The sequence below is a fragment of the Pseudarthrobacter sp. TAF60_1 genome (assembly GCF_052113505.1).
Classification (GTDB): Bacteria; Actinomycetota; Actinomycetes; order Actinomycetales; family Micrococcaceae; genus Arthrobacter.
This window is the reverse complement of sequence record NZ_JBFRDI010000008.1, coordinates 168,824-210,103: the sequence shown is the minus strand read 5'-3', so window position 1 is coordinate 210,103 and position 41,280 is coordinate 168,824. Positions and strand designations below refer to the sequence as shown.

Genomic DNA, 41,280 nt, shown 5'->3' with positions numbered 1-41,280 from the left:
AAGCCCTCGGCTACACCGTCACCCTGACACCCGCAGCCTGACCCCGTCTTCATACCCACACCAACACCCGCCAGACCATCACGGGGTGAACCAGTGCGCACCGACCGCGGTCACGTCCCCTCCATTTTCGGACTAGTGAGAGAGCGTCCTCCGGGTGGAGGGGGTTAGCCGGTGTTGCGCAGGCCGGCTGCCACACCGTTGACCGTGATCAGCATGGCCCGCTGAAGGCTTTCGTCGATCTCTGCGTTGGTCAGGCTTTCACCTTCGGCGCCCTCGGCCCCTTGGGCGGCCCGGATACGCCTGAGCAGCTCAACCTGCAGGTAGCTGATGGGGTCCAGGTACTGGTCCCGGATTTCCAGCGAACGCTTCAGCGTGGGCTGGGCGTCCAGGAGGACGTTCTCACCGGTCAGGTTCTGGATTTCCCTGACGGTGAGGTCGAACTCCTCCCGGATGGCGCGGAAGATGCGGTGCAGCTTCTCGGGGACGAGCGTGGCCACGTAGTACCCGGCGATGTCCAGGTCCGTTTTGGCCAGGGTCATCTCGACGTTGGAGAGCACGGACCGGAAGAAGTGCCACTGCTCCATCATCTCCACGAGCTGGGCGGAGTGGCCGGCCTCGCGCGCTGCCTTCAGGCCAGAGCCCACACCGAACCAGCCCGGCACGATCTGCCGGGACTGGGTCCAGCCGAACACCCACGGGATGGCGCGCAGACCTTCAAGGCCGGCCCCGGAATCCGGGCGCTTGGAGGGGCGGGAGCCAATGTTCAGCGAGCCCAGCTGCTCCACCGGGGTGGATGCCAGGAAGTAGGCGGGCAGCTCGGGATCGTCGATCAGCTTCCGGTACCGGTCAAAAGCGCCATCGGAAATGGTTTCCATGACGTGCCCGTAGCGTTCGCGCTGATCGTCCGAGGTCCGCGGATCGCGGTGCAGTGCAGAGCCCTGGAGGACGGCCGCGAGCGAAAGCTCCAGGTTTTCCCGGGCCAGCTCCGGCAGCGAGTACTTGTCAGAAATGACCTCGCCCTGTTCGGTGAACTTGATCTCCCCTTCCAGCACGCCGTTCGGCTGGGCCATGATGGCATCGTATGTGGGGCCGCCGCCGCGGCCCACGGAACCTCCGCGGCCATGGAACAGCCGGACCCGGACGCCATGCTTGGCCGCGACGTCGCGAAGGTTCCGCTGGGTCTTGTGGATCTCCCACTGACTGGTCATCACCCCGGATTCCTTGTTGGAGTCCGAGTAGCCCAGCATGATTTCCTGGACGTCGCCGCGGAGCCTGACGAGGTCGCGGTAGGACGGGACGGACAGCAGCTGGTCCACGATTTCGGCGGAGGCGCGCAGTTCCTCCACGGTTTCCAGCAGGGGTGCAAAGCCGATCTTGGCGTACGGCGATTCCCCGAACAGGTTGATCAGTCCGGCTTCGCGGGCCAGGACGGCCGCGGCCAGGACGTCGTCCGCGCCGCGGGTCATGGAAATAATGTAGGTCTCGATGACGTCCGGGCCGTAAGTGCGCAACGCGCGGCGGATTTCACGGAAGACGTCGTACGTCCCGTCCGCGACGCCGTCGAGCTTAATGGGGTGGCCGGAGAGCGGGCGGCGGGACGCGAGCTCCGATCCCAGCACCTCGAAGCGCTCAGTACGGCTCAGCTCGGCGTAGCGCAGGCCCGGGCCGCCGATCCGGTCCATAAGCTGGCCCACGGCATCGTGGTGGTGATCCGCGTGTTCGCGGATGTCCAGGGTGGCCAGGTGCAGGCCGAACGATGCGACGGCGCGGCGGACGCGGGCCAGCGCACCGTCAGCAACGAGCGACGCCGAATGGTTGCGGAGGGACAATTCCAGCAGTTCCAGATCCGCCATGAGTTCCGCCGTGGACCTGTAGTCGCGGCCATGTTCGTGAGTGGAGTCCACGGCAACCCGTTTGCCCGTGTTGATGAGCTTGGCCTTGATGCAGGTGAGCTTGAGTCGGTAGGGCTCCTGGGCGTTGAGCTCCAGGACGCGGCGGTCCAGGCCCGGGAGCTTCTTCAGGTCTACTTCGATCGAATCCAGCAGGCCCTGGTCCGCGCCGGACAAGGCGGTGGAGTTGGACAGGATGGAGATCAGTTCGTCCATCATGGCGATGCTGATGCGGACGGCGTGCTGGTTCTGGATCTGCAGGATTTCCCGCGTGACGGCCGCCGTGACGTTGGGGTTACCGTCGCGGTCGCCGCCGATCCAGGAACCGAACCGGATGGGGGCGTCCTGGGCCGCGAGGCTGACACCGTGCTCGCCAAGCAATTCCGAGAAGTCCGACAGTATCTCCGGCATGGCGTCGGTCAGGATGCCGCCGAGGTAGTAGATCGCGTTGCGGGCCTCGTCCACCGGCGTAGGGCGCACCTGCCGCAGTTCGTCGGTCTGCCACATCTGGTCGATGACCTCGGACAGCTGGCGGTCCTGCCGGCGGCGCGCGGACGTGCCTTCCTTGGTGGGCTGGGCCAGCACATCGGAGAGCTTGCGGATTTTGTCCAGCACCGAACGTCGCGAAGCCTCGGTGGGGTGGGCCGTGAAGATGGGGCGGACATCCAGTCCGTTGACCACTTCCTGGAGCCTTTCGGGGCCGGCCTGGGCGGCGATTTCGGCCACGGCCTTGGCCAGCCAGCCGTCCTTTTCCTCCCTGGTCCGCAGGGTGCGGACGCGATGGACCTGCTCGGCGGCGTTGGCGAGGTGGAAATAGAAGGCGAAGGCCCGAACCAGGTCGGTTGCCTGCTCAATCGGCAAGGAGCCGAGCAGTTCGCGGACCTGTTCGACGACGTCGTGCGCGCTCCACGGGCCGGTGGCATCGGCGCCGCCGCGGGCGGCTTCCTTGGATTCCTTGGTGAGGAGGCGGACCTGCTCCACGAGCTCAAGGAGTTCAGGACCGTGCTGGCGCACCAGGGATTCGCCCAGCAGGGTGGAGACGCGCCGGACGTCGGCCCTCAGTTCGGAGGCGAGATCGGTTGTGGGATTCACTGCAGTGTTAGCCATGGAAACTGTCTTTCGAGGGTTCGGGACTTGGCTCGTACACTGCGCTGGATACTGTGAGCCGCGTTACTACGTTTCGATGCTACCTGCACCCGACGGCGAAGCGGGAATCCGTCTCAGATGATGTCTTTGCCCTTGACGCCCGCCACAGCTTCCACGTTCACGGCGGTCCTCAGCGGGCTACTTTGAAATTGAACTCGCCCGTGCCCAGCGCACCCCAGACCCGCAACCAGAGGGGCATGATCATCTCCGCGCCCCGGGCGGTGGTGATGTCGCCGAGGTCGAGGACGTCTGTATGGCCTAACGCCGTCAGGATTTCGCTGACTGCCGCCTTGGCTCCGGCATCGTTCCCGGAGACAAAAACGGTGTGGTCTCCCCCAGCCACGCGCCCGGGATCAACCATCACGCTGTTAGTCATGGTGTTCAGCGTCTTGACCACCTTTGCTTCCGGGAACGCCCGCTGGATCTGTTCCGCCAGGCTGTCCGTATTCACCGGACTCAGAGCCGGTGGGAAACCGTGGGAGAAGTCGAGCGGGTTGGCGACATCCATCAGGATCTTCCCGGCCAGGTTCGCCGCGCCGGCCTCACTCAGTGCTTCAACGGAGGCCGTGCCATTCGTCGCATTGACCACCAACTCGGCGGCCGCGGCGGCGTCGGCGAGCGTGGCGACGGCTATCTCCGGGTGGGATGCGTGCCACTGGGAAAACGCCGGTCCGCCCGTCCCGCCAGGCTTTGTCCGGGCCAGCGTGGCCTGCGGGTCACGGGTTCCAATCACAACATCGTGGCCCAGTCCGGACAGGGCCGCGGCCAGTGCGGGCCCCACGCTTCCGGTTCCAAGTACTGCAATCTTCATGATCACTCCAGTTCGGCGTGCGGGTCCTTTAGGTCTGACGTTACTCGCCTGAGGGTGCGAGCGCGCCTGAAACGTCAGACGATCGCGGAGACGCCTGTGACGGCCCGGCCCACGATGAGCGTGTTTATTTCGTAGGAGCCTTCGTAGGTGAAAATGGCCTCGGCGTCCGCGAAGATCTTGGCCATCCTGTAGTCGGTCACTATGCCGTTGCCGCCGAGGATGGACCGGCCCAGCGCTACCGTCTCGCGCATCCGGGCACTGGTATAGGACTTGGCGAGGGCCACCTGGGGCATGTCCGCCGCGCCCTCGTCCTGCAGCTGGGCCAGCCGGGCCATCATGCCCATGCTGGCGACGGCGTTGCCCAGCATGGTGACCAGCTGCTGCTGGATGAGCTGGAACTTCGCCAGCGGCCGGCCGAACTGCTGGCGTTCGACCGCGTACTGCCGGGCGACGTCGAACGCCGCCAGCTGCTGGCCCACTGCCTGCCAGGCCACCATGATCCGCGAGCCGCGCAGGAGCTGGTTGGTGTCCTCGAAACTGCTGACGCCGGCGAAACGGTCCGCCTCGGCAACGTGGACGTCCTTAAACACGATGTCGGCGTTCTGCACCGTCCGCAGCGCAATCTTGTTTTCGATCCGGCTCCGGCTCACGCCCGGCAGGGACGCGTCCACAATGAATCCACGCACCGCGCCCGGCAGCCCGTCGGCGCCGCCGGATTCGTCCCTGGCCCACACGAGCATGTAATCGCAGAACGTCCCGTTACCGATCCAGCGCTTGGCGCCGTTGAGCACCCAGGCATCGCCGCCGTTGTCGGCTTTTCCCGTGGCGCTGGAGATGCGCCGGGCGCGCGTTTCCATCCCGCCGGCGACGTCGGAGCCGTGGCCGGGTTCGGTGAGCGCGAAGGCGCCGGTAATGCGCAGGTTTGCGGCATCCTCCAGCAGCCGGTCCTTTTGGCCGGCCGAGCCGAAACCGTACAGCGACTCCACGAACAGGTCGTGGTGGACCAGGAAAAACGTGGCGATCGACGTGTCCACGCGCGTCATCTCGGCGATGACCAAGCCGGCGAAGAGGTTGCTGTAGCCGCGCTGGGCCGGTGTGCTCAGCTCCAGCGCGGCGAGCTTAGGAAGGATGTGCGCCGGAAACTCCGCCTTGTTCCACCAGTCCGACGCGTGGGGGGCGATCTCCGTGGCGAGGAATTCGCGCAGCTCCGCCAGTTTGGCCCGCTCCTTCGGATTGAGCAGGGACTCGAAGTCGAAAAAGTCGGCGGTGGGCAGCCCGCTCACTTCGGGCCCATCCGGATGGCGCCGTCCAGCCGGATGGTTTCGCCGTTGAGCATGGCGTTGTCCACGATGTGCGCCACCAGGCTGGCGTATTCGGCAGGCCGCCCCAGCCGCGACGGGTGCGGGACCTGCCGGCCCAGGGAAGCCTGGGCTTCATCGGACAGCGATGCCATCATGGGGGTTTCGAAAATGCCCGGGGCGATGGTCACCACCCGCACCAGCGAGCGCGCCAGTTCGCGGGCCAGCGGCAGGGTCATCGCGGCGACAGCCCCCTTCGAGGCGGCGTAGGCCGGCTGGCCGGTCTGCCCGTCGAAGGCCGCCACGGATGCAGTATTGACGATGACGCCGCGCTCGGGTCCGCCAATGCTGGTGGTGACCGGCTCGGTGGCAACCATGGCTGCGGCCGCAAGCCGCAGGACGTTGAACGTCCCCATGAGGTTCACCTGGATGACGCGGTTGAAGACGTCCAGCGGAAGGACTCCGTCACGGCCCAGCACCTTGCCGGGGGTGGCAATGCCGGCGCAGTTGACCACGATGCGCAGGGGCCCCAGGGATACAGCGGTATCGACGGCGGCCTGCACCTCCGCTTCGTTGGTAACGTCCGCGGGAACGAAAACGGCCCGGGGCCCGGCGCCGCTGGCGCTGCCCGCATTCAGCTCCGCCGCGTAAGCCGCCCCGGCAGAGGACGGCAGGTCCATCAGCACCACCGAGGCGCCGGCGTCGAACAGTCGCTTCGCCGTGGCAGCCCCCAAACCGGATGCCGCGCCCGTAATCAGCGCGACCGTACCCTTGACGTCCATACATCCTCCTTGATGTGGCCCCGCGAGCATGCCGGCGGCGAGTATTAGTTAGTGAATGTTAACTGAAATACACGTGAGCCGCACCCTCGCACGGGCTCAAGGGCCCAGCCGCGGGCGCCCGCTAGGCTGGACGCATGACTTCGCCGGACACCAGCCCAGCACCCGCCGACCGGACCCCCGCTGACCGGGCCCCCGTAGACTGGCCGGCCCGCGCGAACGAGGCCGCCCGTTCGGTGACGTCACACTTTGGCCAGCGCCTGCTGTTCCTGCCGGGAACCCACCTCGGGGCGGTCCGCTGGCCGTCCAACCGGCTACAGAACCTTTTCCACCCCTGGCACTACTGGTGGCAGGCGCAGTACGTGGACTGCCTGGTGGATGCCGGGCGACGCGAACTGGGCAACGGCGCCACGCAGGCGGCCAGGTTCAACGGCCCCGACAACGCCAGCGCCGGAAAGCTCGCATCCCGGCTGGTCACGGGCATCAGGCTGCGCAACGCTTTCACGTTCGTGAACAGCTATTACGATGACATGGCCTGGCTGGCGCTGGCCACCCTTCGCCTGCAGAACCTGGCAGAGGAGACGCGGAAACCGGGCCGCCGCCGCAATGCCCGCGTTCACAAAACCCTGACCCTGCAGTTCGATTCCGCCTCCACTGATGACCTGGGCGGCGGCACCTTCTGGAGTAAGAAGCGGGACTTCAAGAACACCCCGGCAACTGCCCCCGTGGCGCTCTACTATGCCCGGACCGGCCAGCAGGCAAAAGCGCAACGGCTGGTGGACTGGCTCAACACCGTCGTGTTTGACCAGGCGCAAGGCCTCTACGTTGACGGGGCACGGCTCAACGCGGCCGGCGAAATCACGGTGGAGAACAACATCTACACCTACAACCAGGGGCCTGTCCTCGGGGCGCTGCTGGAGCTTGGCGGCGACGAGAACCTCAGCCGGGCGGCCGCCGTCATCAGGGCCATTGACCAGCACCTGACCGTCGCGGCCCCTGCACTGGTACCCGGAAGCTCCCCGGGCACCCGTACCAGCATCCTGCGCTGCGATGGAACGGGCGACGGCGGACTCTTCACCGGGATCCTGTGCAGATACCTGGCACTCGCCGCCGCCGACGCGAGGCTTCCGGAGGGCGCCCGGACCACTGCCGCCGAACTCGTCCACGCCACCGCGGAAGCGTTCTGGGCGGGCCGGCGCACCCAAGGCGGGCCCATCTTCTCCATCCACGCGGCGCTTCCGGCGGACGCTACTTACCCGGCGGGAGCCGCCGTCGAACTTTCCACCCAGCTGCAGGCGTGGATGGCGCTGGAGGCCGCCGCAACCCTTAGCGGGGCGGCCATCACCGGGGCAGCGCCGGCTGCACCTTGACCGGCGCGAGCTGGGTGATGACAAGGACAGCAGTGACGGCGCCGGCAGCCATGATCGCCGCGAGCACTACAATCTGGAAGCGCCCGGCTTCAAGGGGCGACACCCCGCCGAAAATGGCACCTACGAAGGCTCCCGGGAGGGTCACCAGGCCTGTGGTTTTGGTCTGGTCAGTGGCAGGAATCAAGGCCGCATACACCGAACGCCGGGCAAGATCCAGGGTTGACCGCCGGGGCGAAGCGCCCAGCGCCAACCAGCCCTCCACCTCATCCCAGCGACCATGGACCGTCTCCGCGAACCGCCGGCCGGCCAGGACGGCAACCGTCATCGCGTTCCCTATCACAATCCCTCCGATGGCCAGGGCGTAGCGGGGACTGAATTCGATCGCTCCGGTGCCAAAAATGATCAGCAGTGTGGCCGCGATGCCGGCAGCCATGGAACCTCCCACCAGGGCGAGGCCAGCCCAGCTCCAGCCCACGCGCCGGGTGGCGCTGACCGTCGCCACCGTGAACATCACCAGCAGCCCCACGGCGACCCACAACGGACTCGTGATAACGCCGCTGAGCACAAAACTGACGGCGGCCAGCTGCACCGCTCCCCTGAGGATCGCGAGCGCGGGAGAAAACGGGGACGGCACACGGAATGCCAGCAGGACGGCAACTGCCAGCACCAACAGCAGGCCGACGCCCGCCAACGTGGGCAGGAAATCCGCAAGCTGAGGCATGAGGCCAGCATAGCCAGCCGTGGCGACACGTCATGTTTACCAATTAGCTCACATAAAGTTTGCACAATTCCGGAGGCTCTGGGTAACCTTCATTTTTAGGTAAGCCTAACCTTGGCTGCCCCGATCCGAGGTATCCACCCGCAATGACTGCAAACTATCTGATTGGCCTCCGCGAAGGCCTCGAGGCGACCCTGATCGTGGTCCTGCTGATGGCATACCTGGTCAAGAGCGGCCGCCGGCATCTCCTCCCCCGGATGTGGGCCGCGTCGTTTTCGCCGTCGCGGTTTCCTGCGCATTTGGCGCCTTGCTCACCTACGGTCCGCGCGGCCTGACGTTCGAAGCCCAGGAGGCCATCGGGGGCAGCCTGTCGATACTGGCCGTCGGGCTTGTTACATGGATGGTGTTTTGGATGGCCAGGACCGCCCGGACGCTTGGCAGCGACCTCCGCTCGCGGGTGGACGTACAGTCCGGGGGAACCGGCTGGGGGCTCGCTGTGGTGGCGGCTGTGGCTGTGGGCCGCGAGGGCCTCGAGACGGCGCTTTTCCTGTGGGCTGCGGCGCAGTCCTCCGGTTCCTCGACAACACCTCTTATGGGGGCGCTGCTGGGCCTGGCAACGGCGGCCGCCCTGGGCTACCTGCTTCACCGGGGGGCCTTGAAGGTCAATCTCGGAAAGTTCTTTACCTGGAGCGGTGCGGCCCTGATTGTCATTGCCGGCGGTGTGCTGGCCTACGCGATCCACGATTTCCAGGAGGCAGGCCTCCTGCCCGGCCTGCACACCCTGGCATTCGACGTCTCGGCCGCCATACCGCCGACCTCCTGGTACGGCACCCTGCTCAAGGGAACACTGAACTTCTCCCCCGCCACCACCTGGTTCGAAGCCGCCGCGTGGCTGCTCTACGTACCACCCGTCATGTACCTCTATATCCGTTCCAACCGGCGCGCCCACACGGTCACCCCGAACTGTGCAACGGCCGCCGCAGCAATCTCCTAACTCCCCAACCCAACGCATCCCTCCCCGAAGGATTCACCCATGCCTCACTTCCCCCTGCCCAATTTCCCGAAGCGGACATCCAGCTACGCTGCCCTGCTGGCCGCCGCTTTCCTGCCGCTGACCCTGGCCGCCTGCACCGACAACAACGCGGCAGCGGCCACCGGACCCATCAAGGTCTCCAGCACGGCCGATGCCTGCACGCTGTCCACCCAGACTGCCAAGAGCGGCAACATCACCTTCGCCATCCAGAACGACGGCAACCAAGTCACCGAGTTCTACCTGCTGGCGGCGGACGGGCTGAGGATCGTCGCCGAAGTCGAAAACATCGGCCCCGGCCTGACCCGCAACCTCGTGGTGACGGCGCCGGCGAGCACCTACACCACGGCGTGCAAGCCGGGCATGCAGGGCGATGGCATCCGCGCCGGTTTCGAGGTCACCGAGTCCGGCGACACGCCCGCCGGGGACACCAACATCAAGGCACTCACGGACCAGGGAACCGCCCAGTACGTCTCCTACGTCAAGGACCAGACCGAGCAGCTTCTTGCCGGCACCAAGGAATTCGCCACCGCCTATGCCGCCGGAGACGCCGCCAAGGCCCGTGGCCTCTACGCCGCAACCCGGATGCACTGGGAGCGGATCGAACCCGTGGCCGAATCCTTCGGCGACCTCGACCCGAGGCTGGACGCCCGCGAAGCCGACCTGGCACCGGGCGAGGAATGGACCGGCTGGCACCGGGCCGAGAAGGACCTCTTCCCGCCGGCAGGCTTCCCCGCCCTGACCGCTCCAGAACGCCAAGCACTGGCAGCGCAGTTGGTAGCGGACACCGAGGACCTCGCCGCACGCACGCGGACAGTTGAGCTGACGGCGGACAAGCTGGGCAACGGAGCCAAGGAACTCCTCGACGAGGTGGCCACCGGCAAGGTCACCGGCGAGGAAGAGATCTGGTCCCACACCGACCTTTGGGACTTCCAGGCCAACGTTGACGGCGCCCGGATCGCGTTCGAGAATCTCCGGCCCGTCTTGGACCAGAAGAACCCGGAACTCGCCTCGTCCCTGGACGCGAAGTTCGCCGCCCTCCAGGCCGAGCTGAAGCAGCACGCCCGCGGCGAAGGATTTGTGTCCTACAACGAGCTAAGCCCGGACCAGGTCCAGAAGCTCGCCGCCCTGGTTGACGCCCTCGGCGAGCCGCTGTCCCACCTCACCGCGGCTGTGGTGCTGTGACGGGCTGCCCGTTCGGGAACGGCGCGCACGACGCCGGCGCGGCGGCTTCCGCTGCTCCGGCAGCTTCTGCGTCGGTCACCCACGCCCCTGCCGTCCATGCCGCCCCTGCCGCCATTGCCGCAGCGACGCCCAGTCAGGAGGCACCGCCGTCGCGCCTGTCGCGGCGCGGGCTCCTGTCCCTTGCCGGCGCCGGAGGTGCCGGTGCCCTCGCCGGCCTCGCCACCGGGCTCCTCAGCCATGACACTCTGGCCGCCGTCGCCGCTCCGGCACCGGCAGGATCAGGCGATATTGTGCCGTTTCACGGGGCCATCCAGGCCGGTATCACCACTGCCGCGCAGGACCGCCTGCACATGGCCGCCTTCGACGTCATCACCGAGGACCGCGCCGCCCTCATCAAGCTCCTGAAGGACTGGACGGCCGCGGCCGAGGCGATGACCCAGGGCCGGGAAACAGGCAAAACCGGGGCGGTGAACGGCCCGTACGACGCGCCGCCTGAGGACACCGGCGAGGCCCTGGGCCTGAGCGCCGGAAAGCTCACCGTGACGTTCGGTTTCGGGGCAGGGCTCTTCGAGAAGGACGGCACGGCACGCTTTGGCCTAGCCGGCCGGCGCCCCGAAGCCCTGATCGACCTGCCTCATTTCCCGGGCGATGACCTGCAGCCCAACCGCAGTGGCGGCGACATCATCGTCCAAGCCTGCGCCGACGATCCGCAGGTGGCTGTCCACGCCATCCGCAACCTGGCCCGGATCGGATCCGGCAGGGTACGCGTCCGCTGGTCCCAGCTCGGATTCGGCCGCACCTCCTCCACGTCCCGGGACCAGCAGACCCCACGGAACCTGTTCGGCTTCAAGGATGGAACCAACAACCTTAAGGCGGAAGACACCTCGCAGCTTCAGGACCACGTCTGGGCCGGGGCAGGCTCACGCCCCGAAGAGGCCTGGATGCAGGGCGGCAGCTACCTGGTGGCACGCCGGATCCGGATGCACATTGAGATCTGGGACCGCACATCGCTGCGGGAGCAGGAACAGCTGATCGGGCGGACCAAGTCCGAGGGCGCGCCGCTCTCCGGCGGCAAGGAATTCACCGCGCCGGATTTCGCCATCCACGGAAGGGGCGGCGAGCCCCTGATCGGCATGGATTCACACGTCCGGCTCGCCCACCCGGACCAGAACGGCGGCGTCCGGATGCTCCGCCGCGGCTACAACTACACCGACGGCTCGGACGGACTGGGACACCTCGATGCCGGGCTTTTCTTCATCGCCTTCGTCAAAGATCCGCGCACCCATTACGTACCCATGCAGCTGGCTATGGCAAAGCAGGACGCGCTGGCCCTGGAGTACCTCAAGCACACGGGTTCCGCTTTGGCCGCTGTGCCGCCGGGCATCCGGCCGGGTGGGTTCGTTGGGGAAGGCCTTTTCACCTGATGGACGGCTTGGCGTGCCGGACACGGCTGCTCGTGCCGCCGCGCGCCAGTGAAGTAATTAGGTCACGCAATACTTTCGTAATGCATGTGATCCTCATCACTTAAGGCCTTTGGCGCTTGGAGTCTTAGGTTTGGCTAACCTACAGTTTCTCGAGTGGCCACCGTTCCCCGGGCTCGCAAGACACCCCGGGTCCACAGACTTTTTTCACCAGAAAGTAGCCTTCAATGAAGATCCGCAACAGCGCCCTGGCGGGCATCGCAATCGCCGCCACCGCAGCCCTCGGACTGACCGCCTGCGGCGGCTCCACCACCCCCGCCGCCACCGGCTCAGCTTCCGGCTCTGCCGGTGCCGTCTCCGGCGAAATCACGGTGTACAACGCCCAGCACGAAAGCCTGACCCAGGAATGGGTCGACGCTTTCACGGCTGAGACCGGCGTCAAGGTCACCATGCGCCAGGGCGACGATACCGAGATGTCCAACCAGATCATCCAGGAAGGCCAGGCCTCCCCGGCTGACGTCTTCCTTACGGAAAACTCACCCGCCATGGCGCAGGTGGAAAACGCTGGCCTCTTCGCGGACGTGGATCAGGCCACTGTGGACCAGGTCCCCTCCCAATTCCGTCCGTCCACCAACAAGTGGACCGGCATTGCCGCCCGTTCCACCGTCCTGGTCTACGACAAGAGCAAGATCAGCGAGGACAAGCTACCCAAGTCCATGCTGGACCTGGCCAAGCCGGAGTGGAAGGGCAAGTGGGCCGCGTCACCGTCCGGCGCAGACTTCCAGGCGATCGTCGCCGCCCTGCTTGAACTCAAGGGCGAAACGGCCACCCAGGAGTGGCTGAAGGGCATGAAGGACAACTACAAGTCCTACAAGGGCAACAGCACCGCTATGAAGGCCGTCAACGCCGGGGAAGTCGATGCGGCGCTGATCTACCACTATTACTACTACGGCGACCAGGCCAAGACCGGCGAGAACTCGAAGAATGTCACGCCGTACTACTTCAAGAACCAGGACCCGGGCGCGTTTCTCTCGGTCTCCGGTGGCGGTGTTCTGAAGACCTCCAAGAATGCAGCGGCGGCGCAGGCTTTCCTGAAGTTCATCACCGGCAAGAAGGGCCAGGAGGTCCTCAAGAACGGCACCTCATTCGAGTACGCCATCGCCTCTGACGTGGCCTCCAACGAAAAGCTGGTTCCCATCAAGGAACTGCAGGCCCCCACTGTGGACCCTGCCAAGCTGAACTCCCAGAAGGTCACCGAACTGATGAACGCGGCAGGACTACTGTAATTCCGTGACTTCTGACCTATCGGCTCCCCCGTCCGTGGAGAGCACGACGACGGCGGGCCGGGGCAAGAGCCCCCGCCCGCCTCTCGGCGTTTCCACTGTGTCCATCCTGGCCGTGCTGATCGCCTTGTTTTCACTCATCCCGCTCGGATACGTCGTCTACATGACGGTGGCAACCGGGTGGAGCACCGCCGTCGAACTCATCTTCCGGCCGAGGGTAGGCGAACTGCTGCTCAACACTGTGCTCCTCATGGTGTGCACCGTCCCGCTCAGCATCATCCTGGGCGTCGGGGGCGCCTGGCTGGTGGAACGGACCCACCTTCGCGGCCACAAGATCTGGGCCGTGCTGCTGGCTGCCCCGCTGGCCATCCCGGCGTTTGTGAACAGCTACGCGTGGGTGTCGGCTGTCCCGTCCCTCGCCGGACTCGGCTCCGGCATCCTGATCGCCACGCTCTCCTATTTTCCGCTCGTGTACATCCCGGCCGCCGCCACCCTGAGCCGCCTTGACCCTGCCATTGAACAGTCCGCCGCCGCGCTGGGCCTCGGCAACTGGCGCGTGTTTTTCCGGGTGGTTCTTCCACAGCTGCGCATCGCCATGACCGGCGGAGCGCTGCTGGTGGCCCTCCACCTGCTTGCCGAATACGGCGCCTTCGCCATGATCCGCTTCGACACGTTCACCACCGCCATCATGGTCCAGTACCGGTCCACCTTCAACGGCACGGCCGGGAACATGCTGGCAAGCGTCCTGGTGTTTTTCTGCCTGATCCTGTTGGTGGTCGAAGCCCGCGGCCGCGGTACGGCCCGTTACGCCCGCATCGGCTCCGGGGCCCAGGCGAGGGCGCTGCGCTTGCCGCTGCACGCCTACCAATTACCGGCCCAAGTGGCTCTCGTTGCCCTGACCGCACTGGCCTTGGGGCTCCCGTTGTTCTTTGTCCTGCGCTGGATTGCCGCGGGCGGCTCAGCTGTCTGGACGGCCGACGAATTCGTTCCGGCGCTCCTTGCCACGCTGGGTTACGGCTTGGCCGGCGCCGTGGTGACCACCGCCGTCGCGTTCCCCATGGCCTTCCTTGCCGTACGCCGCCCCAACTGGTTCAGTAAATCCCTTGAGCTCTCGAATTACGTCACCAGTTCCCTGCCGGGGATCGTAGTGGGCCTGGCCTTCGTGACCGTCAGCATCCGGCTGTTTCCCGGGGTCTATCAGACCGCGGGACTGCTGGTGGCGGCCTACGTCCTGCTGTTCCTGCCGCGGGCGCTTGTCAACCTCCGCGCCGGCCTGTCCCAGGCCCCCAAGGAACTGGAAGAATCGGCCCAGGCACTGGGCAAACCGCCCCTGGTGGCCTTCATCCGGGTAACGCTGCGGCTCAGCGCCCCGGCTGCTGCGGGGGGTGCCGCCCTGGTGTTCCTGGCCATCGCCAACGAACTGACCGCCACGCTCCTGCTCTCGCCGAACGGGACCCGGACACTCGCCACCGAGTTCTGGAGCAAGAGCAGCGAGATCGACTACGCCGGCGCCGCCCCATACGCCCTGCTGATGATCCTGCTGTCAGCGCCCATGACCTACCTTCTCTTCCAGCAGTCCAAGAAAGTGGCCGGCCAGTGACCGAACAATCCCCCTCCAGGCTTCCGGAACCCCGGATCGCCGCGTCCGTTGCGCCTTCCACCAACAGCCATCTGGAGATCACGGACGTCACCAAAAACTTCGGCCCGCAAGCCGTCCTCAAAGGCGTCAACCTGTCCGTGGCCAAGGGCGGCACCACCGCGATCGTGGGTCCGTCCGGCTCCGGGAAAACCACCCTCCTGCGGCTGATCGCCGGCTTTGAACACCCCGCCACCGGCAGCATCTCGCTCGGCGGCACAAAGGTGGCGGGCGACGGCGTATGGGTGCCCGCGCACAAGCGCCACGTGGGGTATGTGGCACAGGACGGGGCACTTTTCCCGCACCTGACCGTGGGGCAGAACATCGCCTTCGGCCTGGATACTGCAAAGCTGCCCGGAGGCCGTGGGGCGGTTGCGGACCGGATCAGCCAACTGTTGGACATGGTTTCCCTCCCCCCCGAAATGGCCAAGCGCCGCCCTCACCAGCTCTCCGGCGGACAGCAGCAGCGAGTGGCACTGGCCCGGGCGCTGGCCCGCGAACCGGAACTGATGTTGCTGGACGAGCCCTTTTCCGCACTCGACGCAGGCCTGCGCGTGGCCACCCGCCGGACCGTGGCCAAGGTCCTCAATGATGCCGGCGTCACCACCATCCTGGTCACCCACGACCAGGCGGAGGCCCTGTCCTTCGCGGATCAGGTGGCCGTAATGCGCGGCGGCAAGCTGGCGCAGATCGGCAACCCGTTCGTGGTGTACACCCGCCCCGCAGACCGCGCCACGGCAGAATTCCTGGGCGACGCCGTCATCCTCGACGCCTGGATGGAAGGCTCCCTGGGCACGTGTTCGTTGGGCGCAATTCCGGTCCGCAGGCCGCCATCACAGGGACGCGTGCAACTGATGTTGCGGCCCGAACAGATTCGCATCGCGGAGGACGGCCCCATCCGCGGCACCGTGGTGGACACCGACTACTTTGGTCCCGAAACCACCGTACGGCTCAAACTCGCGGTGCCCCCGGAGCTGGCCAACGGCACCGACCACCGCTACCCCGGCGGCGGCGAGGTCATCACCATCCGGCACTGGAACGCGTCCATTGCCCGGCCGGGCATGGAGCTCTGCCTGCGGGTGGTTGGCGAGGCCGTGGCGTTCCCCATGGAGGACTGACCCCAACTCCCCCAACTGACTGGCAGTTAACGCACCCAAAGCGCGTCTATAGTGCGTTATCTGCTACTCAGTTGGGCGGGGCGGCGGGTTTTCTTTTCTGCGGGTACGGCGCCTCACCGCGGGCCAGCATTTCCACAAACCCGGCGATCTTCCGTTCCCGGGTAGCCGCCTGCTTCACCGAGTTCGTCCGGTAAATCAGGGCATACCGGTTTACGGACGTGAGGACATCGAACATGGCCTGGGCATCGGGGCGGGCCGCGATCGCAGCGGCCAGATCGGGCGGAACTTCCGCCGCTGCCTGGCCCGAATAGGCTACCTCCCAGCGGCCGTCAGCCTTGGCGCTTTCGACGGCGGCCCGCCCGGCGTCCGTCATCTTGCCGGCAGCTTCCAGCCGGGCAATATGCCCCACATTCCTGGCCGACCAGACGCTCTTGGGGCCGCGGCGGGTCATCCGCTGGCTGTAGCTCTCGGCGTCGCGCTTTATCACCTGGCCATCAATCCACCCAAAGCAGAGCGCCTCATCGAGCGCCGCGTCATAATCGAGCTCCGTGACGCCCCCGCCCTTCTTGTGGAGGACAAGCCACACCCCCGGGCTGTCGCGGTGGTTGGCTTCCAGCCACGTCCGCCACGCCGCCGCATCCCGCACCAGCAATTCCTCAAGTTCTATCGCCATTGCCCCATTCTGCACGGTGCCAGCGGTTTCAAGAGGTGGCATGATGGCGGTAGTTTCGCTGTCCCTAATTTAGGAGAAACCCATGCTGCGTGTCAGGCCCGTCCACTTCACCTCCCGCCCGGACAAGTGGGAAGAACTTCTGGCTGCCTTGGGCCTGGTCAAGACAGTTGATCAGGGCCCGTGGCGGGAGTTCGACGCCGGCTCCGGGCGGCTCGCCCTGCACACCACGGCGGAGGGACAGGACGGCGACGGCACCACGGCACTGGGTGTCGAAGTGGGCGACCTGGCCGAGTTTGCCCGGCGCACCGGCCTGGCCGCCGAGGAGACCGGGAAGACCACCGCGGAACTCATCACGGCGGACCACGGCGAGTCGTGCCGCATCACCGGCGCTGACGGCTTCACCTTCCTGGCGGACAAGGCCGCCCACGGCGCAAACTGCGCTGACGCCGACCCTGCCCTGACCGTCGTCGGCGTCTGGTTCACCGCAGATCCGGGCGCGGCTACCATGACGCTGCAGGACATCGGGGCCAGGTTCCGTCCCGTCCCGGACGCCGACGAAACCGCGGACTTCACCGCCAAGAACGGCGGCGTGCTGATGGTACGCCCGGCTTCGGGCGGCCCGCGCTCAGGCTTGGGATTCGAGTACGACGGCGAACTGGGCACCTTGCGCGCCCGGCTCACCGCGGCCGGCCTGGAGGTCAGCGAAACGGAGGAAGCCTTCGGCCGGACCCTGCACGTGGCAAACCCGGACGCAGCCGGCGCGGCAACCACCGCCCCGGGTCCCCATCCCGCCCAGCATGTCCCGTCTACTCTCTGGATCGCTCAGCGGCCCAGCTAAACATCTCGGCCTCAGAAGCGCCGCTTTACGCTGAGAGCACACCCTCGCCGACCGGCACGCGTCCGATGGGGTAGAACTTAACCATGAATGTTCGCACTCCTGACCCCAATCCCGGCTGGCTCTCCGAGGAAGACCTCTTCGAAGCCCGTGGGAGGCTTCCCATGATCTATGTGGAGGCCGTTCCGGTCAGGCTGGATCCCCTGGGGTTCGTGAACGAGGTTGGCACGCTGCTGCAGGCCGATGAAGACGGCAACATGATCAGGTCGCTGGTGTCAGGCCGGGTGATCTACCGGGAGACCATCCGCGGCGCGCTCCTGCGCCACATGGAGAAGGACCTGGGCCCGCTCGCGTTTCCGCAGCTCCCCATCAGCCCGGTGCCGTTCACCGTGGCCGAGTATTTCCCTGCGCCGTCCCACACCGGCTTTACCGACGACCGCCAACACGCCGTGTCCCTGGCCTACGTCATCCCTGTCACCGGCGAATGCGAACCCCGCCAGGATGCCCTGGAACTGACCTGGATGACCCCCGAAGAAGTGCTTAGCCCCGGCGTCCAGCTCGAATTCAGCGGCGGCCGCGGCGCACTGGTCCGCCAGGCACTGGCCTTCGCGGGAGTGGGTTTCTGACGCCGGCGGAAACCCCGGCGTCCCGGATTTGGCGTGCCCTGCTTTGTAGACTGTAGGGCGGACCGCAAGAGAATTTAAGGACCCCCCATGACCGAAACCCCAGCCGCACGGCACTACAGCGAACAGCAGGCTGGATCTCTGACTTCCGGCGATCAGCTTCTCCTTCCCGACGGCGGGCGGATCGCCGAAATCCAGCGAGTCGAGCTTGAATCCGACGATTTCGGCACCCCTGCGGTGGTCCTGGCGAACCTCACCGGCGGCGGCACCATCAGGATCGCGGCGGGCTCCACCGTAAGAATCCTGGACCCTGATGCCAGCAACGCCGCCGTTGAGGCAGCGCCCGACGGCGTCACTAGGCTTCCCGGGGCAGCGCCCCAGGACGCAGCTCCCGAAGAGGAAGCAGCTGACGCGCGCGGCGACGAACAGCCCGGAAAGCAGCCCCCGGCGGCCGGGACTGCAGCAACGGCAGCACCCGCCGTCGTCGTGCCTCCCCCGCCTGCCATCCCGCCCGCGGTGAGTGGTCCCTCGGCGGAAGAACTCGCGCTGATCCCCGCGCCGGCGGGCACACCGGAGGCTGTGGTGGAGGCTGCCGCCGAAGCCCACCCGGACGCCGTGGGTGTGCTGCTGCTGGCGGACAAACTCGCGAAGGGCATCAACTTCAAGTCCGGCAGCTGCCTGAAGGACCTCAGCGACCTCGCCCACGAACTGTTCATCACGCTCAAGGACCCTGACGGGGCACTGGCGGTCGCGGACCTGCTCAACGTCCTGCCCTTCGACGGCAACCCGGGCCGGTGGGCCTCAGTGGAGGCGTCCTTGGCGCTGTCCAGCTACATCTGCCGCGAGGACCGGCAGGAAGACCGCGCCGAGGTCTACGAAAAGCTGCTGCGCACGCCGGAGAACCAGGAAACGGACCCCTTCAAGGCGCGCATGAACGCCAAAGTGCGCCAGCGTTCCCTCAACGAACCCAACCTGTACGACAAAGAGATTTTCCGCTCGATCGACAACTCCAATCACGAGGCCGAGCGGGAGTGGCGGCTGCTGCGTCTGGAGTCGCTGCTTTTCCTGCGGGCCCACGGCGGGTCCGAAACGATTGGCCTCGGCGAACTGCAGCGCCGCATCAGCAACGAACTCGAGGCCGTCAGGGCCTGACCCGTCAGGGCATATGCTGTCCGCCGCCGGACTGTCCGGATGGGGAATTACCCCCTACCCGGGGCTGCGCCGGAGTTGTACATTCGGGGCTATGACGAACAATCTGAGCGTAGTGATGAATGCTGATGCGCCGCAGGTCTGGACCATGCTGCGCGAACCCGCCAAGGTGGCCCAGTGGCACGGCTGGGAGACCGACGAACTGGCGGAGGAAATCAACCAGATCTACTTTGGCGAGGACGTCGTCGAAGCCCCGGACCATACGAGCCTGACAGCCAACGGCGGAGACGTTTTTGACCTCAAACCGGTCTCCGGCGGAACACAGGTCAGCATCACCCGGGCAGCCCTGGACCACAACTCCGAATGGGCGGCGTGGGACGAGGACATCACCCAGGGCTGGCTGACATTCCTCCAGCAGCTCCGTTTCGCGCTGGAACACCACCCGCACGGCAAACGGCACACGCTGTTCTTCGAATTGCCGGGCGGGAAGGGGGCGGCGATCGAGAAGCTGGGGCTGTCCGATGTGCCCAAACCCGGCGAGCCGTACCAGCTGACCCTGGCCACCGGGGAGGAGATCGCCGGGAAAGTCTGGTTCCGCAGCAATCACCAGGTGGGGCTCACCGTCCACGGCTACGCCGAGCACGGGGACGGCCTGCTGATCGTGGCGGACCAGCCTGTCATCGAGGACGTCAGGCCCGACGGCGGCGCCATAGTGATCGCCTCGACCTACGACCTGGGTGCCCACAAACTGGACTCCATCCGCTCCTCGGTGCCAGCAAACCCCGCCTCCGCCCTGCCCGCTGACTCGCCCTCCACTGACTCCGTTGCCCCCGCTGGCACGTCCGTGATGGGGCAGTCCGCCGCTGCGCAGTCCCAGTTCTCCTTCACCGTAGGCACCCGCCTGGCCGATAGCTGCGCGCCGTCGGCCGGCCAGCTCGCTGAGAACGGCGGCAAGTTCCTGGGCCGCACCGGCACCATCACCACCCCGCACGGTGAGATCCAGACGCCGGCCTTTATCGCCGTCGGGACCAAAGCCACGGTCAAATCGGTGCTGCCGGAATCCATGGCGGAGCTCGGGGCGCAGGCACTCCTGGCCAACGCCTACCACCTTTACCTCCAGCCAGGCGCGGACATCCTGGACGAGGCCGGCGGCCTGGGCGCATTCATGAACTGGTCAGGGCCCACCTTCACGGACTCCGGCGGGTTCCAGGTGATGAGCCTGGGCTCCGGGTTCAAGAAGGTCATCGACATGAAGTCCGTTGCCGCCGCGGGCGCGCCCGGCCCCGACGACGCTGTCGCCCCCGGCAAGGAACGCCTCGCGCACATCGACGACGACGGTGTCTGGTTCAAGAGCCATCTGAACGGCGACCGCCACCGGTTCTCCCCCGAGATCTCCATGCAGGTCCAGCACCAGATCGGCGCGGACATCATGTTCGCGTTCGACGAACTGACCACCCTGCAGAACTCCCGCGGTTACCAGGAGGAATCGCTGGAGCGCACCCGGCTGTGGGCCCTGCGCTGCCTGGACGAGCACTTCCGGCTGACCACCGAACGGGAGGGGAAGCCGTACCAGGCCCTGTTCGGTGTGATCCAGGGCGCCCAGTATGAGGACCTGCGCCGGAAGGCCTGCCGGGACCTCGGGGCGATGAACTTCGACGGCTTCGGGATCGGCGGGGCCCTGGAGAAGGAGAACCTGGGCACGATCGTGCGCTGGTGCAACGAGGAACTGCCGGAAAACAAGCCCCGCCACCTGCTGGGCATCTCCGAGCCGGACGACATCTTCACGGCCATCGAGAACGGCGCGGACACCTTCGACTGCGTCTCCCCCACGCGTGTGGCCCGCAACTCGGCGTTCTACCACCCCACCGGCCGGTACAACCTCTCCGGCGCCAAGTACAAACGCGACTTCGGCCCGCTGCAGGAAGGCTGCGACTGCTACGCGTGCCTGAACTATTCGCGCGCCTACATCCACCACCTGTTCAAGGCCAAGGAAATGGTCTCCGCCACGCTGATCTCCATCCACAACGAGCGCTTTGTGGTGAAGATGGTGGACGATGCCCGGCTGGCCATCGAGGCCGGAACCTTCTTCGAGTTCAAGGCCGAGACCCTGGCACAGTACTATTCCTGAGCGCTGATCCCGGTTGCCTCCGCTATCCTGACCAAATGCTCATTGAGATCACGGCCGCAGCAGGCCCTGCCGAAGCCCTTGTCGTCCGTCCGTCCACCGGCGCGGGCCCGTTCCCGGGCGTCATCCTGTACATGGACGCCTTCGGTCTGCGTCCCCGCATCGAGGAGATGGCGCAGCGCGTCGCCGACTGGGGCTATGTGGTCCTGGCGCCGAATGTTTTCTACCGGGACGGGACGGCCGCAGAACTCGCGCCGAAAGTGGACATGACCACTCCGGAGGGCCGCAATGCTGCCGGCAAGGCAGCGTTCCCGCGGGTCGGGCACCTCACCACCGACAAGGCGCTGCCGGACATTGATGCCTGGGTTAAGGCGTTGACAGCGCTCGACGGCGTCGCGCCCGGTCCGATCGGGACGTTCGGCTACTGCATGGGTGCCCGGCTGGCGGTGCGCACCGCCACCTCCCACCCCGAGGTCGTTGCGGCGTGCGGCGGCTTCCACGGCGGCGGCCTCGCGACCGACGGCGCGGACAGCCCGCACCTGGGGCTCTCCAGCGCCACGGCTCAGTTCGTTTTCGGTCATGCCGACCATGACCAGAGCATGGATTCCGACGCCGTCGCGCGTCTGGGCGCCGCGCTGGACGCCGCCGGCCTCAAGGCTTCCAACGAGATCTTTGCCGGAGCGCCGCACGGCTACACCATGGCGGACACGTCCATGTTCCACGCCGAGGCCACAGAGCGGCACTTCACCGAACTCCGCGCCCTCCTCGACGGGACGCTGAAGGGCTGAGCCGGACTTCCGGAGACGGCTGCGCCACAAAGGGCTGCAGGCGGCTTAGGGGCGGTCAGCCGTCATCACCGCCTGATGCCGCACCCCATCGGTTGCTCCGTAACCGCCTTTTGAAGGCTCAGAACGGCGGTTACGGAGCAATGAATGCAGCTGGAAGGTACGACGACGGGCGGCAGCTACGTCGCGACGGTCCCGGCAGCCTTCGGCGCGCCGTAGCTCGGTTCGCGCTTCTTGATCCAGCCGATCACCAGGGACGTCACCGGGACGAACAGGAACTCCACGAGGGTCTTGTAGACAAAGCCCACCACGACGTAGTTCACGAACATACCGAAGTCCGTGATGCCGATGACGGAGGCGGCGATGCTGCAGAAGATCAAGGTGTCCACGAACTCGCCGGCGCCCGAGGAACCCATGAGCCGCGCCCACAGGGACTTCTCGCCGGTGCGGGCCTTCATCCTCACCAGGATCCAGGAGTTGATGGTCTGCCCGGCCAGGAACGCGAGCAGTGAGGCCAGCACAATCTGCGGGACCGGGCCGAGGGCACCCTCTAGGGCCGCCTGCTTGCTTGAGCCGAACTCGTCGTCGAAGCCGGGCAGGGCGATAATCACCCAGTAGCAGATCGAGGCGAACACGGAGAGGGCAAACGTGGTGAAAATGGCCTTGCGCGCCACTTTGAAGCCGTAGACCTCGCTGATCACATCGCCCAGGATGTAGGCCAGCGGGAAGAGGAAGAAGCCGCCGTCGGTGATGATCGGTCCGATCGCCACTCCCTTGGACGCGCCGATGTTGGACAGGATCAGCACCACGGCCATGAAGGCCAGCAAGATGCCGAAGTAGGGAGATCCGATGGAGGCGAATTTCGCGGCAGTGGGCGCCGGTTTGGCGATAGGTAAGGCCTCGGGGCCTGAGAAGGAGGGCATGGGGGTGTCCGTTCATAGTGGTTCGCTCGGTCTTCCGGCGCCATCCGAAGATTGGCCGCGGGACCGGCTGTATTAGCACTGTCACGCCATTCTCCCATCCAAAGCACCGCCGACCATTTTTGAACACGTTCAGTTCGGGCTACACTAGTTTCTGAACACGTTCAAAAAAGGGGAATCAGTGGCAGCCAAGAGCGAGCAGACCCGGCAACACCTGGCGGACGTCGCGTTGCGCATGTTCCGCGAGATTGGCTTTGAGAAGACCACCATGCGGGCCATCGCGGCGGAGGCCGGCGTCTCGGTGGGCAACGCGTACTACTACTTCGCCTCCAAGGACGATCTGGTCCAGGAGCTCTACGTCCAGGTGCAGGCCGAGCATGCGGCCAAGGCGAACGAGGCCCTCGAAGGCCTGACGGACCTGGCCAGCCGGCTGAAGGCCACGCTGCATGCCGGCCTGGACGTTATGGCGCCCTACCACCGCTTTGGCGCCGAGTTCGTGGCCACGGCCATCCGGCCGACGTCGCCAGTCAACCCCTTCGCGGGAGAGTCGACGGCGGCCCGCGAAGCATCGCTGGGAATCTTCCGTGCAGCGGTGGAGGGTGCCCGCCCGCCGGCGCCGAAGAAGCTCCGCGCGGATCTGCCCGACCTGCTGTGGCTGGGCTACATGGGCATCGCCCTGTTCTGGGTGTACGACACCTCGCAGGGCCAGCGCCGGACCAGGAAATTGGTGGACGGAGCCGTCCCCCTGATCGCCCGGGGACTTTCGCTCGCCAAGATTCCGGGCGTCAACAAGGTACTGGACGATGTCCTCAGCCTGAGTCGCAGCATCCGCGACTGAACACAGTGGAGGAACAAATGGGGGAACAAATGACCAAGACCAACACCGTGGTGCTCGCCGGAGCCTCAGGCTTCATCGGCAGGTATCTCCGGGACCGCTTCGAGCGGGACGGCTGGACGGTGCGCACCATCGGGCGCGGCGTCGTCGCAGAGTCGGCGGCCGCCGCAGGCTGGAACGACGACGGCGCCATCGCCCGTGTGCTGGACGGCGCCGATCTTCTGGTGAACCTCGCCGGACGGTCGGTCCACTGCCGCTACAACGCGCGGAACAAGGCGGCAATCCTCGATTCCCGCGTCGCCACCACCGCGGCGCTTGGCCGGGCGCTGGCACTGTGCCAGGCGCCGCCGTCGTGCTGGATCAACGCCAGCACCGGCACCATCTACCGGCACGCGCACGACCGGCCCCAAACAGAGTCGTCCGGCGAACTCGGCAGCGGCTTTTCCGTGGACGTGGCGCGCGCCTGGGAGGCCGCCCTGGCCGGAGCGGACACACCAGGCACGCGGAAGATTCCGCTGCGGATCGCCATCGTCCTGGGCCCGGGCGGCGGTGCGCTGCGGCCCTTCGCGATGCTGGCCCGCCTCGGCCTCGGCGGGCACATGGGTCCCGGCAACCAGAAGTTCAGCTGGATCCACATGGAAGACCTGTACCGCGCCGTCCGTTTCCTGCACGCTCGAACCGACATTTCCGGCCCGGTGAACGTCGCGTCTCCTGATGTTGTGGATAACCGTGACCTGATGCGCCTGGTCCGGCGGGCCTATGGAGCCAGGCTGGGCATCCCCACGCCGGCGTGGCTGCTCCGTCTGGGGGCAGTCCTGATCCGCACCGAAACCGAACTGGTGCTGAAGAGCCGGTGGGTACAGCCGCAAAAGCTGATCGACGCCGGGTTCATCTTTCGGCAGCCCGAGTTGGGACGCGCGCTGCTCACGATCGCCAAGGGAAAACCATGAACCTCGTGACGTTCGGCCCCGGCAACCGCCCGGCGAAAGCCATAGCGAAAGCCTCGTGCGGAAGTTAGAGTGGGAACCGGTCCGGTAGTTGAGTCGACGGACCAGAGCTGGAAGGGAGGTGTTTTTGATGATTGCCATTGCCGTGCGCCCTCGGCGCCTCAAGACCATCAAATTAACCACCCCCGTCTCCAGCTTCCGTACCGCGTAGGCACTGCCCGCGGAATGCCGCACCCTCGGGCCACTGCCCGGGAGTGCCCGGTGCAAGGGGGCTTTTTCCCGAGGTATCACAGTGAAAAATTCTTCAGGCCCCGGCCTGGCCAGTCTTGTTACGCCCACGTCCTGCAGCGCCGGCCCAACCCTTTATGGCTACAACGCAGTGGTCGCACGGCACTTCAACGAAAACCCCTCACCTGCCAGTAGCGCAGACAAACCCTGCGAGCCCGGCCGGGTGGTGCGCGTTGACCGCAGCCTGGTTCTGGTGGCTGTGGGCGTGGAGCTCCTGCACCTTCCCTACCCGCTTGATGCCGGCGTGCCGGTTACAGGCGACTGGGTTTGGATCGGACCCAACCGCGCGGGTGACCGCCAGATTCTCGCTGTACTGCCCCGGCGTTCCGAGCTCAGCCGGAAGCGGGCGTTCGAGGACTCCTCCGCCGCCCAGGTCCTGGCGGCCAACATGGACATGATCGGCGTCGTGGTTCCGGTTGACCGGCCGCTCACGCATAACCGGCTCGAACGGACGCTCGTCGCCGCCTGGGATTCCGGCGCCGTTCCGCTGGTGATTATCACCAAGGCGGACCTGGCACACGTGGCAGACGACGTCGTCGGGAAGGTCATCCTGCAGGCTGCAGGTGTTGACGTGGTCACCACGTCCGCCGAGAACGGGGACGGGATCGATAACCTGCTGGCACATCTGCCGCCGCGCAGCACCCTTGTCCTGCTGGGGCCCTCCGGCGCAGGTAAATCCACCCTGATCAACGCCCTGGTTGGCCATAACGTGCAGCACACAGGCGACGTCCGCTCCGGTGACTTCAGGGGGGCAAGCACACCACCACCTCACGGGAGCTTGTGCCGCTGGCGGACGGCACTGTCCTCATGGACACGCCCGGCGTCCGCGGGTTCGGGCTGTTCGACGCCGACGACGGGATGGAGCAGATGTTCGGGGATGTGGAGGAACTCGCCGGCCTCTGCCGGTTTTCCGATTGCGCTCATCAGCAGGAACCCGGCTGCGCCGTGCAGGCGGCCCTCTCGGACGACACGCTCGAGGACCGGCGCTGGAACAACTACCGGAAACTCCAACGCGAACTGGCCGCGCTGGCCCGCCGCAAGGACGCCGCAGCCAGCCGCGCCTACCACCGGGAGCGGCACCAAAAAGTGGTCGGCGGCGGGAAATCCCCGCGTTCTGCAGAACGTGCCAGATCAGGGCGGGAGGAGGAACAGCGGTCAAGACGGAAGCGGCACTGAGCCAACCGGCGCCGGATGGCAGGATGGAACCATGACTTTTGCTTCAACTGCCGCCCAGTCCCCCGCCGTTGCTCCCGCCGTCGTCCTGACGATCGCGGGTTCCGAAGCCACGGGCGGGGCCGGCGCCCAGGCAGACCTGAAGACGTTCCAGGAACTTGGCGTCTTTGGCATCGCCAACCTGACCTGCATCGTCTCCTTCGACCCGAAGGACAGCTGGAACCACCGGTTTGTGCCGGTGGACCAGCAGGTGATCGCCGACCAACTGGAGGCCACGACGGCGGCCTACGGTACGGCGCCGGGCGACGCCGCGGGCTCCCCTTCGGAGACCGGCCGGCCGGTCCTGGACACCGTGAAGATCGGCATGCTCGGGAGCCCGGCCACCATCGGAACCGTGGCAAACGCCTTGCAAGCCGGCGGGTTCCGCAACGTGGTGCTGGACCCGGTTCTGATCTGCAAGGGCCAGGAGCCCGGCCATGCGCTGGACACCGACCAGGCCCTGAAGGCGCAGATCCTGCCGCTTGCCACGTTCGTCACGCCCAACCACTTCGAAGCGGAATCGCTGTCCGGACTGGTGATCACCGACGTCGAATCCCTGAAAGCCGCAGCCATCCGCATCCACGAGCTCAGCGGCGCCGCGGTGCTCGCGAAGGGCGGGGTGCGGCTGGCGGGGCCGGACGCCGTCGACGTTTACTACGACGGCGAGACCCTCGAAGTCCTCAGCGCGCCGAAGGTGGGCGAGGTGGCCGTGTCCGGTGCCGGCTGCTCGCTGGCCGCGGCGGTGACGGCCGAACTGGCCAAGGGCGCCATGCCGCTCGAGGCCGCCCGGACAGCCAAGGACTTCGTCACCGCCGGGATCCAGAACCGGGTTGCCTCCGGCGCGCCCTTCGACGCCCTCTGGCAGGGCGGCCCCCGCTAACTCCCCGGGGCCACCCACCCAACACCCCGCCCACCAACCCCCGGGCCCCCTACCCACCCCGGACGCTCTCTCACTTAACGCGGGTTTTCCGACGACGCTCTCTCACTTTCTTTAGGAAAGTGAGAGAGCGTCGGGATTTTTCCGCCCTTAAGTGAGAGAGCGTCCGAGGGGGAGGGACGACGTCGGGCGGGAGCCCTGGGGGTCCCCGTTCGCCGGGTTACTCCGCGGCCCTACCGGATAGCGCTGCTAGGAGCGCGGGTCAGCCACCGTTCCCATAAACAAGGGCAGGCCGGTTTCAACGTGCACGATCTGGTAGTGGAACGGCCGGTCGAAGTTGATGGTCCGCTCTGGCGGCGGCGGTACGCTGGTCGCCATTCCGTTGATCTGGGTTACAGCGGCCGCGACGGTGCCCTTTTCGGCGACCGTGATGTTGGCTGCCTGGGCGGCCTGGGTGATCATCATCTGCGGCTGGATGTTGTTGAAGTCCTCCGTGGTGTTGAGCATCTTCTGTAGGCCCAGCGATTCGAAGACCTTGCGCAGGTCAAAGCTGGACTTGTGGTCCCAGCGGGGCAGTTGGATCTGGACTGACGCGGGCCTTGCAGCATCAAAGGCGTCGGCGATTTCGGTTAGCTTTCCAGCGCCGAAAGCCGCAGAGGCGGGGCGGGCCGCGGAACCAGCCGCGTCCTCGGGCAGCACCAGGCGCATCACAAAACCGTCGGCGTAGGGAAGGTCCACCCCCTGCCAGCCAGCGCCTTCCGCATACTTCATGAGGAGTTCGTTATGCATGGCCGGCGCTTCGATTTCCTCGCCGGCGGCTGTTGTGAAGGGCAGGTCGGAGGTGGCGTTCGGGTCGAACGGGGCGCGCCACGCGGAGGCGAAGTACAGGGAATTAAGCAGGCTGAACGTGTTGTGGGGGTCGTACTTTGCCGGGGCTTCCTTGATCCGGCCGCCGGTGTTCCGGTTCACCCAGGCATCAATGGCGGGCTTCGTTGCTCCCTCATCGCTGAAATCCACGGGATACACGCCGGTTCCGTAATACCGGGCCAGAGTCTGCAGGAAGGGCTTCCCGGTGGGCACGCCCTTGTCCACAAATAGTCCGTTGGCGGCGTGCATGACCGGCTTTCGCGGCGGGTTGTCCTCATCCACTGAGCCGGGCTCGCCGTCGAACTTCTCGAGCGAGCCGAGGACCGCGTTGATGGCCTCATCGCGGTCCTCCGCAGGGAATTGCAGCACCCTGTCCATCTCGGCAGCCGTCGCTCCAGACGCACGGCCCGCAGCATGACGAGGGCAATCAGCAGGCTCCCGGGCGAGGACACCACGTTCCCGGCGGAGCCGTCGCCGCCGTCGGTCAGCAGCGCCTCGCCGAGGACGAAAGCGGAAGCCCGGAAGGAGCGCACCTGAGCGGCGTACGCTGCCTGGTCCACCGAGACCCGCTCGACGCCGTCGGCCGTCAAGAGTTCCGGCGGCGCCGCAGCCGGGTTCGGAGCCCCGCACCCTGCCACCGCCAGCACAGCGCCAAGCGCCATCATCCGCTGCATACGAAACACTTCAGTTGCCTCCCCCGGCGCACAAGGGCGGGAATCCGCCTCTCCCAGTCAAACAGCGACGGCGGCGCGAGACGATGCCGGCAGGGTCACGCTTTGCACTCGATTTGGTCTCGTGCAGTGCATCGGCGCGGGCCGCGCCCCTCGCGCGGGAAAGCGGAACCGCGGACCGCCAGCCTAACGCCGCGGAATGTTCCGCAGGTTGCTCCTGGCCATGCTGACTGCCTCGCCCGCACCACGGTTCAACACCACTTTGGACATGGCCGTGGCGAACCCGAGCACCTGCGTGCCGGAGACCTTCGGCGGTAGCGAGAGCGCCTGCGGATCAGTGATGAGCTCAACCAGCGAGGGGCCGGGATGGGCGAACGCCGCACGGTAGGCTCCTTCGATCTGCGCAGGATCGGTGACCCGCACGGCGTGGAAGCCCAAGGCCCGGGCGACGGCGGCGTAATCGGCGTCGGGCACATCCACCCCAAAATCAGGCAGCCCGTCCACCAGCATCTCAAGTTTGACCATGCCCAGCGTGGAGTTGTTGAACACCACCACGTTGACCGGGAGTTTGTGCGCGGCCACCGTGATGAGTTCGCCGAGTAGCATCGACAGCCCGCCGTCGCCCGATACCGAGACCACTTGTCGCCCTGGATAGGCCAGCTGGGCGCCGATGGCGTGCGGCAGGGCGTTGGCCATGGAGCCATGCAGGTAGGAACCGATCAGCCGGCGGGTGCCCAGCGGGTTGATGTAGCGGGCCGTCCAGACGTTGCACATCCCGGTGTCCGCGGTGAAGATGGCATCCTCGGCGGCAACCTGGTCCAGCAGGGACGCCGCATATTCCGGGTGGATGGGCTGCTTCTTCTCCACTTTGCGGGTGTAGGCGCGGACGGATTTGTTCATCAGCCTGTCGTGCTTCTTCAGCATCTGGTCAAGGAACCGGCGGCTCTTTTTCGGCTTCACCAAGGGCATCAGCGCGGCGAGGGTGGGCAGCACGTCACCGTGGACAGCGATGTCGACGTCGGTCCGCCGGCCCAGCCTGTGGGCCGCCCGGTCCACCTGGGCGGTGCGGGTTTCCGGCAGGAACTGGTCATAGGGAAAGTCGGTGCCCAACAGGATGAGCAGGTCCGCGTCCTCAATCCCTTCGGCAGCGGCGCCGTAGCCCAGCAGGCCGGTCATCCCGATGTCGAAGGGGTTGTTGTACTGGACGAAGTCCTTGCCGCGGAGCGAGTGGCCGATCGGCGCGTTGATCAGTTCCGCAAGCGCAATCAGTTCGTCGTGGGCGCCCTTCACGCCGGCTCCGGCGAAGATCGCCACTTTCCCGGCCTCGTTGATCGCATCGGCCAACTCCTGCACACTGGCCGGGTCAGGCGTGAGCGTCGCCCGCCGGAACGTGGCCGGCAGCGGCGTCGCTGCGGTCGCTTCCAGGCCAGCGATATCGCCGGGAAGGGTTACGACGGCGACTCCCCCGAGGCCGAGTGCGTGCTGGATGGCGCTGTGCACCACGCGCGGCGCCTGCTCGGCGGTGCTCACCATTTCCGAGTAGACGGAGCATTCGTTGAAGAGCCGGTCCGGATGGGTTTCCTGGAAAAAGCTGCTGCCGATCTGCTTGCTGGGAATGTGCGAGGCGATGGCAAGCACGGGTGCTCCCGACCGGTTCGCGTCGTACAGGCCGTTGATCAGGTGCAGGTTGCCGGGCCCGCAGGATCCCGCGCAGACTGCGAGTTTACCCGTCAGCTGGGCCTCGGCCGCGGCCGCGAAGGCGGCCGCTTCCTCGTGCCGGACATGGACCCAGTCGATCCCGCCTGCCTTGGAGCCGCCCGTTTGCCGGACGGCATCGACAATCGGGTTCAGGCTGTCGCCCACAATCCCGTAGATCCGCTGCACTCCGGCAGCCTGGAGCTGTTCGATGAGCTGGTTGGCGAGTTCCTTGGCCATGAGTGCACACTCCCGCGATCAGGTTGATGAGCCGACAGGGCCAATATAGTCCCCACCCTGATCGAAACGCTCTCTCACTTAATGCAGGAAAACCCGGGATACTCTCTCACTTTCCTGGGGAAAGTGAGAGCATCCGGGAAAAAGCCGCATTAAGTGAGAGAGCGTCGGGGTGTGGTGATCGGACGACGGCGGGTGGGCACCCGCCGTCGTACGTCACCAACGTCTTCCCAACCGGAGTCCCCCGCCTGAGTCTCCCCCGGGTCGCTAGGCGCTGACGGAGTCCTTGTCCTTGCCCTCATCCGTGGCCGGGCGCTTCCAGGCGTGGCCCTGCTCGTGGTCCAGGTGCGTGGTCTTCTTGTTCTTCAGGGCGAAGATGTAGACCACCAGCGAGATGGCAATGGCAACGGTGACGTAGGTGAAGAACAGATCCACCCGCTCGGCCTTCTGGAACGCCGCCCCGATCAGCGGCACAGTGCCGCCGAACAGCGAGTTGGCAATCGCGTAACCCAGCCCGACGCCCAAAGCACGGATGGAAGCGGGGAACAGCTCAGCCTTCACCAGGGCATTGATGGACGTGTAACCGCCAACAATCAGGAGCCCACCGAGCATCAGCAGGAACGCGGTGAACGGATCCTGGGTGTTGGAGAGGGTGGAGAGCAGCGGCCAGGTGAAGAGCACACCGGTGATGCCGAACCAGAGCAGCAGCGGCTTGCGGCCCACCTTGTCCGAAATGATGCCGTAAACGGGCTGCAGGAGCATAAAGATGAACAGGGCCCAGAAGTTGATCACGGAAGTGTCGGTCTTGGCGATGCCGGACGTATCGTTCATGAACTTCAGGATGAAGTTGGTGTACGTGTAGAACGCCACGGTGCCGCCAAGGGTGACGCCGATACAGATCAGCAGCGGCTTCCAGTACTGCGTGAACAGCAGGCGCATGGTGCCGGGCTGCGCTTCACCGGCGGCGACGGGTGCCTGTGCCGCGCGGACCTGTTCTTCCGAGACGGTTTCCTCCATCGAGCGCCGCAGCCACAGGACAACCAGGGCAGCCACGCCGCCGATGGCGAACGGGATACGCCAGCCCCACTCGGTGAGGTCGCCCTTGGGCATGACGTTCTGGAGGATGACCAGCACCAGGAGTGCCAGCATCTGGCCGCCGATCAGGGTGACGTACTGGAAGCTGGAGAAGAAGCCGCGGCGCTTGGACGTGGCGGCCTCGGACATGTAGGTGGCGCTGGTGCCGTACTCGCCGCCCACGGAGAAGCCCTGGATCAGGCGGATCAGGACCAGCAGCACCAGTGCCCAGACCCCCACCTGCTGCGTGGTGGGCAGGATGGCGATGGCGAAGGAACCGGCGGACATCAGCGTCACGCTTAGGGTCAGCGCTGCCTTGCGGCCCTTCCGGTCGGCGTAGCGGCCGAAGAACCAGGCGCCGATGGGACGCATGAGGAACGACGTGGAGAAGACCGCCATCGCTTCGAGGCCGGCCTGGAGGTCGTCCTTGGAGTTGAAGAAGTGGGACTGGAAGTAGGCGGCGAAGACGGTGTAGACGTAGAGGTCGTACCACTCCACGAGGTTGCCCGCTGAGCCCTTGAGGATGTTGCTCACTGCCCGGCGGGTCTGGGCCGCCTCGCTCTGCACTTCAGTTTTTTGACTGCTCATCGCTGAACCTTCCTAAGCTGCGACGCCGCAGCTTCCTGGCCTGATTTCCTGCTGTCCAGGGCAACATTGCCCATCGTTCCTCCTCGACATTGACGGTCCCCCGCACACGCCGAGGCCCTCATCCAAGTTATGCGTGATGCACGGCACAACCTACGTAGGAGGCCATTTCCTAACACTTCCTTAGGTTTCGCCCCGGGCTAGGGGTAATCTCCAAAGCGGGCAGTCCGCGGGTGCCCACTGAGGAAGAGGAAGAGCGCCATGGAATTGCTGATCGTCGAGGACGACGACGCCATGGCATCCGCGCTGGCCGCGGCGGTGGTGACTGCGGGCCACAATCCCACCCGGGTTGCCCGCGGGGCTGATGCGCTGCTGGTCCACCGGAAGTTCGGCGTGATCCTGCTGGACCTCGGGCTCCCGGACATGGACGGCCTGGAGGTGCTGCGGAAGCTGCGCCAGGTCACCGCGGTGCCCATCCTGATCCTCACAGCGCGCGACGACGAACGCAGCGTGGTGCTCGGGCTGCGGTCCGGAGCGGACGACTACCTCGTCAAGCCAGTGAAGCTCGTTGAACTGCTGGCGCGTATCGAAGCGATCACCCGCCGTGCGGGCCGCTACTCGGCCGCACCGCAGAGGAACATCGTGCTGGGCGATCTGGAGATCGACCTCGAACGCCGTGTGGCGGTCCGTGATTCCGAGGAACTGCCCCTGACGGCCACCGAGTTCGACCTGCTCGCCCTCCTGGCCGGCCACGCGGGTTCGGTGGTGACCCGGGAACAGATTCTGGACGCCCTGTGGGGAGACGCTTTCGTGGCGTCCTCCCGCGCCTTGGACGTGCACCTGACGGGGTTACGGGCAAAGCTCCAACGGCCAGGCTTCATCATCAACGTCCGTGGCGTTGGCTACCGGGTTGAGGCGGACCCCGCGTGAAGCTGCGCGTGCTGGCCATCCTGAGCGTCTTGTCCATCCTCATGGTGGTCCTTGGCTCCACTGCCATCCTGGCGTCCGTCAGCCGGGAACTGACCCAGGAACTTCAGATCAAACGGGTGACGGCACTTAACCGATTCGCCCAAGTGGCTTTCGACGCAGCCACGGGAGGCGAGTCCGCGGGTCTCCAGACGGAGATGGACAGATACTCCGAACTCTATGGCGAGGGGGTCCTGATTCGCCTCCAGAGCGGGACGTTGCGGTCCGGTGGCTTGAGCGCGGAAAGAGCCGACGCGGGTGAGGCACTGGCCCGGGCAAACCTGAATCTTAGCGACATCACCCTCGCACCGCTCCAGCCGTTCGGACCTGATTCGGAGGTGGTGTCCCGGCCATTCGGCAGCGCCAGCCAGGTCCTGGGTGCGGTGGTCCTGGAGGTGAAACTGGAGCCGGCCCGGCAGAAACTGCGGGAACGGTGGCTGCTGGTCGGGTTGGCAGCGGCCGCGCTCGCAGCGGTGCTCCTCCTTGCAGCGGCCAGGGTGACCGGCTGGGTGCTTCGTCCGGTCCATCGGCTGAACTCCGCGGTGACGGAACTCGAGACCACGGGCCGGACCGGCCAGCTTCCGGAGGCCGGGCCCCCGGAGTTGCGGGAACTCAGCCGTTCTTTCAGCAGGATGGCCCGGACCGTCAGCAACAGCCTGGAATCCCAGCGGCAACTGATCGCCGACACCTCCCATGAGCTGCGGAATCCAGTGGGCGCCCTGCGGCTGAGGATCGACCTGCTCCAACTGGAACTGCAGACAGCCACGCAGAAAGACGCCGCGGCCGGTGTCCTGGCGGAACTTGACCACGTGGAAAGGCTTCTGGAGGGTGTGCTGAAGCTTGCGGCGGCGGAGCACCGGGTGAGTGAGGACTCTGCCCGAAGTCCGCAGGGCAGCTCTTCGCGCAGTGCTTTGGGCGAGCGGCAGGCGTCCATCGATCCGTACCGGGTCCTCCAGGAGGAAGTGGAACGGGCAGAACCAGCCGCACGGCGCAGCGGTGCATCAATTACGCTGGACAGCCAGCCCGAACCGGCGCTGCACGTCGCGTGCAATGCCGCCGAGCTGGCCCAGATGGTCGCTGAACTGCTCAACAACGCCGTCAAATATGCGCCGGGTGCCCACATCACTGTGGCCGCCCGGGTGCATCCGGGCGTGGTGGGCATCGAAGTGGCCGACGACGGTCCCGGCCTTTCCGCCGACGAACGGGCAGCAGCCACTGGCCGCTTCTGGCGCTCACCCAGGAACCGCGGGACCCGCGGCAGCGGCCTGGGCATGACGATCGTCGACAAGCTGGCGGCCGCCAATGGTGGCCGCCTGGTGCTGGCCGCCGCCTCTCCCCACGGCTTGGTTGCGCGGCTCGACTTTCCGCCCGCTGCGGGGCGGGAGGAATCCCATGACTGACCGCTACGGGTCCCCCGCGTTTCCGCGCCGGACCGCCCTCAAGGCAGGCCTGGCAGCCGGCCTGACCGGCCTCCTGCTTCCCGGGCTTGGCGGGTGCACGCCCGATGACCGGCCGGATGCCGTGACTGTGGCCGGCGGTGAGCCGGGTGGCTTCTACCTGGAATTCGCCGGGCTATTGGCGGAGTCGCTGCAACGCCACGGTGTGGCAGGGCGGGCCACCGCCCTGACCACCGGCGGCAGCCTCGACAATCTCGAGTTCCTGCTGTCCGGCAAGGCAACGTTCGCCGTCGCACTCTCTGACTCTGCTGCCCAGCGCGCAGCGTCAGGTGACGGAACCGCCGTCGGAATTGCCGCCGTCGGCAAAGTGTACGAGAACTACGTCCACTGCGTCGTCCGGCGGGACAGCGGCATCCTGGACATTGCGGGGCTGGCCGGCCGGACCGTGGCTGTCGGGGAGCCGGGGTCCGGGACGTCGCTGACCACTCCCCGGCTGATTGAGGCCGCCGGGCTGAGCTCCACCGTGCCCGGCACGGGCCCTGCAGCCGCCGGGGGTACCGTTACTGTCTTGAATTTAGGGCTCAACGAGGGTCTTGCGGCATTGCAGAAGGGCTCGGTTGATGCGCTGTTCTGGTCCGGCGGCGTGCCCACCGCCGCCATTGCTGCCGCTCACAGTGCTACCGGCCTGAGGCTGCTGGACCTGTCCGCCCTTCTTCCGGCGCTGCGGGCAAAACATGGCCTGTTCTACGACCGCGTACTGATCCCGGAAGGCGCCTACCCGGGCATTCCGGCGGTCTGGACGGTAGGGGTGGCGAATCTCCTCCTGTGCCGGCGCGACGCCGACGCCAGCACGGTGAAAAAGACCGTGGAAATCCTGGTGGGCCACGCGGAGGAACTGGTCCCGCGTTCCAGCCTGGGCGTTCAGTTCCTGAGCCCCGAGTCGCTAATCAACACCCCGGGGCTTTCGCTCCACCCCGCGGCAGCCGCGGCCTACCGGGAGCTCCACGGCTAGCACCAACGCTCTCTCACCGGGCCGCCGTCTGGCGTCACTGCCAGCGCATTTTTGGGCGCGCGCGGTTCCAGGGGGACCCTGAAATTCGCCCAGATTTCCGGCGATTTCCAATCCTGACTCCTGCGGGAGTGACGCAAGAACGTGCTTAGCGTGACACTCAATGTCTGAGGTGGTTCTTATGGTGATCGCATGATCAATCGCAACAAGATTTCCTCAATAAATCACCTGCATGAAGCTGGGCTCAATGAACGCAGGAGTATCGCGTTCGATGCCGGACTCATATTCGCGGGCGGCCTGACAATGTTTGTGTTGCTTATCGTCATACTAATGGGTCCCGGATGGGTCAGCAGATCCGAAGGTGGCATCGAACTTTCACCAAGATTTCTGCAGGTTTTATCCCTCCTCGCCCTTGACCCTTCGGGCATGGGACAGTTCATTGCCCTCGCCGGCGCGGTCTTTGCGATAAATCGCTTTGATCGGCATTCCCCGGACGAAATGGGAATTGAAGCTGCCGTCCGGCTTTGGACGCGGCTAGACTTCCGAAGCTTGATTCAATTCATCATGACGCTCGTAGCAGCTACCGCGCCATATCGTGCCTTGACTTGGATGGTTCTTCACCAAGGTGAGCCAGACTGGAATCAGCAGGCCGCTGCGGGCACGGGAACTTGCATCATCCTCTGGCTCCTGCTTCTTCTTGCCGGGCCAACCTCTACATTTTTCGGACTTCAAAGCATTCAACAGCAGTGGCATCTCGTCCATGTACTCCGTAAGGCTGGACTTCTCGAACAGGCCTGGGGAGAACGCTGGGGAAAGAGTCTTTACAGCGATGCAAAGCAGCCATGGTTGTCTGCGTGAATCGCCATCAACTGGCTCTTCATTGTCGTTTTAGCGATGGTATTTGTACTGGTTATGACCGCAATAATGAGTCCTGGCTATCGGTTCTGGGGGGACGTTCAGTACGTCCGGTTACTGATTATTGCGGGGGTGTATTTTGCTGTTTGCAGCCTATTCGGACTGGCAATCTCTATTGCTTTCGCCTTGCTTTCTCTACGGCTAGGAAATCAAGGACGCCCGAGAGCATCGCGCGTGTTCAAATCTTTTGCCTGCAGCATTCCGGTCATCTTCGTAGGAGGAACCGCGGCCGCCTTCGGAACTTCAAACTTGCCGGTCATGGCGGGAATTCTATTCATGGGCTGGGTACATTTTTCCTGTGCTCAGACCCTTTGCCAGAAGGGGCGCGCAGCACCCCGACCCTGGAACCCGGGCAGTCGTCTTGCCCTGAACATTGCAAATCTCACCCACGAGCAGGCGCAAAACCGCGCCAAGCTACTGCAGGCGCACTGGTCCTCGGGCATCGATCGGTTATCGCGACGTGAGGCTAAAAGGGCAACCAAGGAAGCACGAGAATGGAGAGCAAACCACCATTTTGTGTTGCCTTTCCTGGACTGAACATGCCAGTGAGTGCAGACATGACAAGTTCAGGCTGCACGACTGAACGGTCCGATAAGCCTAAAAGCTGGTGAGAGAGCGTCAATCAAAAACCCGCATTAAGTGAGAGAGGGTCCTGGGGGGTCAGGTCGCGGAGTGGGCCTGCAGGAAGCTGTACACCTCAGTCTCGTCCACGCCGGGGAAGGCGCCGGGCGGCATCGCGGCCAGCAGGTGCGAGTGGGCGCGGGCCGACGGCCAGGCGTTGCCGGCCCATTCGGACGCCAGCGACGCCGGCGGCCGCTTGCAGCAGTTTGGATCCGGGCAGGTGGACTTTTCGCGGGCCGTCGTTTCCCGGCCGCGGAACCACTTCACATGCTGGTACGGCACCCCGATCGACAGCGAGAACTCTCCGTTAGCCGACCGCTCCGTGCGGGCTGTGCACCAGAACGTGCCGGACGGGGTGTCCGTGTACTGGCTGTATGCGCTGAACTTGTCCGGCACGTCGAAAACAGCGCGTGACGTCCATGATTTGCACGACGGTTGGCCCTCGATGGCGCCGGTATGGTCCATCGGGAACGTCACGCCGTCGTTCTCGTAGGCCTTGTAGATAATGCCGCTCTGGTGGGTCTTCTGGAAATGGGTGGTGATGCCCAGGTGCTGTGTGGCCAGGTTGGTGAAGCGGTGGGCTGCGGTCTCGTAGGACACCGCGAAGGCATCACGGATGTCCTCCACTGCGATTTCCTTGGCCGCCTTCGCCTTCTGAAGGAAATCAACCGTGGCCTGTTCGGGCAACAACAACGCGGCTGCAAAGTAGTTGGTGGCCACCCGCTGGGCCAAAAAGTCACCGTAATTGCGCGGCGTCTCATGACCCAAAACATAATGCCCCAAGGCCTGAAGCAGGACGGATCGCGGATCATGATCCTGCCGCTGGCTCTGCGTCAAATAAATTCTGCGGTTCTTCAAATCGGTCACTGACCGGGTGGAATGCGGCAGATCACCAACGTGATGGAGGGTGAATCCGAGGTTTTCCGCAATGTCCGCGATCACGTGCTGACTCAGCGGTCCGGCGGTGTACCCGACGGCGGCCAGCACCTTCTGCGCCTCGGCCTCGTACTCCGGGAAGTAGTTGCCGCGCTCTCGCATCATGGCACGCAGTTCACCGTTCGCGCGGCGGGCTTCCTCCGGCGTCGCCACCTGCTCGTTAAGCTTGCGTTCGAGCTCGTGCAGCAGCCCCACCTGTGCCTCCAACACATCAACCGGAAGCCGCGAGCTGATGCGGATTTTGGGCAGGTTCAATGACTCGTAAAGGGGTCCGCGCTGGTAGCGTTCCAGCTCAATTTCGAGGGCCGCGCGGCGGCTCGGCGGTTCGGCACCCAGCAGCTGGTCAATGCTCACGTTCAGGGCCGCGGCCAGCCCCTGGAGCAAGGTCAGTTTGGGCTCGCGCTTGCCGTTCTCGATCAGGCTCAGCTGGCTCGATGCAGTCCCGACGGCGGCACTTAGGTCATCGAGGGTGAGGCCCGCCTGCTTGCGCAGGTGGCGCACGCGGCGGCCGAGGCTGATGACGTCCAGTTCCGGGGACGTGGTGGACGACGGCGGTGGCGCAACTTCGCGATTCCAGCTTCCAAGGGACATTTCTTGAGGATACGCGAAGAAGTGCATTTCTTTCCACACTTTTCCCCTAGTTATGTGCTTCGAACTGCTGAAAAGTAGTGAACACGGAAAGAAACACCGCACCGGACAGCCGGCCGGAACTGCAACGACGCAGCCCGGCCGGCCAACATCCCGGAGCACAACCAAGGAGACAACGATGACTGCAGCATTTGAGCCCAACCAGCAGCCGTCCGCACAGGACACAGCAAGCGAGCAGGCCGCCGCACTGGAGCTCGAGTGGGCCGCCAACCCGCGCTGGGAAGGTGTGACCCGTGACTACAAGGCGGCGGACGTCGTCAAACTCCGCGGCCGGGTCTCCGAGGAACACACCCTGGCCCGCCGCGGTTCGGAGAAGCTCTGGAAGCAGCTCACCGAAGAGCACAAGACCGGCGGCTACACCAACGCCTTGGGCGCCCTGACCGGCAACCAGGCCGTGCAGCAGGTCAAGGCCGGGCTCCGTGCCATCTACCTCTCGGGTTGGCAGGTCGCCGCGGACGCCAACAACTCCGGCCACACCTACCCGGACCAGTCCCTGTACCCGGCCAACTCGGTTCCCACGGTGGTGCGCCGCATCAACAACGCGCTGCTCCGGGCGGACCAGATCGAATTCTCCGAAGGCGTCCAGACCGTTGAGGACTGGATGGTCCCGATCGTCGCCGACGCAGAGGCCGGCTTCGGCGGCCCGCTGAACGCCTACGAGCTCATGAAATCCATGATTCAGGCCGGCGCGTCAGGCGTGCACTGGGAGGATCAGCTCGCTTCGGAGAAGAAGTGCGGCCACCTCGGCGGCAAGGTGCTGATCCCCACCCAGCAGCACGTCCGCACCCTGAACGCGGCCCGCCTGGCAGCCGACGTCGCCGGCACCCCGACGGTGGTCATCGCCCGCACAGACGCCGAGGCAGCAACGCTGATCACCTCCGACGTCGACCCCCGTGACCAGGAATTCGTCCTCCGCGAAGGGGGACAGCCAGTTCGCACCCCGGAAGGCTTCTACAAGGTCCGCAACGGCATCGAACCCTGCATCGCCCGTGCCAAGGCCTACGCCCCGTACTCCGACCTCATCTGGATGGAGACCGGCACCCCGGACCTCGAGCTGGCCAAGAAGTTCGCCGAGTCTGTCAAGGGTGAGTTCCCGGACCAGATGCTCTCCTACAACTGCTCGCCGTCGTTCAACTGGCGCAAGCACCTGGACGACGCCACCATCGCGAAGTTCCAGCGTGAACTCGGCGCCATGGGCTTCACGTTCCAGTTCATCACCCTGGCTGGCTTCCACGCCCTGAACTACTCGATGTTCGATCTTGCCCACGGCTACGCCCGTGAAGGCATGAGCGCCTACGTCGAACTCCAGGAAAAGGAATTCGCCTCCGAGTCCCGCGGCTACACCGCAACCAAGCACCAGCGCGAAGTCGGCACCGGCTACTTCGACGACATTGCCACTGCGCTCAACCCGAACGCATCCACCCTCGCCTTGGTCGGATCGACCGAAGAGGGCCAGTTCCACTAAAACTTTCCCCAAGTACATAGCACTAAGTGTCGTTTTGGAGGCTCAAAACGACACTTACTGCTACCCAGTTGGGCCACGCAACAGGAGATTTGACATGAACACCTTCACTGACAGCTTCACTATCAACGGAATCACCCTCACCGCGCAGCCCATTTGCCGGCAGAACGAGGTTCTTACTCCGGATGCTTTGGAGTTTGTCGCAAAGCTGCACCGGGCCACCGCGGAGCGCCGGCAGGAACTCCTGCAGGCACGCCGGACCCGCAGGGCCGAGATCGCAGCCGGCCAGGACCCCCGGTTCCTGCGGGAGACCGAGGACATCCGCAACGACCCGTCCTGGCGCGTAGCTCCCCCGGCCCCGGGCCTGGAGGACCGCCGGGTGGAAATCACCGGGCCGGTGGACCAGAAGATGACCATCAACGCCCTGAACTCCGGCGCCAAGGTCTGGCTCGCGGACATGGAAGACTCCTCCACCCCCACCTGGCGCAACGTCATCAAGGGCCAGCTGAACCTCACCGACGCACTCGAGCGCCGGATCGACTTCACCTCCCCCGAGGGCAAGGAATACAAGCTCCGGCCCGCCGGCGAACTGCCCACCATCGTGGTCCGCCCCCGCGGCTGGCACCTGCCCGAGAAGCACATGATCATCGACGGCGCCCCGGTTGCCGGCGGGATCGTGGACTTCGGCCTGTACTTCTTCCACAACGCCCGCCGGCTCCTGGCCCAGGGCAAGGGGCCGTACTTCTACCTGCCCAAGATCGAGAACCACCTCGAAGCACGCCTCTGGAACGATATCTTCATCCTCGCGCAGGACCTGCTCGGCATCCCGCAGGGCACCATACGCGCCACCGTGCTGATCGAGACCATCACCGCCGCGTTCGAAATGGAGGAGATCCTCTACGAACTGCGCGATCACGCCGCCGGCCTGAACGCCGGCCGCTGGGACTACATCTTCTCCCTCATCAAGAACTTCCGCACCCGCGGCCCCCGGTTCGTCCTGCCGGACCGCGCCCAGGTGACCATGACCGCCCCGTTCATGCGCGCCTACACCGAACAGCTGGTCCGGGCCTGCCACAAGCGCGGCGCCATGGCCATCGGCGGTATGGCCGCCGCAGTCCCCAACCGCAAGGACGAAGCAGCCAACACCAACGCCTTCGAGAAGGTACGCGCCGACAAGACCCGCGAGGCCAACGACGGCTTCGACGGTTCCTGGGTGGCCCACCCGGACCTCGTGCCGGTCTGCC

32 protein-coding genes and 3 pseudogenes (1 of these 35 running past the window's edge) are annotated in these 41,280 nt (G+C 65.7%); 24 read left to right on the top strand and 11 right to left on the bottom strand.

The annotated features are described in order from the left end of the window. Nucleotides 1-164: 164 nt before the first annotated feature. The 4 genes from ppc to AB4Y73_RS11725 form a co-directional block, all read right to left on the bottom strand. Nucleotides 165-2,996, bottom strand: a complete 2,832-nt coding sequence (gene ppc, locus AB4Y73_RS11740) for a phosphoenolpyruvate carboxylase (protein WP_441871698.1) — start codon at nucleotides 2,994-2,996, stop codon at nucleotides 165-167. Nucleotides 2,997-3,165: 169 nt separating this feature from the next. After that, nucleotides 3,166-3,846, bottom strand: coding sequence for an NADPH-dependent F420 reductase (locus tag AB4Y73_RS11735; RefSeq protein ID WP_441871696.1), 681 nt, complete (start codon nucleotides 3,844-3,846; stop codon nucleotides 3,166-3,168). Nucleotides 3,847-3,920: 74 nt separating this feature from the next. Next, the gene (locus tag AB4Y73_RS11730; protein WP_441871694.1) at nucleotides 3,921-5,129 is read right to left on the bottom strand and encodes an acyl-CoA dehydrogenase family protein; all 1,209 of its coding nucleotides are present in this window, start codon (nucleotides 5,127-5,129) and stop codon (nucleotides 3,921-3,923) included. Then, a complete protein-coding gene (locus tag AB4Y73_RS11725) occupies nucleotides 5,126-5,926 on the bottom strand; it encodes an SDR family NAD(P)-dependent oxidoreductase (protein ID WP_441871692.1) in 801 nt (266 codons plus the stop codon). Before AB4Y73_RS11725 ends, AB4Y73_RS11730 begins: the two co-directional genes overlap by 4 nt. 134 nt (nucleotides 5,927-6,060) lie before the next feature. Between AB4Y73_RS11725 and AB4Y73_RS11720 the strand changes: the two genes are divergently transcribed. Continuing rightward, a complete protein-coding gene (locus AB4Y73_RS11720; protein WP_441871690.1) occupies nucleotides 6,061-7,293 on the top strand; it encodes a glycoside hydrolase family 76 protein in 1,233 nt (410 codons plus the stop codon). On the opposite strand, the gene AB4Y73_RS11715 is transcribed toward AB4Y73_RS11720, so the two are convergent. Further along, a complete protein-coding gene (locus AB4Y73_RS11715) occupies nucleotides 7,265-8,014 on the bottom strand; it encodes an ABC transporter permease (protein ID WP_441871688.1) in 750 nt (249 codons plus the stop codon). The genes AB4Y73_RS11720 and AB4Y73_RS11715 overlap by 29 nt on opposite strands. 143 nt (nucleotides 8,015-8,157) lie before the next feature. On the opposite strand from AB4Y73_RS11715, the pseudogene efeU reads away from it, so the two are divergent. The 6 genes and pseudogenes from efeU to AB4Y73_RS11685 all read left to right on the top strand — a co-directional run bounded on the left by efeU (nucleotide 8,158) and on the right by AB4Y73_RS11685 (nucleotide 15,684). Next, a pseudogene (efeU, locus tag AB4Y73_RS11710) lies at nucleotides 8,158-9,005 on the top strand (iron uptake transporter permease EfeU). A 39-nt stretch (nucleotides 9,006-9,044) separates the two neighbouring features. Next, the gene (gene efeO, locus AB4Y73_RS11705) at nucleotides 9,045-10,226 is read left to right on the top strand and encodes an iron uptake system protein EfeO (protein ID WP_441871686.1); all 1,182 of its coding nucleotides are present in this window, start codon (nucleotides 9,045-9,047) and stop codon (nucleotides 10,224-10,226) included. After that, the gene (gene efeB / locus AB4Y73_RS11700) at nucleotides 10,223-11,650 is read left to right on the top strand and encodes an iron uptake transporter deferrochelatase/peroxidase subunit (protein WP_441871684.1); all 1,428 of its coding nucleotides are present in this window, start codon (nucleotides 10,223-10,225) and stop codon (nucleotides 11,648-11,650) included. The genes efeO and efeB overlap by 4 nt, the downstream gene beginning before the upstream one ends. A 224-nt stretch (nucleotides 11,651-11,874) precedes the next feature. Beyond that, nucleotides 11,875-12,933, top strand: coding sequence for an iron ABC transporter substrate-binding protein (locus AB4Y73_RS11695; RefSeq protein ID WP_441871682.1), 1,059 nt, complete (start codon nucleotides 11,875-11,877; stop codon nucleotides 12,931-12,933). 4 nt (nucleotides 12,934-12,937) lie between these two features. Next, nucleotides 12,938-14,530, top strand: a complete 1,593-nt coding sequence (locus tag AB4Y73_RS11690) for an ABC transporter permease (RefSeq protein WP_441871680.1) — start codon at nucleotides 12,938-12,940, stop codon at nucleotides 14,528-14,530. Further along, nucleotides 14,527-15,684: an ABC transporter ATP-binding protein gene (locus tag AB4Y73_RS11685; protein ID WP_441871678.1), complete on the top strand. Its 1,158-nt coding sequence runs from the start codon at nucleotides 14,527-14,529 to the stop codon at nucleotides 15,682-15,684. The genes AB4Y73_RS11690 and AB4Y73_RS11685 overlap by 4 nt, the downstream gene beginning before the upstream one ends. 67 nt (nucleotides 15,685-15,751) lie before the next feature. Here AB4Y73_RS11685 and AB4Y73_RS11680 read toward each other — a convergent pair whose 3' ends face one another. Continuing rightward, on the bottom strand, nucleotides 15,752-16,357 hold the full coding sequence (locus tag AB4Y73_RS11680; RefSeq protein WP_441871677.1) for a YdeI/OmpD-associated family protein: 606 nt from the start codon (nucleotides 16,355-16,357) through the stop codon (nucleotides 15,752-15,754). A gap of 82 nt (nucleotides 16,358-16,439) precedes the next feature. On the opposite strand from AB4Y73_RS11680, the gene AB4Y73_RS11675 reads away from it, so the two are divergent. The 6 genes and pseudogenes from AB4Y73_RS11675 to AB4Y73_RS11650 all read left to right on the top strand — a co-directional run bounded on the left by AB4Y73_RS11675 (nucleotide 16,440) and on the right by AB4Y73_RS11650 (nucleotide 21,877). Beyond that, nucleotides 16,440-17,195: a VOC family protein gene (locus AB4Y73_RS11675; RefSeq protein WP_441871675.1), complete on the top strand. Its 756-nt coding sequence runs from the start codon at nucleotides 16,440-16,442 to the stop codon at nucleotides 17,193-17,195. Between the two features lie 83 nt (nucleotides 17,196-17,278). After that, nucleotides 17,279-17,818: an NUDIX hydrolase family protein gene (locus AB4Y73_RS11670; protein WP_164202427.1), complete on the top strand. Its 540-nt coding sequence runs from the start codon at nucleotides 17,279-17,281 to the stop codon at nucleotides 17,816-17,818. Between the two features lie 87 nt (nucleotides 17,819-17,905). Further along, a complete protein-coding gene (locus AB4Y73_RS11665; RefSeq protein ID WP_441871673.1) occupies nucleotides 17,906-18,967 on the top strand; it encodes a DUF6707 family protein in 1,062 nt (353 codons plus the stop codon). Between the two features lie 91 nt (nucleotides 18,968-19,058). Then, a pseudogene (locus AB4Y73_RS11660) lies at nucleotides 19,059-19,733 on the top strand (SRPBCC domain-containing protein); the annotation flags it as partial. A gap of 78 nt (nucleotides 19,734-19,811) precedes the next feature. Continuing rightward, on the top strand, nucleotides 19,812-21,092 hold the full coding sequence (gene tgt / locus AB4Y73_RS11655; protein WP_441871721.1) for a tRNA guanosine(34) transglycosylase Tgt: 1,281 nt from the start codon (nucleotides 19,812-19,814) through the stop codon (nucleotides 21,090-21,092). A 35-nt stretch (nucleotides 21,093-21,127) separates the two neighbouring features. Continuing rightward, entirely contained in the window at nucleotides 21,128-21,877 is a 750-nt protein-coding gene (locus AB4Y73_RS11650) for a dienelactone hydrolase family protein (RefSeq protein WP_441871671.1), read from the top strand. Between the two features lie 176 nt (nucleotides 21,878-22,053). On the opposite strand, the gene AB4Y73_RS11645 is transcribed toward AB4Y73_RS11650, so the two are convergent. After that, complete coding sequence (locus AB4Y73_RS11645) at nucleotides 22,054-22,797, bottom strand: queuosine precursor transporter (protein ID WP_441871669.1); 744 nt, start codon at nucleotides 22,795-22,797, stop codon at nucleotides 22,054-22,056. A gap of 178 nt (nucleotides 22,798-22,975) precedes the next feature. Between AB4Y73_RS11645 and AB4Y73_RS11640 the strand changes: the two genes are divergently transcribed. The 4 genes and pseudogenes from AB4Y73_RS11640 to AB4Y73_RS11625 all read left to right on the top strand — a co-directional run bounded on the left by AB4Y73_RS11640 (nucleotide 22,976) and on the right by AB4Y73_RS11625 (nucleotide 26,956). Continuing rightward, on the top strand, nucleotides 22,976-23,632 hold the full coding sequence (locus AB4Y73_RS11640) for a TetR/AcrR family transcriptional regulator (RefSeq protein ID WP_441871667.1): 657 nt from the start codon (nucleotides 22,976-22,978) through the stop codon (nucleotides 23,630-23,632). Between the two features lie 29 nt (nucleotides 23,633-23,661). Then, entirely contained in the window at nucleotides 23,662-24,579 is a 918-nt protein-coding gene (locus AB4Y73_RS11635; RefSeq protein WP_441871665.1) for a TIGR01777 family oxidoreductase, read from the top strand. A gap of 289 nt (nucleotides 24,580-24,868) precedes the next feature. Further along, nucleotides 24,869-26,040 (top strand): annotated as a pseudogene (gene rsgA, locus AB4Y73_RS11630) (ribosome small subunit-dependent GTPase A). 31 nt (nucleotides 26,041-26,071) lie between these two features. After that, on the top strand, nucleotides 26,072-26,956 hold the full coding sequence (locus AB4Y73_RS11625) for a hydroxymethylpyrimidine/phosphomethylpyrimidine kinase (RefSeq protein ID WP_441871663.1): 885 nt from the start codon (nucleotides 26,072-26,074) through the stop codon (nucleotides 26,954-26,956). A 246-nt stretch (nucleotides 26,957-27,202) separates the two neighbouring features. On the opposite strand, the gene AB4Y73_RS11620 is transcribed toward AB4Y73_RS11625, so the two are convergent. Next, nucleotides 27,203-28,189, bottom strand: coding sequence for a serpin family protein (locus AB4Y73_RS11620; RefSeq protein ID WP_441871661.1), 987 nt, complete (start codon nucleotides 28,187-28,189; stop codon nucleotides 27,203-27,205). Nucleotides 28,190-28,234: 45 nt separating this feature from the next. On the opposite strand from AB4Y73_RS11620, the gene AB4Y73_RS11615 reads away from it, so the two are divergent. Next, on the top strand, nucleotides 28,235-28,357 hold the full coding sequence (locus AB4Y73_RS11615) for a hypothetical protein (protein ID WP_441871659.1): 123 nt from the start codon (nucleotides 28,235-28,237) through the stop codon (nucleotides 28,355-28,357). Between the two features lie 320 nt (nucleotides 28,358-28,677). Here AB4Y73_RS11615 and AB4Y73_RS11610 read toward each other — a convergent pair whose 3' ends face one another. Then, on the bottom strand, nucleotides 28,678-30,426 hold the full coding sequence (locus AB4Y73_RS11610; RefSeq protein WP_441871657.1) for a pyruvate dehydrogenase: 1,749 nt from the start codon (nucleotides 30,424-30,426) through the stop codon (nucleotides 28,678-28,680). 264 nt (nucleotides 30,427-30,690) lie between these two features. Beyond that, nucleotides 30,691-32,085, bottom strand: a complete 1,395-nt coding sequence (locus AB4Y73_RS11605; RefSeq protein ID WP_441871655.1) for an MFS transporter — start codon at nucleotides 32,083-32,085, stop codon at nucleotides 30,691-30,693. Between the two features lie 258 nt (nucleotides 32,086-32,343). Between AB4Y73_RS11605 and AB4Y73_RS11600 the strand changes: the two genes are divergently transcribed. The 4 genes from AB4Y73_RS11600 (at nucleotide 32,344) to AB4Y73_RS11585 (ending at nucleotide 36,312) form a co-directional block, all read left to right on the top strand. After that, on the top strand, nucleotides 32,344-33,012 hold the full coding sequence (locus AB4Y73_RS11600) for a response regulator transcription factor (protein WP_441871653.1): 669 nt from the start codon (nucleotides 32,344-32,346) through the stop codon (nucleotides 33,010-33,012). Further along, nucleotides 33,009-34,448 (top strand): sensor histidine kinase, encoded by a 1,440-nt coding sequence (locus tag AB4Y73_RS11595; RefSeq protein ID WP_441871651.1) that lies wholly within the window; start codon nucleotides 33,009-33,011, stop codon nucleotides 34,446-34,448. The genes AB4Y73_RS11600 and AB4Y73_RS11595 overlap by 4 nt, the downstream gene beginning before the upstream one ends. Continuing rightward, the gene (locus AB4Y73_RS11590; protein ID WP_441871649.1) at nucleotides 34,441-35,457 is read left to right on the top strand and encodes a TAXI family TRAP transporter solute-binding subunit; all 1,017 of its coding nucleotides are present in this window, start codon (nucleotides 34,441-34,443) and stop codon (nucleotides 35,455-35,457) included. The genes AB4Y73_RS11595 and AB4Y73_RS11590 overlap by 8 nt, the downstream gene beginning before the upstream one ends. A 189-nt stretch (nucleotides 35,458-35,646) precedes the next feature. After that, entirely contained in the window at nucleotides 35,647-36,312 is a 666-nt protein-coding gene (locus AB4Y73_RS11585) for a hypothetical protein (protein WP_441871647.1), read from the top strand. A 717-nt stretch (nucleotides 36,313-37,029) separates the two neighbouring features. On the opposite strand, the gene AB4Y73_RS11580 is transcribed toward AB4Y73_RS11585, so the two are convergent. Beyond that, the gene (locus AB4Y73_RS11580; protein ID WP_441871719.1) at nucleotides 37,030-38,544 is read right to left on the bottom strand and encodes a helix-turn-helix domain-containing protein; all 1,515 of its coding nucleotides are present in this window, start codon (nucleotides 38,542-38,544) and stop codon (nucleotides 37,030-37,032) included. 148 nt (nucleotides 38,545-38,692) lie between these two features. On the opposite strand from AB4Y73_RS11580, the gene aceA reads away from it, so the two are divergent. Next, nucleotides 38,693-40,039, top strand: coding sequence for an isocitrate lyase (gene aceA, locus AB4Y73_RS11575; protein ID WP_441871645.1), 1,347 nt, complete (start codon nucleotides 38,693-38,695; stop codon nucleotides 40,037-40,039). A gap of 94 nt (nucleotides 40,040-40,133) precedes the next feature. After that, nucleotides 40,134-41,280, top strand: the 5' portion of a protein-coding gene (gene aceB / locus AB4Y73_RS11570; protein ID WP_441871643.1) for a malate synthase A. Its footprint extends 506 nt past the window's final position; the window shows 1,147 of its 1,653 coding nt (coding positions 1-1,147); its start codon is at nucleotides 40,134-40,136; its stop codon lies beyond the right edge, outside the window.

Bases quoted from the DNA above. Each gene is read 5' to 3' on its own strand.
- AB4Y73_RS11580 (WP_441871719.1), bottom strand. From the start codon at position 38,544: ATGCACTTCTTCGCGTATCCTCAAGAAATGTCCCTTGGAAGCTGGAAT.
- AB4Y73_RS11625 (WP_441871663.1), top strand. From the start codon at position 26,072: ATGACTTTTGCTTCAACTGCCGCCCAGTCCCCCGCCGTTGCTCCCGCC.
- AB4Y73_RS11585 (WP_441871647.1), top strand. From the start codon at position 35,647: ATGATCAATCGCAACAAGATTTCCTCAATAAATCACCTGCATGAAGCT.
- AB4Y73_RS11720 (WP_441871690.1), top strand. From the start codon at position 6,061: ATGACTTCGCCGGACACCAGCCCAGCACCCGCCGACCGGACCCCCGCT.
- AB4Y73_RS11735 (WP_441871696.1), bottom strand. From the start codon at position 3,846: ATGAAGATTGCAGTACTTGGAACCGGAAGCGTGGGGCCCGCACTGGCC.
- aceA (WP_441871645.1), top strand. From the start codon at position 38,693: ATGACTGCAGCATTTGAGCCCAACCAGCAGCCGTCCGCACAGGACACA.
- AB4Y73_RS11670 (WP_164202427.1), top strand. From the start codon at position 17,279: ATGAATGTTCGCACTCCTGACCCCAATCCCGGCTGGCTCTCCGAGGAA.
- AB4Y73_RS11635 (WP_441871665.1), top strand. From the start codon at position 23,662: ATGACCAAGACCAACACCGTGGTGCTCGCCGGAGCCTCAGGCTTCATC.
- efeO (WP_441871686.1), top strand. From the start codon at position 9,045: ATGCCTCACTTCCCCCTGCCCAATTTCCCGAAGCGGACATCCAGCTAC.
- AB4Y73_RS11610 (WP_441871657.1), bottom strand. From the start codon at position 30,426: ATGGCCAAGGAACTCGCCAACCAGCTCATCGAACAGCTCCAGGCTGCC.
- AB4Y73_RS11650 (WP_441871671.1), top strand. From the start codon at position 21,128: ATGCTCATTGAGATCACGGCCGCAGCAGGCCCTGCCGAAGCCCTTGTC.
- AB4Y73_RS11665 (WP_441871673.1), top strand. From the start codon at position 17,906: ATGACCGAAACCCCAGCCGCACGGCACTACAGCGAACAGCAGGCTGGA.
- AB4Y73_RS11600 (WP_441871653.1), top strand. From the start codon at position 32,344: ATGGAATTGCTGATCGTCGAGGACGACGACGCCATGGCATCCGCGCTG.
- tgt (WP_441871721.1), top strand. From the start codon at position 19,812: ATGGGGCAGTCCGCCGCTGCGCAGTCCCAGTTCTCCTTCACCGTAGGC.
- AB4Y73_RS11675 (WP_441871675.1), top strand. From the start codon at position 16,440: ATGCTGCGTGTCAGGCCCGTCCACTTCACCTCCCGCCCGGACAAGTGG.
- AB4Y73_RS11645 (WP_441871669.1), bottom strand. From the start codon at position 22,797: ATGCCCTCCTTCTCAGGCCCCGAGGCCTTACCTATCGCCAAACCGGCG.
- AB4Y73_RS11605 (WP_441871655.1), bottom strand. From the start codon at position 32,085: ATGAGCAGTCAAAAAACTGAAGTGCAGAGCGAGGCGGCCCAGACCCGC.
- AB4Y73_RS11680 (WP_441871677.1), bottom strand. From the start codon at position 16,357: ATGGCGATAGAACTTGAGGAATTGCTGGTGCGGGATGCGGCGGCGTGG.
- ppc (WP_441871698.1), bottom strand. From the start codon at position 2,996: ATGGCTAACACTGCAGTGAATCCCACAACCGATCTCGCCTCCGAACTG.
- AB4Y73_RS11695 (WP_441871682.1), top strand. From the start codon at position 11,875: ATGAAGATCCGCAACAGCGCCCTGGCGGGCATCGCAATCGCCGCCACC.
- AB4Y73_RS11590 (WP_441871649.1), top strand. From the start codon at position 34,441: ATGACTGACCGCTACGGGTCCCCCGCGTTTCCGCGCCGGACCGCCCTC.
- AB4Y73_RS11725 (WP_441871692.1), bottom strand. From the start codon at position 5,926: ATGGACGTCAAGGGTACGGTCGCGCTGATTACGGGCGCGGCATCCGGT.
- AB4Y73_RS11615 (WP_441871659.1), top strand. From the start codon at position 28,235: ATGACGAGGGCAATCAGCAGGCTCCCGGGCGAGGACACCACGTTCCCG.
- AB4Y73_RS11715 (WP_441871688.1), bottom strand. From the start codon at position 8,014: ATGCCTCAGCTTGCGGATTTCCTGCCCACGTTGGCGGGCGTCGGCCTG.